Below are 57,101 nucleotides of genomic sequence, written 5' to 3'. Positions count from 1 at the left end.
CTCGCGGAAGTCCCCCTGGGGCATGGCGTCCCGGATCCCCGGCATCCACGCGATGATCCGGTCGGCCCCGCGGATCTTGTCGTGGTCGTACGCACCGCGGAACACTTGTGTCCCGCGCGGGTGCAGCAGGACCGCGTACTCCTTGAACTGCTTGGGCTCCGCGCCCTTCAGGACGTCGTTGCCGTCCTTGTCGACCGTCTCGGTGCCGAGCGGTCCGCTGCTGAACAGCCACACCGGGTGCGCGGCGATCTTCTCGGCGTTGCGCTCCACGAACTTCCTGGCCTCCTTGCGCCAGTTGAACTCGTACACCGCCGACCCGACGACGCAGGCGTCGTAGCCGGCCACCTCGGCCACATCGGCGCACTTCGCGACCTCGACCTCCAGCCCGCGCCCGCGCAGGGTCTCTCCAATGCGTTGCGCGATGCCCTCTGTCGCTCCGTACTTGCTCGCGTAGGCCACCAGTACCCTCATCGGACTCAGCCTCCTTCGAAACGAATCAGCCTCCTCGGAAACACCGGACGTGCGCTGAATTCATCGTAGGCACGCCTGACCGACCATGCGGGGCGTGCGGGCCGCGGACGCATGGTGCGGGGAACGACGAAGGCCCCCGCCGCAGGGCGGGGGCCTTCGTGTCCTACCGGTCCGGGCCGCTCAGTGGCGGGCGTTCACCGCGAACGCGTCGACCACCGTCTCGGAGAACGTGGCCCCGGCCGCGTCCCGCGCCTCGGAGCGCAGCGAGACCGTCGTCGACCCCGGCGGAGCCGTGACCGTGGCGCTGTAGGCGCCGGCCCCGTCATGGCCCGGGCCGTGCCCCGACGCCCGGGTCACGCGCACCGGCGTCCAGTGCTCGCCGCCGTCCGTGGAGGACCACAGCTTCAGGCTCGTGACGGGTGCGGCTCCGACGGCGCCGTCCTGGTGCGAGACCTGGAGGTCCAGCTCCGTGGAGCGCCGGCCCGCCGTGTTGTACGCGTCCAGGCCCTGCACGCCGTAGTCGAGCTGGAGCAGCGGCAGTACCTCCGGCGCCTTGCCGGCGCCCGGGACGAAGCCCCACTCGGTGGTCACGTCCGTCGACAGCGGCCACCAGGGGGTGTCGCGGTGCGTCTCCAGGCGAATGCGGAACCGCTCCTTGCCGGTGCCGACGTCCGGCGTCGCGTACGTGCCGAACGCGTCGTCCGTCAGCAGGTCGTCGCCCCGCCAGACCCGGAACCGGCCCGTGGAGGCCTCGTCCGGACCCCACTCCTGGGCATGCCCCTCGTCGTCGACCCGGTACGGCAGGTTGATCCCGAGGGTGCTGCCGTCGCGGTAGACGGCGGCGTCCTGCGGGACGGCCGGGGACGCCCAGAACCCGCCGTGGTGCACCTGGGCGTTGTAGGTCTCCTTCGGCTGCTTCCCGGGCCGGTAGGTCACCGGCTCGCCGTCGACCCACGCCGGCCAGGCGTTCAGACCCTGGGCGGCGGTGGCCCCGCGCTGGAACCGCACGCCGGGCTCGGTCGAGTAGTAGACCGTCCGCCCGCTCACCGCGCCCGTGGTCCAGGACTGCTGCCAGCCGCTCATCGTGCTGCCGCTGGTGATGGTGAGTCGTTCGGCGTTGCGGAGCCCCGCCGCGAACGGCTTGAACGACCGCAGCTCGGTCTCGACCGCCGCGAGGTCCTTGGCCGAGGGTCGGTAGGTGAGCGAGCGGGGGATCGTCCGCCCCTGTTCGGTGTAGCCCAGCGCGTACTGGTACGACGGCGTCGCGCGGCCCGTGCCCCGCAGCGTCGCGCCGCGGTGGGCTGCCTCGACGAGCTGCAGACCCAGGTCGCGCTTCAGCGTCAGCGTCGGCACGGCCTGGTCGCTCATCGTGTTGATCGTCCGGTTGTCCACCTGGTGGTAGAACGGGCCCGGCGTGGACCCGTACACGATCAGCGCCACGGCACCGGCTTCCGCCGCGGCCTGCGACTGCGGGTTCAACGTGAGGTCGCCGGTGTCCTCGACCAGCACGACGGCGCCGTCCGCGGGCACGGCGGCCAGTTCCTCGGGGGTACCGGTCCCGCCGTCCACGAGCGGGGCCGACATCCGGCCCTCGTAGCGCGGGGACCGGACCGCGTTGCCGAGCTCGCGCGACACGTCGAGCGTCTTGCCCCGGCCCACCGCGGCGACGTCGAGCAGCGGCTGGTCCAGCAGGTAGCGCGACGTCACCGTGGTCTCTCCCGCCAGCGGGGCGCCGTCGCGCAGCACGTACGCCGTGAGGTCCATGCCGCCCGTGTAGTCGCCGGTGCTGAACGAGGTCCCCGTGGTCACCGGATAGCTCCGGCCCGGCAGGTCGCGGACCAGGTCCGAGGACAGGGCACGCGGCGCCACCTTCTTCGGCGTCTCCATGCGCACCGGCACCGCCGTGCTGCCGTCCAGCGTGAGCGTGGCGTCACCGGCCGTCAGGTCGGCGTCGCGCGTGAAGCTGACGACGCCGTCGAAGAAGGCGGCCGACGGCGACACCGCGTCGAAGAGCTGGCCGAGGACCGCGTAGCGGCCCGCGGGCAGACGCACCTCGGCCACGCCGTCGGTGAACTGGAACCACTGGTTCACGTTCGGGTCGTCGATGCCGTGGACCCAGCCCGCATCCGGGTTGGCGGCCGGCTCGCCGCCGAGGCGGCTCGCCTCGATGCGCAGCGTGTACATGTCCGGGTCGATCTGGAACGCCAGCACGGTCCGCACGGCGGGGAACCCGGCCCCGGTCGCGCGGAGCACCCCGGCGAAGACGTCGGGCTCGTCGGAGCGCGGGTCGATGGTCACGTCCACGGACGCGGAGCCGTGGGCGGGGATCGTCAGGGTGTCCGTGGACAGGGACGCCACGCTCGCAGGGACGGGTACGCCGTCGCCCGCGTTGACCGAGAGCGCGAGGTCCACGTCGACGGCGGTGCCGGAGTCGTTCGTGTACGTCACGGTCTGCGTGCGCGGCGTCTGCTCGGCGCGGGGCGAGTCGAACAGCCCGAACGAGAGCGAGGCCGGCGTGGCGTAGACCGCCTCGCCGATCGCGCCGGGCACCCAGGCACGGCCCGCGCCCTCAGCGAACACCGAGTTCCCCGCAGGCTGGGCCGAGCCCATGAGCACCGACTTCAGGGCCTCGCCGTCCAGCTCCGGCCGGGCCTGCTTGAGCAGCGCGGCCGCCCCGGCCACGTGCGGGGTGGCCATCGACGTGCCGGACATGGCGGCGTAGTGGTCACCGACCGGCACGTCCGGGGTGGTCCCGGCGGCGCGGGCGGCGACGATCCCGTCGCCGGGCGCCGCGATGTCGGGCTTGATCGCGTAGTCGCCGGCCCGCGGACCCATCGAGGAGAAGTACGCGATGTCGTCGGAGTCCGTGACCGCGCCGACCGTCAGGGCGCTGTCCGCGGTGCCGGGCGTGGTGACCGTGAACGGGGTGCCCCAGTTGCCCTCGTTGCCGGCCGCGATGGTGACGAGGGTGTCGTAGCGCTCCGAGATCGAGTCGACGGAGAGGGCCGCGGGGTCGGTGCCGTCGGTGTACGCGCCGCGCACGCCGAGGCTCATGTTGATGACGTCGGCGCCGTTCGAGGCCGCCCACTCCATGGCGTCGATGGCCCAGGACTCGTCGCCCTCGCCCTCGTCGTTCAGGACGCGGCCGTTCAGCAGCCGGGCGCCGGGCGCGACGCCGCGGTTCTCGCCGTCGGACGCCTCACCGCTGCCCGCGATGATCGAGGCGACGTGCGTGCCGTGGCCGAGGGCGTCGTGCGTGCTGCCCGAGCCGGTGAAGTCCCGTTCGAGCGCCACGGTGCCCCCGTCCAGGTCGGGGTGGGTGGTGTCGATGCCGGAGTCCAGGACCGCGACGGTCACGCCGGTGCCGTCGATGCCGAGGTCCCAGGCGTCGGTCGCGCCGATCTGGGGCGTGGAGTCGGCGTCGGACACTTCGAGCGGGGCGTCCAGCCACACCTTGCTCACGGTCCGGCCGTCCTCGACGGCGTCCACGAGCGGGCGGGCACCGTCCGCCGGGACGTCGCCCGCGACCGCGTCGATCGACTCCAGGGTCCGGTCGACGTCGAGGTCGAGCTTCTCCCAGGTCGGCTCCGCGGACCGGGCCGCGCGGGCGGTGGTGGTCTGCACGATCACCGGCAGGCCGGTGTCGTCGGTGCCGGCGTCCTGTGCCGTGTCCTGCGCCGCCTCCAGGGCGGTGACGTCGAACAGCCGGAGGTCCAGCTTCGTCGGCACCAGGTCGGCGACGTCCGACGGGACGACGAAGTAGTGGCCCGCCGCGTCGCCGAAGGCGGCGTAGCTGACCGGTCGGCCGTCGGGCCGTGGCGCGGCCTCGAACCCGACGGTCGGCGTGCCGTCGTCGGCGGTGCTGGTGGTGACCCGGTCACCGGTGACGAGGACGACGTCGGTGTCGGGGACGTCGGGGACGTCCGGCGCCGACGGCGGTGCCTGCGGGGTGGCGGCCACGGCCGGTGGCGCGGAGCCCACGGCTGCCGCCGTGGGCAGGGCGCCCACGACGAGCGCGGCGGCGGTGGCCGCGACGACCAGTCTTCTTGCTCTCACAACGATCTCCCAGTGGTTCCGCAGCGGTACGGAGGGTCAAGCAGTCGCTGCAGACGCTGACAGGCCTGGGAGCCGTTGCTGTGTCCGGCGTGTGTCGTAACGATTTCGATGATGCCGGACGTTCCGGTCTTCGACCGTTTTGTGTGTTGTAGGGATCCATCGAAGATGTCGGTCCGGCCGCTGTTTGTCGGCGACATGTCGGTATGCCGGTTTTCTGTCAGCTTCACCCGCTGCCGGGGCGTAGTGACGCAGCGGTAGCCGTGTGCAACGTGCAGGAAGCCAGGCAATCACTCGACGCCTCAGCTCTGCGCGGCAATTTGTGGACCGCTCACTTCAACAGCACGATCGTCGAGACCGGCACCGACATCTACGGCCTGGCCCACTTCCGCAACCACGAGCGGGGACTTGGACCCCTACCCGGGCGGAGAACGGCCCTCACATCACCGGCCGTCGCTCGACGTGACCGGGACGCGCTGCAGCACGAGGAACTCGGTGACCCCGAGGAGGCGCACGAAAAAGGTGTGCCCCGGGAACAGGTGGTGGTGGGGCGCCGCCTCGGCCCGACCGACGACCCGCGCGGCCGATACCTGGTGCGTTTGGCCGTCGACCACCAGCTCGGCGGTGCCCGCCGCGCGGAGGTTCCGCAGCCAGTCTGTCTCCTGCCCGTACGACAGGTTGACGAGATAGCCCTCCTCCAGCGGGTACACCCCGATGACCGTCTCGTAGGGCTTGCCCGAGCTCCGTCCCACGTGCCGGAGCACGCTGAGCTCCGCGCCGGGCCGGCCCGCGTGCCGCAGCATCCGGGGGTTGTTGAAGCGCCGGTTGAACTCGCGGACGACGGCGAGCACCCGTGGCTGCTTGGTGCGCATGGTGAGCACGAGCGCGAGGGACACGCCCAGCACCAGCACCACCAGGCCGACGACCGTCCAGAGGACCCAGCTCCACATACCGTCCCGCTTCCGTGACGCAGTTCCGCAATGCCGACTTGCCCGAATTTAAGGCGGGCGCCGCCCGGACGTGTAAATCTTTCGAGATCGTAAGAATTCAAACCGTCCCCATGGACCAGGGCGGCGTTGACTGGCCTGTGGGGCAGGCAGTCGCGTGGCCGGGCCCCACAGCGTCCGCCCGTCGGCCTGGGCTCAAGCGCACGAGCACCGCCAGCGCCTCCCGACACCCTCACCCCCGCGGTCACCATCCTGGACCACAACGACAACCGCCGCGGCTCAGTGGCCGACCCGCGCATCGACCTCGTCGCGGGGCACCGCTCATCCACCGGCGCCCCGGAGCGCGCCCCGTCGGACCGCTCACACCTCTCGGACAGGACCTGAGCCGAATTCCTACATGTGTCTTCGGGTGGGCCGCTCAGCGCAGCGTCGGCCCTTCCACGGCCACGGGACCGTGGGCACCCGGGTGCTTGATCTCCAGGTTCAGGGTGCTGCGCGACGTCGGGATCACGACGACCTGCGCCTCTCCACCGTCGGTGTCGATGGCGCGCACGTGCAGGTGCCCGTCCTTGAGCTTGAGGGCGAACTGGTCGGCCCCGGCGACGAAGCGCACCTCGCTGTCGTCGGTGATCACGGTGGGGGCGGTGGGCAGGGTCTTCGGCATGGGTACAGCATGCCTCAGTGACGGGAAATGTCCTTGCCCGCCCGTGTCCGTCCCCGGTTCGGCCCAAGACCAGCGCCCGAGCGAGGAGGTCCGGTGACGGCGAGGAGCCGTGGCCGCCGCCCGACGTCGCTCGGCCGGTGCCGCGCCGCTATCCGGCAGTCCTCGCACCCACTGCTGTAGAACGCGCGACGTCGTCGAGGATCCGTGCGAATCCGACCTCACTGACCACGGGGATGCCGTAGGACTCGGCCTTGCGGGCCTTGCCTGACATCGAGTCCGGGTCGGCTGCGACGACCAGGCGCACCTTCTTGGTGACCGCCGGATGCGGGACGAGACCGGCCGCACCGGCCCGGCGCTCCCACACTTCTCGTGGCTCGTCCATCGAGCCGGTGAAGACGACCAGGTCGCCGGGGTTGAGCGTGAAGCGGCTCGACACGCTGCCGGATCCCGCGTCGACGGGGACCGTGTTCCTGCTCGTGGTGTCCGGGCTCGTGCGTGTCGGTGACTCCAGGATCTGCCGGGCGTCGGCTACAGGTACCTCCAGCATGCCGGCTACGGCCAGGAAATCGGCCACCTCGGCCGAGTCGAGCACGCCGTCGGCCCAGGCCACGGCCGCCAGCCCGGAGAGATACTCGCGATGCAGTGCGCCGGCTTCCTCGCGACCGATCTTGAGCTGCACACAGAACTCGGCGAGCTGGTCGTGCTCGCGTGCCGAGATGTGCCTGTCCAGCAGCGCCCGGTCGACCAGCTCGAGGTACTCCTCCTTCTCCCATGTGGTGATAGGCAGCGTGCGAGCCGCGGCGAGCCGGGCGAGGAAGTGGGTGTCGCGCTCGGTCGCGATGCCACGCCGCACGGGCGTAGCCCCAGTGGCAGGGATGAGCGGCCAGGGCGTGGTTGCGGCGAGCTCGACGATGTCGTCCCAGCCGGGCACGGCGTGGCGGGCACCGCCGGCCAGGTAGATCCGCAGCAGATCTGCCGCAGCACGGGCGTCGGAGAGGGCCTCGTGCGCCGAGCCGAGGGTGACTCCGTGATGAAAGCACGCGCCTGCCAGGGAACGCGGCGCGGTGGGGAAGAGCTGCGCGCCGGTGCGCATCGTGCACAGGGTGGTTGGCGCGATGAGCGGGACGCCGTATCCAGTCGCGGCGAACGCGTGCCAGACGAACCGACGATCGAACTGCGCGTTGTGCGCCACGAAGGTGCGTCCCCGCAGCAGCTCGGCGACCAGACCGGCGATGTCGTTGAACGTCGGGGCGTGGCGGGTGTCGGAGGCACTGATCCCGTGGATCTGTTGCGGCCCGAGATCTCGTCCCGGATTGACGAGCGTGGTCCAGGTGTCCTCGATCTGGCCGTCCGAGTCGACCTGGACGATTGCGATCTCTGCGATCCGGTCGTGCCCACCGGGGAACAACCCGGTGGTTTCCACGTCCACGACGGCGTACCCGGTCACGTGCGTCTCCCCTCACAACGGCGTCAGAACCGGACAATCGTTGCAGCCGACCTGAAGCCATGCAGGGTGGTTGGCGGGTGAAGAGGAGGTGCGGCGGGGTGATTTGCCCGGGCAGGCACGTGGTCGCGGTACGCCGCTACGTCAGTACTCCCGTCAGCGCAAGGATTCCCGTCAGGAAGCCGACGACGACCATCACGATGCCGGCCACGCGGGCGCCCAGGACGTTGGACCGGTGACTGTGCTGGATCCAGAGCCACTTGGGCCCTCGCTCGGCGGTGTCCGCGAAGTTCTTCCACCAGGGTCGTCCGGAATAACCCTTGCCCGCCCGTGCCAGGATGCGACGGTGGAGCCCACCGACGTCACGCGTGCCATCGCGGCCGCGACCTCGCTCGCCGCCGCGCTCGACCTGCCGGCCGACGACGCCGTCGTGCTGCACGACTCGAACAAGCTGGCGCTGCGGCTGACGCCCTGCGACGTCTTCGCCCGGGTCGCGCCGGTAGGACAGGAGGTGGCGCAGTTCGAGGTCGACCTCGCGCAGCGGCTCGTCGAGGTCGGGGCCCCGCTGGCGCCGTTGGAGCCCCGGGTGGACCCGCGGGTGCACGTCCGCGACGGCTTCGCCGTGACGCTGTGGACCTACTTCGAGCCCGTGACGCCCCGCGCCGCACCGGCCGACGTCGCCAAGGCGCTGGAGGAGCTGCACGCCGGCCTGCGCACGGTCGACCTGCCGAGCCCACGGTTCACGGACCGGGTCACGGAGGCGGAGGAGATCGTCGCCGACCCGGACCGCTCACCGGATCTCGCCGGTGCCGACCGCGCGTTCCTCGGCGGCCGGCTGGCAGACCTGCGGCGGGCGATCGAGCGCCGCGGCGCCGTCGAGCAGCTGCTCCACGGCGAGCCGCACCCGGGCAACGTGCTCAGCACGACCAGCGGGCCGTTGTTCATCGACCTGGAGACGTGCTGCCGCGGACCCGTCGAGTTCGATCTCGCCCACGTTCCCGAGGCGGTCTGCGCGCACTACTCCGGCGTGGATCGGGAGCTGCTGGACGAGTGCCGGCAGCTCGTGCTCGCGATGGTCGCCGCGTGGCGGTGGGACGCCGACGACCAGTTCCCGCGGGGGAGGCTGTTCGGCGAGGAGCTGCTGCGCGTGCTGCGCGCGGGTGCTCCCTGGCCGACGCTCGACACGGTGGTCGAGCGCCTGGACGGCCGGTAGCGAAAGGGCGCCTGACCTGGGACTCGGGTCGGCTGATCCGATAGCGTTCCGACATGACCGAGACGCTGGAGTACCTCGACGACGAGCAGATCGTGCAGCTCATCCCCGCCGACGGCTGGGTGGCCGTCTATCGGGACGAGGAGGCCGAGGTGCGCGCGCCGCTGGTGGCCTGGGGGCTGCGCCGCGACGGCGAGGTCGTCCCGCTGGACACCGACCCCTCGGGCACCGTCGGTGACCCCCGGGAGACCGCCGGCTTCGACCGTGTGGAGCGGGTCGGGCGCTAGCCCGCTGCACCGCACGTCACGCCCGGCCGCACGATACGTTGGCGTGATGGCGGTCGTCCTGCATCGTGCCCCGCGCACGGACCTGCTCGCGGAGGCGCTGGGGGACCTGCTGGCCGTACCCCTCGCGGACCCGTTCGCGACCGAGGTCGTGGTGGTGCCCGCCCGGGGCGTCGAGCGGTGGCTCGCGCAGCGCCTCAGCCACCGGCTCGGCGCCGCCCCCGGGCGGGACGACGGCGTGTGCGCCGGCGTGGACCTGCGCTCCCCGGGTTCGCTGTTCGCCGAGGTCACGGGCACGCGCGACGACGACCCGTGGGCGCCGGACGCCCTGACCTGGCCGCTGCTGGCGGCGATCGACGCGAGCCTGGAGGAGCCGTGGGCCGCGCTCCTCGCCCAGCACCTCGGGCACGGGATGCCGGGCGAGGAGGGCGACCTGCGGCGCGGCCGCCGGCTGTCCGTCGCCCGCCGGCTCGCGCGGCTCCTGGCGGGCTACGCCGCGCAGCGCCCGGCGCTCGTCGCGGACTGGGCCGCCGGACGGGACACCGACGGGTGCGGGCGCGCGGTCCCGGCCGACCTCGCCTGGCAGCCGCCGCTGTGGCGCGCCCTGGCGGACCGGGTCGACGCCGAGCCGCCGCACGTTCGGCACGCCGCCGTCGTCGAGCGGCTGCGCGCCGAGCCCGGCGGCTTCGACCTGCCCCCGCGGCTGTCCCTGTTCGGCCACACCCGCCTGGCCGCGACCGAGGTGGAGCTGGTCGGCGCGCTCGGCGCGCACCGCGACGTGCACCTGTGGCTGCCGCACCCCTCGGCGCCGTTGTGGTCGGCGCTCCAGGACCTCGGCGGCCCCGTCGACCGGGCGCTGGACCGGTCCCACGAGCGCGTCGGGCACCGGCTCCTGGCCACGCTCGGCCGCGACACCCGCGAGCTGCAGCGCACGCTGTCGGCGATCGAGCTGCGCGACGAACCGGTCACCGCGGCGGGCGACGGCGGCTACACCCCCGGCGACGCCGCCGACCAGGAGGAACAGCCGGAGACCCTGCTGCGGATGCTCCAGCACGACCTGCGGGCCGACGCGCTGGGCGACGCCGGCGCCCGCCTCCTGGTCCCCGCCGACCGGTCGGTCCAGGTGCACGCCTGCCACGGCCCGGCCCGGCAGGTCGAGGTGCTGCGCGACGTGCTGCTCGGCCTGCTCGCCGACGACCCGACGCTGGAGCCGCGCGACGTCCTCGTCATGTGCCCCGACATCGAGACCTACGCGCCCCTGGTCACCGCCGCCTTCGGCCTGGCCGACGTCGTGGGGCCGCACGGGCACCCCGCGCACGGCCTGCGGGTGCGGCTCGCCGACCGGGCGCTGGACCGGACCAACCCGCTGCTCGCGGTGGTGCTGCGCCTCCTGGACCTGGCCGGCGGCCGGGCGGGGGTGGGCGACGTCATCGACCTGGCCCACGCCGAGCCCGTGCGCCGCCGCTTCGGGTTCCGCGACGACGACCTCGAGCAGGTGGCCCGCTGGGCGCGCGAGACGGGGGTGCGGTGGGGGTTCGACGCCGGGCACCGCGCCGGCTTCGGCCTGGCCGACTACGGGTCCGGCACCTGGCAGGAGGGCCTGGACCGGCTGCTCGCCGGGGTCCCGATGTCGGACGACACGGGCACGTGGCTGGAGCGCGTCCTGCCCCTGGACGACGTCGGCAGCGGGCAGGTCGAGCTCGTCGGCCGCCTGACCGAGCTCGTGGAGCGGCTGCGGGACGTCACGGACGCGCTCGTCGGCGGGCACCCCCTGGAGCACTGGCTGACGGCGCTGGAGGACGGCGTCGCGGCGCTCACCACCGTGCCGGCCACCGACGCGTGGCAGCTCGCCCAGGTGCGGCGCGAGCTGGCCCGTGTGCGTGCCGACGCGCCCGACCCGGCGGTGCCCCTGCGGCTGCCGGACGTGCGCGCCCTGCTCGCCGACCGCGTGGCCGGCCGCCCGACCCGCGCCAACTTCCGCACCGGCACGCTCACCGTCGCGACGCTCGTCCCGATGCGGTCGGTGCCGCACCGCGTCATCGCCCTGCTGGGGCTCGACGACGGCGTGTTCCCGCGCGTCGGCGTCACCGACGGCGACGACGTGCTGGCCCGCGAGCCGAGGACGGGCGAGCGCGACCCGCGCAGCGAGGACCGGCAGCTCTTCCTCGACGCCGTCCTCGCCGCCACCGAGACGCTCGTGGTGACCTACAGCGGCGCCGACGAGTACTCCGGCCAGGAACGCCCGCCCGCCGTGCCGCTCGGCGAGCTGCTCGACGCCCTCGACGAGACGGCGCACACGCCCGACGGCCGCCCGGTGTCCCGGGCCGTGACGGTGCGCCACCCGCTGCAGCCGTTCGACCGGCGCACCGTCGAGCCCGGGGCGCTGGTGCCCGGCACCGCCTTCACGTTCGACCGCGCGGCCCTCGCCGGCGCCCGCGCCGCGGCCGGCCCGCGCACGCCCGCCGGGCCGTTCCTCGCCGCGCCCCTCGACCCGCTGCCGCCGCCCGCGCGCGGGATGGCCGACGACGGCGTCGTCCCGCTCGACGACCTGCTCGCGTTCTACCGCTCGCCCGCGCGCGGGTTCCTCGTCCAGCGCCTCGACGTCGGCCGCCCCTTCGCCGAGGAGCCGCTCGACGACGGCCTGCCCGTCGAGCTCGACGGCCTGGGCCGCTGGGCCGTGGGGGAGCGGGTGCTGCGGGACGTGCTGCACGGCACCACGCTGGAGGACGCCGTGCAGAAGGAGTGGCGCCGCGGGCAGCTCCCGCCCGGCCGCCTCGGCTGGCGCCCCCTGGTCCGTGTCGCCGACGACGTCGGGCCGCTCGCCGACGCCGCCGCCGGGCTGCGGGCGAGCCCCGCCCGTGTCGTCGACGTCGACGTCGACCTGGGCGACGGCCGCAGCCTGCGCGGCTCCGTGCCCGGCGTGCACGGCGACCGCGTGGTCGCCGTGTCGTACGCCCGGCTCGGCGGCCGGCAGCGCCTGCAGGCCTGGGTCCGGCTGCTGGCGCTCGCGGCGTCCGACGACGACCGTCCGTGGGTCGCCTACGCGCTCGGCCGGCCGGCCAACCCGCGCTCGCGCAGCACGTGGCAGGGGTCGCGGCTGGGGCCGCTGGACCACACCGCCGTCGACCTGCTGCGCGACCTCGTCGCGCTGCGCGACCGCGGGCTCACCGAGCCGCTGCCCCTGCCCGTCAAGGCGTCGGCGCTCTACGCCGAGGCACGCCGCAGCCGCGCCGACCCCGCCGAGGCGCGGTTCCGGGCCGGGCAGACCTGGACCGGGCAGCGGGGGCCGGGCGGCCGCCTCGACGGCGAGGGCGCCGAGCCCGAGCACGTGCGGATCCACGGCCCCGCAGCTCCGCTGCCCGGGACCGGCGAGGAGCCGCGCCCGGGCGAGGAGCACCCCGGGGAGACCACCCGCTTCGGCGCGCTGGCGATGCGCGTCTGGAGCCCCCTGCTGGAGAGCGAGAGGTTCAGCGAGTGACGGACGTTCAGCGGGTGGCGGACGGCTTCCACGGTGTCTTCGACCTGGCCGGGCCGCTGCCGCGCGGCACGGCGCTGCTGGAGGCCAGCGCGGGCACCGGCAAGACCTTCGCCATCGGCGCGCTCGTGACGCGGTATGTCGCCGAGGGCGTCGTGCCGCTCGACCAGATGCTGGTGGTGACCTTCGGGCGCGCCGCGACCCAGGAGCTGCGCGACCGGGTGCGCGGCGCCCTGCTCCGGGCCGAACGCACCTTCGCCGCCGTGCTCGCGGGCCGCGACCCCGGCCCGGCGGACGCCGTCCTGGCGGCGCTCCTCGACGTCGACGACGCCGAGCGGGCCCTCCGGCACCGGCGGCTGGCCGACGCCCTGGCCTCGTTCGACCACGCCACCATCGCGACGATCCACCAGTTCTGCCAGCTCGTGCTGCGCTCCCTCGGCGTCGCCGGCGACACCGAGCCCGGGGCCGAGCTCGTCGAGTCCCTGGCCGAGCTCACCGTCGAGGTGGTCGACGACCTCTACCTGCACCGGTACGGCAACGCCGCCGAGCCACCCCCGTTCGACCGGGCCTGCGCCCTGCGGGTCGCCACGGCGGCCGTCGAGGACCCGCGTGCCGCGCTGGCCGCCGCGGACCCCGACGACGCCGTCGGCTCGGCCCGCGTCTCCTTCGCCCACGAGGTGCGCGCCGAGATGGAGCGGCGCAAGCGGCGCCTCGGCATCCTGTCCTACGACGACCTGCTCGGCCGGCTCGCCGACGCCCTGGACCCGGCGTCGGCCGACGGCGGCGCGGCCGTCGGCGCGCGCATGCGCGAACGCTGGACGGTGGTGCTGGTCGACGAGTTCCAGGACACCGACCCCGTGCAGTGGCAGGTGCTGGAGCGGGCGTTCGGCGGCGGGCGGCCGGCCGGCCGGCCGGGAACCCGGCCGGCGGCACCGACCCTGGCGATGGTGCTGGTCGGCGACCCCAAGCAGGCCATCTACGCCTTCCGCGGCGGCGACGTCGTCGCCTACCTCGACGCCGCCCGGGGCGCGACCACCCGCGCGACGCTCGGCAGCAACTGGCGCTCGGACGCGCCGCTGGTCGAGACCCTGGGAGTGCTGCTGGGCAACGCGGCGCTCGGTCACGACGAGATCGTGGTGCACCCGGTCACGGCGCAGGGCGGGGCCGCGGGCGGCGGCAGCCGCCTGGCCGGCGCACCGCACCCGGCGCCGTTCCGGCTGCGCCAGGTGCTGCGCGACGGGCTGCCGCAGTACAAGGGCCTCGTCAAGGCCGCCCCGGCCCGCGAGCACGTCGCGACCGACCTCGCCGCCGACGTCGCCGGCCTGCTCGCCTCGGTCGCGACGTGGGACGGGCGCCCGCTGCTGCCCGGCGACGTCGCCGTCCTCGTCTCGGCGCGGACGCACGGCCGGCTCGTGCAGGACGCGCTCGCCGCGCGCGGCGTCGCGGCCGTCATGCCCGGCGGCGACGTGTTCGAGACGCCGGCCGCCGACGACTGGCTGACCCTGCTGGAGGCGCTGGAGTCCCCGCACCGCTCCGGCCTGGTGCGGGCCGCCGCCCTCACCCCGTTCCTCGGCCGCACCGTCGCCGACCTCGACGCGGGGGGCGACGAGGGTCGTGAGGCCCTGACCGCCCGCGACGCCGACACCCTGCGCGGCTGGGCGCTCCTGCTCCGCCACCGGGGCGTGGCCGCCCTGCTGGAGGCCGCCGAGGAACGCGGGCTGAGCAGCCGCGTCCTGGCCCGGGCCGACGGCGAACGGCTGCTGACCGACGTCCGCCACCTGGGGCAGCTGCTGCACGAGGTGAGCGTCACCGAGTCCCTCGGCCTGACCGCCCTGCTGGCCTGGTTCCGCGACGAGCGGCGGCGGACCGGCACGGCCGAGCGGCCCCGCCGCCTGGACTCCGACGCCGCGGCCGTGCAGATCGTCACCGTGCACGGCAGCAAGGGCCTGCAGTACCCCGTGGTCTACCTGCCGTTCGGCTACGACAACTACGCGCGCCCCGTCGAGATCGCGCTCTACCACGACGAGCGCGGCGCCCGGACGATCGACGTCTCCGGCTCCGGCGCGCAGTGGGACACCCGCTGCGCCGCGCACCGCGCGGAGGAGGACGGCGAGGAGCTCCGCAAGCTCTACGTGGCCCTGACCCGCGCGCAGTCCCAGGTCGTGGCGTGGTGGGCGCCGACGTCGAGCACCCCGACCAGCGGGCTGCACCGCCTCCTGTTCGGCCGTACCCCCGGCACGCGGCAGGTGCCGGGCACCCAGCCGGTCAAGGACGACGACTACGTCACGCGGGTGCTGGGGCTGCTCCAGGAACTGGGCGGCCCCGCGGCCGAGGTCGCCGTGCCCGCCGCGGCGTCCGCCCCCGTGCCCCCGGACCGGCACGCGCCCTTCGCGGCGCGGACCTTCGACCGCGCCGTCGACACCGCGTGGCGGCGCACCTCCTACAGCGGGCTCGTCGCGGCCGGCGAGGACGCGGCAGGCGCCGGTGCGGGGGCCGGTGCTGCTGTCGGTACCGGTGCTGGTGCCCGCGCGGGCGTGGGCAGCGAACCCGAGACCGCCGGCACGGACGACGAACCGGACGCCCCCGAGACCGACCCGCTCCGGCCGGGCGCCGACGAGCCCGCCGCGCCCGACGCCGCCGCCTCACCGATGGCCGACCTGCCCACGGGCGCCGCGTTCGGGTCCCTGGTGCACGCCGTGCTGGAGCACACCGACCCGCTCGCGCCCGACCTGCGCGCCGAGCTGCTGGACCACGTCACCGAACAGCTCCGCTGGTGGCCCGTGCCGGCCGACCCCGCGGCGCTCGCCGACGGTCTCCTGCCGCTGCACCGCACGCCGCTCGGACCGCTGGCCGGGGGCCTGACGCTGGGCGAGATCGGCCGGGCGGACCGGCTCCGCGAGCTGACGTTCGAGCTGCCGCTGGCGGGCGGCGACCTCGGCGCCGGACGTGGCGGCCCCGGCCCCGCCGAGCCGCTGCTGGGCGACCTCGCCCCGCTGCTGCGCGCGCACCTGCCCGCCGACGACCCGCTCGCCGCCTACGCGGACCGGCTCGACCAGCCCGCCCTCGGGGACCAGGCGCTGCGCGGCTACCTCACCGGCTCGATCGACGTCGTCCTGCGGCTGCCGACCGGGCGGTTCGTCGTCGTCGACTACAAGACGAACTTCCTCGGCCCCGCCCTCGCCGACTACTCGCGCGACCGGATGGCCGAGGCCATGCTGCACTCGCACTACCCGCTGCAGGCCCTGCTGTACGGCGCGGTGCTGCACCGCTACCTGCGCTGGCGGCTGCCCGGCTACGACCCGGGCACCCACCTGGGCGGGGTGCTCTACCTCTTCGTGCGCGGCATGGCCGGACCGGACACCCCGGGCGCGGACGTCACGCCTGGCGCGGACGCCGCCCCGGACTCCGGCGGCAGCCCCGCGGGCGTGTTCTCGTGGCAGCCGCCGCCGGCGCTGCTGGTCGCGCTGTCGGACCTGCTCGCCGGCGTCGCGGGGGAAGAGGCCGCATGACGTCGATCGAGCGCTGGACCAGCGACGACCCCCACGACGCCCGCCGGGCGCTCGGCGCGACCGGGCTGCTGCGCACCTTCAACGACGCCGGCGTGCTCACCGCCGCCGACGTGCACGTCGCGCGCCGCACGGCCGACCTCGCCGGCGAGGACGACGAGGCCGTGCGGCTCGCCGTCGCGCTCGCGGTGCGCGCCGTGCGGCAGGGGTCGGTGTGCGTGGACCTGGGCGGGTTCGCCGCCGATCAGGACCCGGGTGCGGGGCCCGACGACGAGGCGCTGCCCTGGCCCGCCGCCGACGGCTGGCTCGACCGGGTCGCCGCCGGCCCGCTCGCCGAACGGTCGGTCGTGCGGGCCGACCTCGGCCTGCTCTACCTCGACCGCTACTGGCGCGAGGAGCGCCAGGTGTGCGACGACCTCGCCGCCCGCCTGGCGGCGCCCGCCCCCGCCGTCGACGACGCGCTCCTGGCGGACAGCGCGGCGCGCCTGTTCCCCGGCGCCGCGTACGCCGAGCAGCGCGCGGCCGCGCTGACCACCGCGCGCCGCCTGACCACCGTGCTCACCGGCGGCCCGGGCCGCGGCAAGACGACGACCGTCGCCGGCCTGCTCGCCCTGCTGGCCGAGCAGGCCGAGCACGCCGGCGGACGCCGCCTGCGCATCGCGCTCGCCGCGCCGACCGGCAAGGCCGCCGCCCGGCTGCAGGAGGCCGTGGCCGAGGCGCTCGACGCCCCGTCCCGGGCCGGCGCGCGCCCGGAGGCCGGGCGGCCGGAGTTCACCGCCGACGACCGACGCCGGCTCGACGGCCTCCAGGCGGGCACGCTGCACCGGCTGCTGGGGTGGCGGCCCGGGTCGAGCACCCGGTTCCGGCACGACCGCTCCAACCGCCTGCCGCACGACGTCGTGGTGGTCGACGAGACGTCGATGGTCTCGCTCACGCTCATGGCCCGGCTGCTGGAGGCCGTGCGCCCCGACGCGCGGCTCGTGCTCGTCGGCGACCCCGACCAGCTCGCGTCCGTCGAGGCCGGCGCCGTGCTCGCCGACCTGGTGGCCGGCCTCGGCGGGCGCGCCGACGGTGTCGTGACGGCCCTGCGCACCGACCACCGGTCGGAGAGCGCGGCGATCACGCGCCTGGCCGCCGCCATCCAGGACGGCGACCCGGAGGCGGCGCTCGCGGCGCTGACGGCCGGCGACGGCGTCGTCGAGCTCGTGCACCCGGACGGCGCCACGGCGCTGGCCGGCCTCCAGGACGAGCTGACCCGGCACGCGCTCGCCGTGCGCGGCCTGGCGCTGGCCGGGGACGCCGCCGGGGCGGTCGAGCTGGCCGAGCGGCACCGCCTGCTCTGCGCCCACCGGGAGGGGCCGTGGGGCGCGGCGCACTGGAACCGGCTGGTCGAGCGGCGGCTCGGCGAGGCCTCCGGTGCCTACCTCGGCGCCGCGGTGGGCGCCGAGTGGTATGCGGGGCGGCCGGTGCTGATCACCGCGAACGACTACGGCCTGGGCCTGTTCAACGGCGACACCGGGGTGGTGGTCGCCGACGGCGAGAACCTGCGGGCCCACATCGGCGGCGGCGCGTCGTTCGGCGTCTCCCGGCTGGGCGACGTCGAGACGCTGCACGCCATGACCGTGCACAAGAGCCAGGGCAGCCAGGCCGAGACCGTGACGGTGCTGCTGCCGGACGAGACGTCGCCCCTGCTCACGCGCGAGCTGTTCTACACCGCGGTGACCCGCGCGCGGCGCCGGGTGCGGGTGGTCGGCACGCCGGAGGCGGTGCGGGCGGCGGTGGTCCGGCGGGCGCAGCGGGCGAGCGGGCTGGCCGTGCGGCTGCGGGGCGGACCGCCGACGGCGTAGGCCCCCAGGGGGAGGGCCTGGCGCAAGATCAGACCACGGGGGGAGGACTGAGGCGCCACGACCTGCCACCGTGGGGACATGGCACCCACCGGACCGGACGACCAGGGCGGGGACGACGCCACACCGACCACGGGCTGGAGCTGGGGCGCCGGCGTCGCCGTCGGCCTGTGCATCGGGGTGGCGCTCGGCTTCGCGCTGGACAACCTCGCGATCGGCATCGCGCTCGGCGTGGCGTTCTTCCCGGTGTTCGCGATGATGCGGGGCACCTCGCCCACGCCGTCGGACGACGCCGCGCCCGACGACGAGAAGCCGTGACAGGTGGGTGGGCGCTGGTCAGCGGCAGACCGCGGGACGAACCGGCTCAGACCAGCTCGACGCGGTCGGCCTGCGGTCCCCGGTCGCTCTGCCGCACCTTGAACCGGACCCGGTCGCCCTCCTCCAGGACCTCGTCGCCCCGCACGACCGACACGTGCACGAACAGGTCCGGGCCCCCGGCGTCGGGGGCGATGAAGCCGAAACCACGGTCCGCGTCGTAGCGCGTGACGGTGCCCTCACCGCCGCGCACCGGCCCGCCCGAGGCCGCGGGACGGCTCGGCCGTCCGCGGTCCGTGGCCCCGCGCGTGCTCCCGACGCCGCGCACGAGCTGCACGTTGCGGGCGTTCGGCCCCTTGTCGCCGTCGACCACGTCGAACGTCACGCGGGCGCCCTCGGTGAGCTCGGACAGCCCCTGGCCCAGCCCGCTGACGTGGACGAAGACGTCCTCACCACCCGAGTCGGGGGCGACGAACCCGAAGCCCTTGGTGTCGTCGTACCAGGACACGGTGCCGTCCGCGCCGTCGGACGCCGACGGCGCGGCCTGCGCGCCGAGCGGCAGCAGGTGGTCCGCCTGCGGCCCCTTCTCCCCGTCGACGACGAGGAACGCCACCCGCTGTCCCTCCGCGATCACGCCACCCCCGACGATGGCCGAGCTGTGGACGAAGACCTCGCCGCGGCCGCCGTCGGGCGTGACGAAGCCGTAGCCCTTGGCCGGCTCGTACCAGGCGACGGTGCCGAGCACGCCCAGGGGCGCGTCGGCGGCCCGGTCGCCCGTGACCCGGACGTGGCGCGCCTGCGGGCCACGGTTACCCTCGCCCACCTCGAACTCGACGACCTGCCCCTCCCGGAGGAGTCGCGGTCCGTCGTCGCCGACGATCTCGGTCGCGTGCACGTACAGGTCCTCGGCCTCGCTCCCGAGGTCGATGAAGCCGAACCCTCGGTCGGCGTCGAACCATCGGACAGTTCCCTGGGGCACCTTGCGCTCCTTGCAGTGGCAGACATTGCTGTCGTCCATTGTCCCTGACGCAACCGGGGGACGACGCCGCTTCAGGCGCGCTTCTGGGCGGCCTGCGCGTGCACCCACCGTGCCTCGACGACGACGGGTGTCGCGTCGCTCGTCTCCGCGAGGACGACGGCGCGCGCCGCCTCGTCCGTCGCTTCCTGGGCGTTGCCGAGCTGGAGGTGCGCACTCGCCAGGTGGGCCCGTGCCCGGGCCTCCCACGACCGGTAGCCGTGCGCCGTCGCGAGCGCCGCGGCGTCGGCCAGGGCGGCCGCCGCCTCGGCGGTCTGCCCGCTCGCCAGGAGGCTCACGCCCAGGCCGTCGCCGGTGATGACCTGCGCCCGGGGGTCGTTCAGCCGGAACGCGGCGGCGTGCGCCTCGCGGGCGGTCTCGACGGCCTCGGTGGGCCGGCCGGTCTGGGCGAGGAGCCGGCCGAGCTCGTCGAGCGTGGACAGCTCCCCGCGGGTGTGGCCGCGCTGGCGGAACCCGTGGAGGACGTCGTGGAGCTGGGTCTCCGCGGTCTCCGTGTCCCCGAGGAGCCGGAGAGCGCTGGCGAGGTTGCCGCGGATCGTCAGGTCGGCCACCTCGCGCTTGTTGCCCTCGCTGATGCGGATCGCGGCACGGAACGAGTCGGCGGAGCGGGCGAGCTCGCCCTGCTCCAGGCAGGTCATGCCGAGCCCGTTGAGGGCGAGGGCGCGGGCCTGGCTCGCGGGCCCGGTCCGGGACAGCATCTGCTCGAAGCAGGCCGCGGCCTCGACGAGCCGGCCGGCCTCGTAGTGCTCCCAGCCCACGTTGTGCGCCAGGTAGGAGACGGCGTCGGTCCAGCCGCTGAGCTCGGCGAGGCGGGTCGCGTGGACGGTGTCCGCGTGCGATTCGTCGATGCGTCCGTGCGCCCAGTGGGCGTAGCTGCGGGAGATGTACATCGCCGCGCGCGCCTGGTCGTCGCCGGTGCGGACGGCTGCCCGCAGGCCGGCCTCGGCCAGGTGCTCCCAGCTGTCGAACCGGCGGAGCAGGAGGTATCCGCGGAGCTGGTCGACGAGCCGCCAGACCTCGGGACCACGGTCGGGGTCGTCGGCCGACGAGGTCGCCAGGGCCAGCATCGACGGGTACTCCAGGTCCGTCCATCGCATGGCGGCGTCCTCGTCGGCGAACACGGCGGTGCGGTCCGGGTGGCGGGCCAGCCGGAGCAGGTGCGGGTGGATCCAGTCGACGGCCGCGGTGGCCCGGTCGAGGTACCAGTGCCGGAGGCGGCTCTCGGCGTCGGCGACCCGGTCCTCGGGGGTGAGCTTGCGCCGGGCGAACAGGCGCAGCAGGTCGTGGCTGCGGAACCGGTCGGCGGCGTGCTCGGTCAGCATGTTCGCGTCGAGCAGCTCGTCCAGCGCCCGGGCCGCCGTCCCGTCGCCGACCAGCACCTCCGTCGCCTCCGTGCCGAAGTCGATGCCGGGATGGAGGGACGACATCCGGAACACGCGCTGGGCGGTGGGGGAGAGCTCCGTGTAGCTGAGCTCGAAGCTGTTCCACAGGCTCGACGTCCCCACGGCGAGGTGGTCCAGGCGGTCCTGCCCGTCCCGGAGCCGGTGCACCAGGTCTGCCGGCGCGAGCTGCCGCCGGCTCCGCAGCTGCGCGGCCGTGATCTGCAGGGCGAGCGGGAGGTCGCTGCACAGGCGGGCCAGCTCGTCGAGGACCGCCGCGTCGTCCCCGTCCGACGTCGTCGCGGAGGCCAGCAGACGGACCGAGTCGGCGCGGTCGAGCACGTCCAGGCGGACCAGGGTGGCGCTGTCGAGCTCGGGCAGCAGGTTTCTGCTGGTCACGAGCACGTCGCTGTCGCCGAGACCGGGGATGAGCGGGCGTACCTGGGCCGCGTCCCGGGCGTTGTCGAGCACGATCAGCATCGTCCGGTCCGCGAGCCGGCTGCGGAACAGTGACGCCGCCTCGGGCAGGTCCGCGGGCGGCGTCCCGGGGCCCGTGGCACGCAGGAAGCGCTGCAGGATCTCCAGGGGCGGGACGGGAGCGCCCGCGGCGTCCTGCAGGTCGGCGAACAGCTGACCGTCGGGGTACCGGTCGTGCGTCTCGTGCGCCACGGACAGGCACAGGGCGGTCTTCCCGACGCCCGCGGCGCCGCTGACCACGACGGGCACGTGTGCGCCGGCGGGACCGCGGTCGAGCGCCGCCGTGATGTCGGAACGTTCCGCCGCGCGCCCCACCAGGCGTGGTGGCGCCGCGGGCACCTGCCAGGGGATCGAGGCCGCGGCGGCCGACTCGTCCGTCCAGCGCTGCCGCAGCGCGTCCAGGTGCGCGGTGCGCAGCCGTTCCCCGGGGTCCACGCCGAGCTCGGTGGCGAGTGAACGCCGGGTGGACTCGTACCGGCTGAAGGCCTCCGCCTGGCGACCCGCCGCGGCGAGCGTCTGGATCAGCGACGCCTGGACCACCTCGTCGAGCGGGCGCCGGACCGCCATCGTCGTCAGGGGCACGACGGCGTCCTCCGGCACGCCGAGCTCGCGGGTGATCCGGGCGTACGACAGCAGCGCCGCGACGTACTCCTCCTCGACCGCCGCGACGCGGTCGGGTGACGTCACGAGGTCCGGGTCCGGACCGCCGCGCCACAGCGAGACGGCGGCGGCGAGGGCGTCCTTCGCGCCGCTCGTCGCCCCCGAGCGGTGCGCGTGCGCGGCGAGCTCGCGGAACCGGAGCAGGTCGAGCTGGTCGGCCGGGACGAGGAGCCGGATGCCTGCGCGGTCCTGCTCCACGACGGGCCGCCGGTCGTCGGTGTCCTCCAGCAGGCGACGCAGGCGGGTGAGGTGGATGTTCAGGGCCGCCGTCGTGGCCGAGGTCTCGCCCGGCCAGAGCGCGGCCACGAGCGCCTCGCGCGGCACCGGCGACCCCGCGGCGACGGCCAGCTCGGCGAGCAGCACCTGCTGCATCCGGGAGCGCAGGGGGATCCGCGCCCCACCCCGGTGCAGCAGCAGCGGCCCGAGAACGCTGATGTGCACGGCTCCGGGGCTCGCCGTCGTGCCGTCGTGCCGGGACCGTACGAGCACCTCGGCGAACCGCTCCCGAAGCCGGTCGGCCTCCGGGCCGGTGAGCCCGAGGGCGGCGACCAGGGCGGCGACCGACTCCCGCCGGGGACGGCGGCTGCGCCCCTGCTCGATGTCCCGCACCGAGGCGAGGCTCACCCCGGAGGCCTCGGCGAGGTCGCGCTGAGTCAGTCCGCCGGCCTCCCGATGCCGGCGGAGCAGCTCACCCGCGGACTCCCGGACCCGCTCGACCTCGGACGACGGCACGCCGCGATCATAGGCGACGACAGATCGTCGACGGTCGCCGATCGTCTGGGCGACGGGCCCTGCGGCGGCTCAGGAATCCCGCTCCACGGCCCCGAGGATGCGGTACGCGGCCACGCGGAAGTTCACCCAGTCGGCGTGCAGGCCGACGGGCACGCCCGTCCGGTGGACGTCGAAGACGTTCCCGTCGCCGGCGTAGAACGCGACGTGCGTGACGTTGCCGGTGAACTCGCCGTCGACGTCGTAGAAGATCAGGTCACCGGCCTGGAGCTCGGAGTACGGCACCTCCTGGGCATAGACCCTGCCCTGGCCCGGGTGCGTCCGGGCCCAGTCGTACATCGCCTCCGACGAGCGCACCGGCCACCCGGGGAAGCCGGCCACCTCGGCGTAGGACGCGTGCACGAGTCCCGAGCAGTCGTAGGCCGGCCCGTCCCCGCCGGTCTCGGAGTACGGTGCCCCCTCCTTCTCCAACGCCTGCCGGAGCCCGAGACGCGACCAGTCGTACAGGTCCGCGTGCTGCGTGCACCGGGTGCCCTCGGCCGGCGTGCCGTCGGCGACCTCGACGCGCAGGTGGTCGACGGCGCCGACGGTCCCCGGGTCCCAGTCGTCCTCGCCGCCCCAGGGGCCGAGGCCCTCGCCGTCCGCGCGGACGCGGGTGACCGTGCCGTCGTCGAAGACGTGGGCGGCGGACCCGCCGTCCCCGGTCACCGCGGAGATCCGCAGGACCGGGCTCCGGCCGTCCGCGGCGGTGTCGTGCAACCGGTACCTCAGCGACACGGCGTCCGCGGCCCAGACGACCTGGATCGCCACCTCGGCGTTCCCGCAGCCGACCACGACCTCCTGACCGGGGACCGGGAACGGCACCGCCTCCGCCGCCTCCGCCGCCTGCGCCGCCGGTGCCACCGCGGCCAGGCCCCAGAAGGCGGTCACGAACGCCACGAAGCCGCTCACCAGTCTGCGCATGGTTCTTCCGTCCCGGTTCTCGAGGGCGTCCCTCGCGGCTCCTCTGACACCGACGACGCTAGGAACCTGACCCGACAACCGGCTTTCCGTACCCCGCCCGTACCTGCACGGCGCCGCCCGGACGACCGAGATCTCCTCCGCTATCGTTCCGCCGTGCCCCTCCTCTGGATCGTCGTCGGGGCGGTCCTGCTCCTCGACGCCCTCGTCGTGTGGATCGCGACCGTCCTCAGCTCCGGCGTCGTCGCGACGTTCGGGCTCGGCGTCCTCTACCTGCTCCACGGGCTCCACGGACTGCGCCGGGGCCGGAACCGGGGCCGGACCCCGGCCGGAAGAGGGACCGGCCCGTTCCGGTGGACGAAGGTGCTCGTCCCGGCCGCCACGGCACTGCTGCTCGTCCTCCTCGCAGCCCTCGCGGCGTTCGGCAGGACGGACACCGTCTCGCACCAGGAGGACGCCGTCATCGTCCTCGGGGCCGGGCTGAAGGGCGAGGAGGTGACGCCGTCGCTCCGCTCCCGGCTGGACGTGGCCGTCGGGTACTCGGTCGCGAACCCCGAGGCCGTCGTCGTGGTCGCCGGCGGGCAGGGGCCCGGGGAATCGATCAGCGAGGCGCTCGCGATGGAGCGGTACCTGGTCGCGCACGGGGTCCGGGCCGACCGGATCCTCCGCGAGGACCGGTCGACCAGCACCCACGAGAACTTCGTCCTCGCGAAGCGCCTGCTGGACGAGCGCTTCGAGGCGGGCTGCACCACAGCCTTCATCACGAGCGACTACCACGTGTTCCGGGCGAGCGGCATCGCCGAGAGAGCCGGGATCGGCAGCACCCACGCGCACGCGGACACGCCCTGGTACGAGATCCCCGTCGACCACGTGCGGGAGTCCCTGGCGATCACGAAGTTCTTCCTGACGGGGCGGTGAACACCTCACCAGTTAATTGACAGTGACAAAAAAAGACGGTTGAGTGTCCGCACCAGCAACGACGCCGGAGGGGCACTCATGTCAGTCAGATCCGCATCCGACCAGGTCCGGCGGGCCGACCGTGCCTGGCTCGCCGCCGGCCTGGCGCTCGGCGTCGTGGTCACCATGGGGGCGGCGCCCGCTCCCGCGGCCACCGCGGCCGACCCGAGCGGGGCCACCATCGAGGCCGAGGCCACCCAGGTGGTCCTCGACGGCGCGAGCCGCAGCGGCTGCTCCGCCTGCTCGGGCGGGAGCAAGGTCGGGAGCATCGACCCGTCCGCCACGGCGAACGTCCCCGGCGTCGTCGCGCCCGAGGACGGCACCTACGCGGTGACGCTGCACTACCTGAGCGGCGACGACTCCCGCGCGCTCACGATCACGCCCGACGGCGGCTCGACGGTCACCGTGCCGGTCGCCTCGACCGGCGGCTGGGACCGCGTCGGCACCACCACGGTGGACCTGCCCCTGCACGCGGGCGAGAACAGCCTGACGTTCAGCGCCCCCGTCGGCGCGCTCGGTCCCGACCTCGACCGGGTCGACGTCGCCGGCGCGACCGGGAAGGACTACACGCTCACCGACCCGGACGCGGCCGACCCGGTACCCGTCGACCCCACCCGCGCCGCACCGGGCGGTGAGCGGACGGTGCTCCGCGGCGGCGACGTCGTCATCGACTACTCGCTCCGCAGCGGCACCGCCGACGCCCGCTGGGGCGGCCGCGCGGCCGTGACCGGCTTCTACAGCGGCGTGCGCCTGGGCGACGAGTTCGTCACCACCAAGCAGTACGACGGCGCCTGTCGGCTCACCGCCCGCACCACGGTCACCTGCGCCAGGCCCGGGCTGCCCACGCTCCGGCAGGTCTTCGCGTTCGACGGCGACCACTCGTTCTCGGTGCGGCTCGACGTGACGGGCACCGACGGCCCGGTCACCACCTCGATGATGGTGCCGGTCATGACCGACCGGCGCGGCTCGGTCGACCTCGGGCGCGCGGGCGACAACCGCATGGTGCTCGTGCCCTTCGACAACGACCACTGGGTCCGCTACGAGACCCCGGCGATCAAGGACGTGACGCCGGCCCGGCGCAGCTTCGAGGTCACCGCCTTCATCGACGACACCTCGCGCCGCGGCCTCGTCGTCGGCTCCCTGGACCGCGACACGTGGAAGTCCGGCGTGGTGGCCGACGGCAATCCGCACGGCGGCCTGGACCGGCTGCAGGCCGCCGCGGGCCTGACGGACTGGGGCTACGACTACGGCGACGGCATGAACAAGTACCAGTTCAACCGCGAGCTCAAGCCGCACGCCGAGGTCAGCGGGGCCACGGTGCGCTCCCCGCGCATGTTCGTGGGCCTGTTCCCGGACTGGCGCGAGGGCATGGAGACCTTCGGCAAGGCCGCCGCCCAGGCCGCGAGCTCCCGCACCTGGGACGAGGGCACGCCCTTCGGGTTCAACAGCTGGGGCGGCCTCGGCGCCCGCGGTGGCGACGCCACCGTCATGGAAGAGGTCTCTCAGTTCCTGGCCGAGGAGACCCCCGGGTTCCACAACACGGAGTCCGCGAAGGGCCTCTACGTGGGCGTCGACTCCTACTGGGACAAGATGCTCGCCCCCGAGTACGCGTTCGAGGACCCGAACACCTCCTGGGCCGAGCTCGAGCAGTACGTCGCCGACGTCAAGGCGCGCGGCCAGGAGCCGGCCCTGTACTTCCAGCCGTTCGCCAACTTCTGGCGCGAGGGCCTGGACGAGCCCATCGGCGGGACCGCGCTGTGCGACACCTGCGAGAACCAGACCTACCGTCAGATGGCGCTCAAGGTGAACGGCATCCCCGTGAACATCGACGGCGCCTGGGCGCTCGACCCGACCAACCCCGGCGTGCAGAACCGCGCCCGGATCGCGCTGGGCACGTTCCGCGAGCTCGGCGTGCGCTACGTCAAGCTCGACTTCCTGACCCACGGCTACGTCGAGGCCGACGACTGGTACGACACGGGAGTGCACACCGGCCAGCAGGCGTTCCGCCAGGGCATGGCGCAGGTGGTCGACGTCGTCGGCGACGACATGTTCGTCGACCTCGCCATCTCGCCCCTGTTCGCCTCCGAGTTCGCCCACGCCCGGCGCATCTCGTGCGACGTGCACGGCGCCCTGAACAACTGGCACCCCACGCAGCCCGACCGCTACCAGAAGAGCACCGAGTACCTGCTCAACTCCCTGACGTACGGCTGGTGGCTCGACGAGGTCTACGCCTTCAACGACGGCGACCACGTCCAGTTCGGCAACTACGAGTACGACGGCAACGCGAACGCCTACCTCCTGGACGACCCCTACCCGAGCATCTGGCCCGAGGGTCAGAACCGGGCGCGTGTCACCTCCGCCGCCATCACGGGGATCTACCAGGTCAGCGAGGACCTCACCGCCACTGGCCACCCGGTCGTCAAGCAGCGGGCCCGCGACCTGCTGCAGAACCCCGGCATCAACCACCTCGCCGAGCTCGGCCGGTCCTTCGCCCCCGTGCGGGCCGGGGCCGACGCCTTCACCGCCGCCGACACGTTCGTGCTGCACGACGGCGGGACCACCTACGTCGCCGCGTTCAACTACGGCGCGACGCCGCGCACCACCGACCTTCCGCTGCGCGACCTGGGACTGGGCGGCGGCCGGTACGACGTCACCGAGCTGTGGACCGGTCAGGAGAGCCACGCCGCGGGCCGCCTGCGGGCCGTCGTGCCGGGCGAGGACGTGCGGGTCTGGGCCATCACGCAGGGACGGCGCTCATGACCACGACCGCCGTCGACCGCCCCGCCGGCCGGACCGGCGGCGGGGGAGCGCCGGCCGGTCCGGCCAGACGACGCCCCCGCACCCAGCTCTGGCCCGCCCTGGGGATGATCGCCCCCGCGGCCCTCGGGTTCCTGGTCTTCTACCTCTACCCGACGCTGCGCGGCGCCTACCTGTCGCTCACCGAGTACAACGTGCTGGGCAGCCCCGTCTTCGTGGGCCTGCGCAACTACGTCGAGATGGCGCAGGACGACGTCTTCTGGAACGCGATCCGCGTGACGCTCCTGTACGTGGTGCTGAACATCGGGTTCCAGACGGTGCTCGCCGTCGGGCTCGCGGTGCTCATGCACCGCCTGACCAGGTCCGTGCTGATCCGCGGCAGCCTGCTGCTGCCGTACCTGATCGCCAACGTCGTCGTCGCCCTGCTCTGGTACTGGATGCTCGACTACAACATCGGCATCGTCAACGCGGTGATCGACGCCGTCGGGCTGCCCAAGGTCGCCTTCTTCGGCGACGAGGCCTGGACCGTCGCGACCATCGCGGGCGTCAACACCTGGCGGCACCTGGGCTACACGGCCCTCCTCGTGTTCGCCGGCCTGCAGATGATCCCGGCGAGCGTCTACGAGGCTGCCGCCGTCGACGGCGCGGGGGAGTGGCGCACCTTCTGGCGCATCACCCTGCCACTGCTGCGCCCCGTGCTGGTGCTCGTGCTGGTCATCACCGTCACCGGGGCCTTCCAGGTCTTCGACACGGTGGCCGTGACCACCGCCGGCGGACCCGGCAACGCCTCCCGCGTGCTCCAGCTCTACATCTACGAGCAGGCGTTCGCCCGCGGGCACTTCGGCTACGCATCGGCCATGTCCGTGGTCCTGTTCCTCATCCTCGCCGGGGCGGCCTTCGCGCAGATGCGACTGCTGCGCGCCGGCGAGTCCGACCTCTCCTGATGGGAGCGCACATGCGTACACGGATCACCTGGGGCCGGGCGCTCGCCTGGATCGTGCTGTGGTTCTTCGTGCTGGCCACCGTGCTGCCGTTCTACTGGATGCTGCGCACCGCGTTCTCGGACAACCAGGCGCTCGCCGCCCAGTCCTTCTCGCTGCTGCCCGCCGACTTCACGCTCGGCCCGTTCAAGCGGGTGCTCGGCCTCGCCACCCCGGAGGAGGCGATGGCGGAGGGCGGTTCCGGCGCGTCGCTGAGCTTCTGGCTCTACCTGCGCAACTCGCTCGTGGTCGCCACGGCCGTGACGGTGGGCCAGGTGCTGTTCTCCTCGATGGCGGCCTACGCCTTCGCCCGGCTCACCTGGCCGGGGCGGGACGCCTGGTTCGCCGTCTTCCTCGGGGCGCTCCTGGTGCCGCCGATCTTCACCTCGCTGCCGAACTTCCTGACGATCAAGTCGCTCGGCCTGCTCAACACGCTGCCCGGGATCATGCTGCCGAGCCTGTTCATGACGCCGTTCGCGATCTTCTTCATGCGGCAGTTCTTCCTCGGCATCCCGAAGGAGATCGACGAGGCGGCGATGATCGACGGCGCCCGGCCCTGGCGCATCTTCTTCCGGATCATCCTGCCGATCTCGGCGGCACCGGTCACCACGCTCGGCATCCTCACGTTCATCAACACCTGGAACGACTACTTCTGGCCGCTCCTGGTCGGCCAGACGGAGGAGTCCAAGGTGCTCACCGTGGCCCTGGGGGTCTTCCGCTCCCAGACGCCGCAGGGCGCGCCGGACTGGGCCGGGCTCATGGCCGCGTCCCTCGTCGCGGCCCTGCCCATCGTGATCCTCTACGCCGTCCTCGGCCGCCGGGTCATCAACTCCATCGGTTTCTCCGGCATCAAGTAGCCGGGCCAGAAAGGAACACCATGAAGCGAAAGATTCTCGCGGGCGCCGTCGCCCTCGCGTCCCTGTCCCTGACCGCCTGCGCGGGCGGGTCGTCCGGCGCCGAGGCGGAGGGCCAGATCGACTACTGGCTCTGGGACTCGAACCAGCAGCCCGCCTACCAGCAGTGCGCCGACGCCTTCCACGAGGCCAACCCCGACCTGACGGTCAAGATCACGCAGCGCGGCTGGGACGACTACTGGTCGGCGCTGACCACCGCGTTCTCGTCGGGCACGGGCCCGGACGTGTTCACCGACCACGTGTCCAAGTACCCCGAGTTCGTGGCGAACGGGCAGCTCCTGGCCCTGGACGACCACATCGCCGACGTCGACCTCGACCAGTACTCGGCCGGGCTGGCCGACCTGTGGGTCGCGCAGGACGGCAAGCGCTACGGCCTGCCGAAGGACTGGGACACCGTCGCGATCTTCTACAACCAGGAGATGGTGAAGGATGCGGGGCTGTCGGAGAAGGACATGCAGGACCTCGACTGGAACCCCGAGGACGGTGGCAGCTACGAGGAGACCATCGCGCGCCTGACCGTCGACGCCAACGGCGTGCGCGGTGACGAGCCGGGCTTCGACAAGGAGGACGTCGCCGTCTACGGCCTGGGTATCCCCGGCGCCGGCTACGAGAACGGCCAGACCGAGTGGAGCATGTACACCGCCACCACGGGCTGGACGCACACCGACAAGAACCCCTGGGGCACGCACTACAACTACGACGACCCGCGCTTCCAGGAGACCATCGCCTGGTGGTACTCCCTGATCGAGAAGGGGTACGCCCCGCCGCTGGAGACCACGATCGGCGCGTCGGTGAACGACAACTTCGGCGCGGGCAAGTCCGCCATCAACATCAGTGGCGACTGGATGCTCTCGACCTACTTCGGCTACGACGGCGTCGACGTCGGCCTGGCACCCACGCCCACCGGCCCGAACGGGAAGCGCGCGAGCATGTTCAACGGCCTGGCCGACTCCGTCTGGGCGGGTACGGACAACCCGGAGGGCGCCGCGAAGTGGGTCGCGTTCCTGGGCTCGACCGACTGCCAGGACCTCGTGGGCGCCGCCGGCGTCGTGTTCCCGGCCATCACCAGCTCGGCCGAGATCGCCACGGAGGCGTTCGCCGAGAAGGGCATCGACGTCTCGCCGTTCACCACCCAGGTCGAGGACGGCACCACGTTCCTGTTCCCGGTGACCGACCACGCCTCGGACGTGCACGCGATCATGACCCCCGCGATGGACGAGGTGCTGGGCGGCAAGGCCGACGTCAGCTCGCTGACCGAGGCGAACGAGCAGGTCAACGCCCTGTTCGACTGACCGGGAGGCGCGGCTGGTCGTGCTGGTTCTCGCGCCGGTACGCCGCCGGAGGCATGCCGCAGACGTCGCCGAACGCGGTGTAGAACCGGCTCACGGAGCTGAAGCCGGACTCTGCCGCGACGTCGGCGACCGGCAGACCGGTGGTCACCAGCAGCCGCCGCGCCTCGGCCAGCCGGCACCGGGTCAGGTAGTCGACCATGGTGGTGTGCACGACCTTGCGGAACTGGGCCATGGCGTAGTTGGGGTGCAGCCGCACGGTCCGTGCGACGTCCGCGACCGTGAGCGGTTCGCGGAAGTGCTCGGCGATGTGCCGCACCATCGCCAGCACCTGGCGCAGCGCCGGGTCGCCGGCCGCGAACTGCCGCACCGGCTGTCCCGGTGTGGCCAGTCCGAGCCGGCGCACCCGGGCCTCGATCTCCAGCATCGCGATGCGCCGCAGCTCGGGCTGGTCGCCCGACAGGTCGGCGGCCCAGTGCGTGAAGTTCGCCGGGTCGGTCGCCAGCGCTGCCTCCGGCGGTGAGATCAGCGGCATGCCGGACAGCAGGCGGCCGACCAGGGCGGCGGGCAGGCCCCAGCCGAGAAACGTGGAGAACGGCACGTGCACCCAGTGCGCCCGGGTCGCCGTGCTGGCGATGAGCTGGTGGGGCACCGCCGCCCAGAACGCCGCCACCGACCCGGGGCCGATCTCGACCGGCGCGCCGCCGAACAGGTAGAGCATCGTGCCGCCCTCGCTGACGAGGTTGATCTCCAGGTCGTCGTGCTGGTGGGCCGTGCCCATCAGGGTGGGGCGGCCGGACCAGCTCAGGAGAGCGGACGGCTCGATCTCGATCTGCGACGTCATCCGTCTCCCGGTGCCTGAGGATCCTGGAAGAACCGGCTCGGATCCGTGAAGAATTCGCTGATCGTAGGTACGTAGGGTCGAGGCCGTCAACGCGGCCGCCGGCCGTCGTCACACCCACGGCCGCATCGTCGCGGCCCGGACAAGGAGCATCCGTGTTCACACTTGGCATCGTCGGAGCCGGGCAGTTCGCCGGGCAGTTCGTCAAGCTCTGGAACCTGCACCCCGGTGTCGGGGACATCTATGTCACCGACCTGCTGCCCGAGCGTGCCGAGCGGCTCGTCGGCGAGTACGACCTCGCCGGGACCGTCCCGTCCTTCGAGGACCTGCTCGCCTCCGACGTCGACGCCGTCGCGATCTTCACCCAGCGCTGGACGCACGGGCCCCTGGTGGTCCAGGCGCTGCGCGCCGGCAAGCACGTCTACTCCTCGGTGCCGATGGCGGTCTCCGAGGGCGAGATCGCCGCGATCGTCGAGGCGGTCCGCGAGACCGGGCTGACCTACATGATGGGCGAGACGAGCTACTACAACCCGGCGACCGTCCACGCCCGGGACCAGGCCGCGAAGGGCGCCTTCGGCCGGCTGTTCTACGCCGAGGGCGACTACCTGCACGACATGGACCTCGGCTTCTACGACGCGTACCGGTACAGCGGCGGTGAGAACTGGAGGTCCACCGCGAGCTACCCGCCCCTGATGTACCCCACGCACTCCCTGGGCGGGATCCTCGGCGCCTGGCAGACGCACGCGACCAGCGTCTCGGCGATCGGCGTGCTCGACGACCGCGGGGACGGGGTGTTCGACAAGGACGTCAGCCAGTTCGCCAACGACTTCTCCAACGCCACCGCGCTGTTCGAGGCCGCGGGTGGCGGAGCGTTCCGCATCAACGAGTTCCGCCGGGTCGGGTTCCCCTCGCACTTCCGCGAGTCGCGGTTCCGGTTCTTCGGCACCGAGGCCAGCATGGAGCAGCTCGTCAACGTCAGCCTCTGGCAGGACAAGCAGGAGGTCGTGGACCTCACGGAGCACCTGGCGCCCAGGCCCACGCTCTCGGCCGACGACCCGTCGCTGGAGCACGTCTCGCCCGCGCTGCGGGACGCCTTCACCTCGGGCTCGGCACCGGTGCACGACCGCTCGCGGCTGCCGAAGGAGTTCAGAGGCGTCTCCAACGGCCACGAGGGCAGCCACCACTTCCTGGCCGACGACTTCGTCACGGCCGTCACGACCGGCGCGCTCCCGCCCGTCAACGCCTGGGCCGCGGCCCGGTACACGATGCCCGGCATCGTGGCGCACGAGTCGGCGCTCAAGGGCGGCGTGCGGCTGGACGTCCGCGACTTCGGGGACCCGCCGCAGAGCTGACCGGCGGCCGCGGCCGCCCTGACCTGGGGGCGTTCGCGGCCCGAGCGAGCGGGGCCCACCTGTTGTTGAATCCGAGTAGCGTCTTCTCGGGAACGGTGGCCGTGATGAACAGTCTGAACCTGGGGATCCCCGGGGTCGTGGGAGTCCGACCAGGAACGCACTTCTGTGCGCTCTACTCGGGCCCGGACGAGCGCGACCGGCTGTTGTTCTCCTTCCTGGAGGAGGGGCTGCGGCACGGCGACAAGTGTCTGTGCCTGATCGACGACGTCGAGCCGGACCGAGTCCGCGACCGGGCCCTGCGAACGGCCGGCCCGGAGCACTCCCCCTGGTCGGCCCAGCTCGACGTCGAGCGGGCGTCGGACACCTACCTCCGCTCGGGGGCGTTCAGCATCGACGACATGATGGGCTTCCTCCTCGAGCGGATGGACGCGGCCGTCGGCGACGACTTCGACCTCCTGCGTGCCGCCGGCGAGATGTCGTGGGTGCTGCCGGGCCCTCCGGGCTGGGAGAAGCTGTTCCGCTACGAGTCGGCCGTCAACCAGGCCGTCGTGCAGATGTCCGCCATCCTCATCTGCCTCTACGACCTGCAGAAGTTCGGGGCCGACATGCTCGTCGAGGTGCTGCACACCCACCCGCGGGTCCTGCTGGACCGCACCGTGATCGACAACCCGCACTATGTGGACCCGACGGAGTACGCCCCGCCGGCCGAGCTCACCTCGGGATCGCCGTATCCCCTGGTCAAGGCAGGTGCGGGTCGCGAACAGGGAGCGGGCGGGTGGGCGTCCCTGACCGACGCGGAGCTGCGGATCGGCTCCGGCGTCGCCCGGGGGCTGACCAACCGCGAGATCGCGGAGGTGCTGTACCTGTCCCCGCACACCGTGGATGCCCACCTCAAGCACATCTACGTCAAGCTCGACATCCACACGCGCGTCGAGCTGACCGTGCTCGCCCTGCAGCACCACGGCGCCACGGGCTAGCTCGGGCCCGATCCGGTCCCTCGATTACCCCGTTCACGGGATGTGGGCGACGTGCACGCCCGAGCAGCATGGCCGGTGGAACGTACCTCCGGCGATTGGACCAGTCATGGGCAGGGCAGTCGGTATCGACCTGGGCACGACCAACTCGGTGATCGCGGCGATGGAAGGCGGACAGCCGCAGGTCATCCCCAACACGGAGGGCAACCGGACGACGCCGTCGGTGGTCGCCTTCCTGGAGAACGGCGAGCGGCTGGTCGGTCAGATGGCCCGACGCCAGGCGATCCTGAACCCGAAGGGGACCATCTATTCCGCGAAGCGGTTCATCGGCCGCAAGTACGAGGAGATCAGCAGCGAGCTGAACGCCGTCTCGTTCGACGTGGTCGCGGATCCCGACGGCGCCGCGCGCTTCCAGGTCAACGGCAAGCTGTACGCCCCGGAGGAGATCTCGGCCCAGGTGCTCCGCAAGCTGGTCGACGACGCCGGGAAGTTCCTGGGCGAACGGGTCACCGAAGCGGTCATCACCGTCCCGGCGCACTTCAGCGACGCGCAGCGGCAGGCCACCAAGGACGCCGGCAAGATCGCGGGGCTCGAGGTGCTCCGGATCATCAACGAGCCGACGGCGGCGGCCCTGGCCTACGGGATGGACAAGCTCGAGAACGAGACCGTGCTGGTCTTCGACCTCGGTGGTGGCACGTTCGACGTGAGCATCCTGACCGTCGGGGAGGGCGTGGTCGAGGTCAGGTCGACGGCCGGGGACACCCACCTGGGCGGCGACGACTTCGACCGGCGCATCGTCGACCACCTGGCCGAGGAGTTCAAGAAGTCGAACGGCATCGACCTCCGCGACGACCCCCAGGCCCTGCAGCGCCTGTTCGAGGCCGCCGAGAAGGCCAAGGTGGAGCTCTCCGCGGTGTCGCAGACCGCCGTCAACCTTCCCTTCGTCACCGCTGACGCCTCAGGCCCCAAGCACCTCAACGTCAACCTGATGAGGTCGACCTTCGAGCAGCTCACCGACGACCTCGTCGAGCGCTGCCTCGGCCCGGTCCAGCAGGCCATGAAGGACGGCAAGGTGACCGCGGACGACATCGACGAGGTCATCCTGGTGGGCGGTTCGACGCGGATCCCGGCCGTGCAGGCACTGGTCCGCCGCCTGACCGGCGGCAAGGAACCCAACATGACCGTCAACCCGGACGAGGTCGTCGCCATCGGCGCGGCCGTCCAGGCGGCGATCATCAAGGGCGACGTCAAGGACGTCCTGCTCCTCGACGTCACGCCCCTGTCGCTCGGGCTCGAGACGATGGGCGGGGTGATGACCACGGTCATCGAACGCAACACGACCATCCCGGCCCGCCGCACCGAGATCTTCAGCACGGCGGAGGACAACCAGCCGGCGGTCGACGTCGTCGTCCTCCAGGGCGAACGGGAGAGAGCGGCGGACAACCGCGTGCTGGCCCGGTTCCGCCTGGAGAAGATCCGGCCCGCGCCCCGCGGCGTGCCGCAGATCGAGGTGACGTTCGACATCGACGCCAACGGGATCCTGCACGTCTCGGCGCGCGACAAGGACACCGGCGCCGAGCAGCAGGTGACCATCAGCGAGACCTCCACGCTGAGCCAGGAGGAGGTCGACCGGATGATCAAGGACGCCGAGTCCCACCGCGGCGAGGACGCGGCGCTGCGCGAACGGGTCGACGCCCGGAACGAGCTCGACTCCGTGGCCTACCAGGTCGGCAAGGTTCTCGAGGAGGCCGGCACGTCCGTGCCCGAGCACGACCGTGCGCGAGCCGAGCTGCTCCTCGGGGAGGCCCGGCAGGCCGTCGAGGGGGACGAGCCCGTCGACCGGCTCCGCGCACTCACGGGAGAGCTCCACCAGCTGCACCAGGCGCTCGGCGCCGCCACCCGCGGAGCCGCGTCGTCGGCGGCCGGATCGTCAGCGGCCGGGTCGGCGAGCGGCCCCGGTGACGGGTCCTCCGGTGATGACGACGACGTCATCGACGCCGAGTTCACGTCTCACTGACCGCCATGTCCGAGCACGAGGCACCCACGACAGCGGTTCCGGCGGACGAGCCAGGTCAGGACGAGGCCCTGGCGCACGAGAGCCCGGCGGACGAGACCCTGGAGCGCGCCGACGAGCGCGCTGCCGAGCCCGGCGACCAGGATCGTCGGATCGCCGACCTCGAGGATGCGTGGCGGCGCACGGCGGCCGAGCTGGACAACGTCCGCAAGCGCGGCGCGCGCGACGTGGTCAGCGCCCGCGAGCAGGAGCGCGCGGCCGTCGCAGGCCGCTGGCTGCCGGTCCTGGACAACCTGGAGCGGGCGCTCGCGCACGCGTCGTCCGACCCGGACCCCGTGGTCGAAGGCGTCCGGGCCGTGCTCGCGCAGGCGGTCGACGTCCTGGCCGACCTCGGCTACCCGCGGCGCGACGACGCCGGCCGGGCGTTCGACCCGGCCGTGCACGAGGCGGTCGGCACCGTGTCCGGTGAGGGGCTGGTGCCCGGGACGGTCGCTCAGGTCGTCCGTCCCGGTTACGGGTCCGACGACAGGATCCTGCGGCCGGCCGCGGTCGTCGTGGCCACCAGGGAGTCCTGATGGCCAGGGACTTCTACGAGGTCCTCGGTGTCGCCCGCGAGGCCGACGCGGCAGAGATCCAGCGGGCCTACCGCAGGCTGGCGCGCCAGAACCACCCGGACGTCAACAAGAGCGCCGAGGCCGAGGAGCGGTTCAAGGAGATCGCCGAGGCCTACGACGTGCTGTCGGATCCTGAGCTGCGTCGTCGTTATGACGCCTTCGGCGACGACTTCAGACGTGTTCCCCCCGACACGGACCCCGCCGCGTGGCGCCGGGCCCAGACCTACGCCGATGCGGGCGCGGGCGCGCGTGGCCGACGCTCGTCGGGGGCCGGTTTCGGGTCGGGCGGCTTCGGGGAAGACGTCGACATCGAGGACCTGCTCGGCGGGATCTTCGGCGGCGGGCGGCGCGGTGGACCGGGCTGGGACGGCTGGGGGCCGGGCCCGGTCGCGGGTTCCGACCACGAGGCCGAGGTCGAGATATCGGTCGAGGAGGCCTACCACGGCACCGAGCGCAGCGTCACGATCAGCGGCGGCCCGGGCCCTCGCACGCTCGACGTCACCATCCCGCCGGGTGTGGTCGACGGCCAGCGGATCCGGCTGCGCGGCCAGGGTGGCCAGGGCAGCGGCTCGGCCGCGGCCGGGGACCTCTACCTGGTGGTCCGGATCGCCGACCACCCGCGCTACCGCGTCGAGGGCCGCGACCTGCACGCACTCGTGCCCATCGCTCCGTGGGAGGCGGCGCTGGGTGCCTCGGTCTCCGTCGACACCCCGGGCGGCACCGCGACGGTGAAGGTCCCGGCCGGCTCGTCCAGCCACCGCCGCCTGCGGCTCAAGGGCCGCGGGCTGCCCAGCAGACGAGGCACGCCGGGCGACTTCTACGCCGAGCTCCAGATCCGCGTGCCCGACGCGCCCACCGACGACGAGCGTCGGCTCTTCGAGGAGCTCGCGCGGGTCTCCGGCTTCGACCCGAGGAGCAGACGATGACGCCGGCCGCACAGTTCGCCCTCGCCCGGCCCTACCGGCTCAGCCTGGACAGCTTCGCGCAGGTCACCGGGGTGCATCCCCTGCTGGTGCGCCGCCTGGTCGCGCTCGGACTGCTGGACGTCACCCGCGACGCGCACGGGCGGTTGTGGTTCGACCCGTCCCAGGTGCGGGAGATGGCCAGGATCCAGCGGCTGCGCATGAGCCTGAACCTCAGCTACTCCGCCATCGGGCTGGTGGTCGAGCTGCTCGACCGGATCGCAGAGCTGGAGAGGACACGGCGGCGGGTGCCGCGACGAGGAGACGCCCCATGGACATGAACAGACTGACCCAGAAGTCGCAGGAGGCGCTGCACGACGCCCAGACGAAGGCGTTGCGCTTCGGCCACGTCGAGGTGGACGGGGAGCACCTGTTGCTGGCGCTCCTCGACCAGACGGAGGGCCTGGTCGCGCCCCTGCTGACCCGTGCCGGGGGCGACCCTGGGCGGCTGCGCGAGGACCTGGAGACCGAGCTCGGTCGCCGCCCGCGCGTCAGCGGCCCCGGCGTGACCCCCGGGCAGGTGCACGTCACCCAGCGGCTGTCGCGGCTGCTCGACGTCGCGGACCGTGAGGCCCGCCGGCTCAAGGACGAGTACGTCTCGGTCGAGCACCTCGTCATCGCCCTGCTGGAGGAAGGCTCGGGCTCGGCGGCCGGGCGGCTCCTCCAGGCGCAGGGGCTGACCCGCGACAGCTTCCTGGCCGCACTGACAGAGGTCCGCGGGCACCAGCGGGTGACCTCGGCGACGCCCGAGGGAACCTACGAGGCGCTCGAGAAGTACGGGCGCGACCTCGTCGCGGCCGCGACGGCCGGCAAGCTCGAACCGGTGATCGGCCGGGACGCCGAGATCCGCCGGACCATCCAGATCCTGTCGCGCAAGAGCAAGAACAACCCCGTGCTGATCGGCGAGCCCGGCGTCGGCAAGACGGCGATCGTCGAGGGCCTCGCCCAGCGGATCGCCGACGGAGACGTGCCCGAGGGCCTGCGCGACAAGACCGTCTTCGCCCTGGACATGGGGGCGCTCGTCGCGGGGGCGAAGTACCGCGGCGAGTTCGAGGAGCGGCTGAAGGCCGTGCTCAACGAGGTGCAGTCCGCCGGGGGCCACATCCTGCTGTTCGTCGACGAGCTGCACACCGTCGTCGGCGCGGGCGCCGGTGAGGGGGCGATGGACGCGGGCAACATGCTCAAGCCGCTGCTCGCCCGCGGCGAGCTGCACATGATCGGCGCGACCACGCTCGACGAGTACCGCACGCACATCGAGAAGGACGCGGCCCTCGAACGCAGGTTCCAGCCGGTCCTCGTCGACGAGCCCGACGAGGAGGACGCCCTCTCGATCCTGCGCGGGCTCCGCGAGCGGTTCGAGGTCTTCCACGGCGTGAAGATCCACGACGGCGCACTGGTGGCTGCCGTGACGCTGAGCCACCGCTACATCTCCGACCGTTTCCTGCCCGACAAGGCGATCGACCTCGTCGACGAGGCCTGCGCGATGCTGCGCACGGAGATCGACTCGATGCCCGCCGAGCTCGACGAGCTCACCCGGCGGGTGACCCGGATGGAGATCGAGGAGGCGGCGCTCTCGGAGGAGAGCGACGCCGCGAGCAGGAACCGCCTCGAGGAGCTGCGCAAGGAGCTCGCCGACGCGCGGGCCGAGGCCGACGCCCTGCGCGCGCAGTGGGAGGCCGAACGGTCGGCCCTGCGCGAGGTGCAGTCCCTGCGTGAGGAGCTCGAACAGGTCCGCCTGGAGAGCGAGCGGGCCGAGCGCGAGTACGACCTCAACCGGGCGGCGTCCCTCCGGCACGGCCGGCTCCCGGAGATCCAGCGCCGGCTGGAGGCGGCCGAGTCCAGGCTCGTGGGCAAGCAGGGCGGGCGCGGGCTGCTGCGTGAGGTCGTGACCGCCGACGAGATCGCCGACGTCGTGTCCCGGTGGACCGGCATCCCGGTCACGCGCCTCCAGGAGGGGGAGCGTGACAAGCTGCTCCGCCTCGACGAGGTGCTGCACGAACGTGTCATCGGCCAGGACGAGGCGGTCCAGCTCGTGGCCGACGCCGTCGTCCGCGCCCGCTCGGGCATCAAGAACCCCCGGCGGCCCATCGGCTCGTTCATCTTCCTCGGCCCCACGGGCGTCGGGAAGACGGAGCTGGCCAGGACGCTGGCGGCCGCGATGTTCGACAGCGCCGAGAACATGGTCCGGATCGACATGAGCGAGTACCAGGAGCGGCACACGGTCAGCCGGCTGGTCGGGGCGCCCCCCGGCTACGTCGGGTACGAGGAGGGCGGTCAGCTCACCGAGGCCGTGCGCCGCAAGCCCTACTCGGTGGTCCTGCTCGACGAGATCGAGAAGGCCCACGTCGACGTCTTCAACACGCTGCTCCAGGTGCTCGACGACGGCCGCCTGACCGACTCCCACGGCCGGACCGTCGACTTCCGCAACACCGTGCTGATCATGACCTCCAACATCGGCTCGGAATACCTCCTCGACGGGGTCACCGCGGACGGCGAGGTCAAGGACGAGGCGCGTTCCATGGTGATGACCACCCTGCAGTCGCACTTCCGCCCGGAGTTCCTCAACCGCGTCGACGAGATCGTGATGTTCAAGCCGCTGACGCTCGCCGAGATCGAGCGCATCGTCGACCTCCAGCTCGAGGAGCTGCGCGAGCGCCTGGCCGACATGCGGATCACGCTCGACGTCACGGCCGAGGCCCGCCGCTTCATCGCGGACCAGGGCTTCGACCCGGCGTACGGCGCCCGCCCGCTGCGCCGGTACATCGCCCGCGAGGTGGAGACGCAGGTCGCCCGGGCTCTGCTGCGTGGCGACGCCGCCGACGGCGGCACGGTCTCGGTCGACGTGGTCGACCGGGCGCTCACGGTGACCGCGGCCGGGAGCTCCGCCGAGGGGCGGGCCGTCGCATGAGCGGGGAGACCCAGAGGTCGACGAAGGTCGTGTGCGGCACCTGCGGCGCCACGAATCGCGTCCCGGTGGTCGCCACGGGGACACCCCGCTGTGGGAGATGCAGCACCCCGCTGCGCTGGGTGGTGGACGCGAACGACGCCGACTTCCACGCCGTCGTCGACCAGTCCGGCGTGCCCGTGCTGGTCGACGTGTGGGCGCCGTGGTGCGGGCCCTGCCGGATGGTGAGCCCGGCCCTGGAGAAGCTGGCCGGCGAGCTGGCCGGCCACCTCAAGCTCGTCAAGGTCAACGCCGACGACAACCCCGGGGTGAGCCGGCGGTTCGACGTCCGGTCGATCCCGACGCTGGTCCTTCTCGACCACGGCCGGGTGGTCGACCAGCAGATCGGCGCCCTGCCCGAGCCGCGGCTGCGTTCCTGGCTGGAGTCCGCGCTCCCGGCGAGGTCAGAATGACCGCCGGCCCGGTCGGCGTCGACGACCCCCACCTCGAGATCGTCCGGCCCGTGCCGCCGCCCGCCCGGCACGTGTGCCCGGAGTGCGTGCTGCTGGGCACCCCGTGGGTCCATCTGCGCCAGTGCCTGACCTGTGGCCAGGTCGGCTGCTGCGACTCGTCACCCATGCGGCATGCGCGCGCTCACGCCGCCGCGACGAGCCACGTCGTGGTGCGCTCGATCGAGCCGGGGGAGGACTGGAGGTGGTGCTATGCCGACGAGCAGTTCGTCTGACGCCGAGCTCGAGGACCTGCCCGAGACCCCTGACATCACCGGTGCCTACCCTCGACTCACCGACGAGCAGATCATGCTGCTCTCCCAGCACGGCGAACGGAAGCCGCTGACCAGGGACACCGTGCTGTTCTCGGAGGGGGACCGCGACCGCGGCCTGTTCGTCGTGCTGGACGGCAGGGTCCGGGTGGTCCAGGAGGACGGTCCCGGGGGCGAACCGCGCGTGCTCGCGATCCACGGGCGGGGGCGCTTCGTGGGTGACCTCTCGATGCTGACCGGCCAGGCCGTCTACGTCACCGCCGTCGCCCAGACCGACGTCGAGGTCGTCGAGGTGCCCTACGACCGCCTCAAGGAGGCGGTCACCCAGGATCAGGCGCTCGGGGACCTGATCCTGCGGGCCCTCATCCTTCGCCGCAACATCCGCGCCGACCTGGGGGCCGGACTGCGGATCATCGGTTCCCGCTACTCCGCGGGCACCCGCCTCCTGCGCGACTTCGTGAGCCGCAACCGCATCCCGTGCCGGTGGGAGGACGTGGAGGACGATCCCGGGGCGGAGGCCACCCTGCGGGCGTTCGACATCCCACCCGACCAGACGCCCGTGGTGATCTGGCAGGGGCGGACGGTCCTGCGGAACCCCGGCACCACGGAGCTCGCCGACCTCCTCGGGCTGCGTGCGGCGCCCAGCCGCACGGCGTACGACCTCGTCGTGGTGGGCGCGGGCCCGGGTGGGCTTGCCGCGGCGGTCTACGCCGCCTCCGAGGGCCTCTCGACCATCGTCCTGGACGCGTTCGCCACCGGCGGGCAGGCGGCCACGTCGTCCCAGATAGAGAACTACCTGGGCTTCCCCGCCGGTATCACGGGCGGCGAGCTGGCGGACCGCGCCGTGGTCCAGGCCCGCAAGTTCGGCGCCGGGTTCACCGTCCCGGGCGAGGCCACCTCCCTCACGCAGGCCGACGGCTACCACGTGGTCGGGCTGGCGGAGGGAGGCGACCTGGACGCGCACGCCGTGCTCGTCGCCACGGGCGTGCGCTACCGACGTCTCGACGTCCCGGGGACGGACCGCCTCGAGGGCAGCAGCGTGTACTACGCCGCCACCGAGTTCGAGGCCCGGCTGTGCCGCCAGGACGCCGTCACGGTCGTGGGCGGCGGCAACTCCGCGGGCCAGGCCGCCTGCTTCCTGGCCCGACGGTCGCCGGAGGTGAACCTGGTCGTGCGGCACGAGGACCTCGGGAGGGACATGTCCCGGTACCTGGCCGAGCGCGTCGAGAAGTCCCCACGGATCCGGGTCTGGCGCACCACCGAGGTGGCCGAGCTCCTCGGCGACGAGGCGCTCGAGGAGGTGCTGCTGCGCGACCTCCGCACGGAGCAGAAGCACCGCGTCACGACGACGGCCCTGTTCGTGCTGATCGGTGCGGCGCCCCACACCGACTGGCTCCGGGGACAGGTCCCGCTGGACGCCGGGGGTTTCGTGCTCACCGGGCTCGCTGCCGGATGTCACGACGGGACGCTCGAGACCCGCCGGCACGGGGTGTTCGCCGTGGGTGACGTGCGGAGCGGGTCGGTCAAGCGCGTCGCCGCGGCCGTCGGCGAGGGTTCGGCCGCTATCCGCCAGGTCCACGACTACCTGGAGGCCGTGGGGCGCCGGTGAGCGACCCTCGGCGCGGACATCCGGGACCGCCGCACACCAGCCTCAGACGGAGCTCCCGTCGGTGAGGGTGCCGAGGAGCTCTTCGGGCGTCTCGACCTGCGGCAGGTGGCCGGAGCGGGGGAGCACGGTGAAGCTCGCCCTCGGGATCGCCGCGGCGTAGGCCCGGCCGTACTCGGTGCTGACGATCCCGTCGCTCGCGCCCCAGACGACGTGGACCGGCAGGTCGTCGAGCGCGCGGAGCCGCTCCAGCAAGGTGGGATCCGACATGGTCGGGCCGGTGTACGAGACCAACGCCTGGAGGTCCGGGCCGGGCCCGGGTGCTGCGGCGGCGGGTCGGGCGGGGGCCTTGCCCGGGTCGTGGAAGGACAGCTTGCTCAGGTCGGCGGGCGAGAGGCCTGCGACGCTGGTCGGCGGGTGTTGCGCGACCTCGATACCGATGCCGTCGATGATCACCGCGCCGCTGACCCGGGGGCTGCCCAGCAGCGCGATCTCGGCGGCGAGCCAGCCGCCGAACGAGTTGCCGATCACCGTGACGTCGCCGAGGCCGAGCTCGTCGAGCAGGGCGACGTAGGCCGCCGCGAGCGTGCGGGTGGAGTCCACGCCGGGCACTCGCGGGGTACCCGCGAAGCCGGGGTGGGTCGGGGTCAGCACGCGGGAGTGCGTGCGCCGGGCGAGCAGGTCGGCGAAGCCCGTCATCGTCGCCGGTCCGCCGCCGCCGTGCAGGAGGAGGAAGGGTCGGGTGTGGTCGCGGTCGTCGACGGTGATCGCACCGCCGGCGGTAGGAGTGCTGAGAGTGCGGGTGGGCCGCAGGCTGCCGGCGGGGACGGTGTCGTTCATGGGGTGCTCCTTCTGGACTATGTCTAAGGAACCTTATATAAAGATACTTAGTTTGCCTAGGAGGGGGAGGGCCGCAGGTGGTGGGTTACGCTGCGTCGGTGTCACCGTCGCTCCAGGAGATCGGCCTCGCCGTGAAGCGGCTGCAGTGGCGCCACCACCGCGAGGCCAACCGTCGGCTGGCCGAGCACGGACTCTCCCTGGTGCAGTGGGACGTTCTCCGGCACCTGCACCAGCAGCCGGACGCCACGCTGCACACGCTGGCGACCCTGACCTTCCAGACCGACCAGTCGATGGGCACCCTCGCCAGGCGCATGATCGAGCGCCGCCTGCTACGACGAGTCGACGGACCCGGCCGAGCCACCCGCCACGAACTGACGGGCGACGGTGAGCGCGCCTTCCAGGCCGGGTCGCTCGTCGTCGAATCCGTCCTCGCCGAGACCGTCGGCACGCTGTCCGAGGCCGACCGGGCCGTCCTGCACGAGCTCTTGATCCGGGCCGCCGGACCGCGCTGACGGCGCCGGGCTGCCACCGCCCGGACGTCACACGGAGAAGTATTTTCGCCTCTGGGCAAAAGGCCGCTGACCTGCAGAACTCATTCGTGACACCGTGAGGTGACACGAATTGGACACGTTTACGCGAACTCCTAGTCGAACATGTCGAGCCCGGGCCACCCGGCGGCATCCGGGCCCGGTCCGGTCTGCGCACCTGAAATGCATGAACGACTCGCGCCGCTTGGGACACCAGCCGCCTGCGCACGGCACCACACCCTGGAGAAGTGGCGTCGCTCCGGCTACGAGGGCGTCGGCCCGCGCTATCGCCTTCACGGCCGGCACGTGCGGTACGACCCGCGCGACCTCCTTGTGTGGAGCGAGTCGAAGGCGGTGTCCTGATGGGTGGCGGCCGTTCTGAGCTGAAGCCTGGCGAACACGGATCGATCAGCGCCTCGAAGCAGCCCAAAGGGCGCTGGCGAGTCGCGTGCGGTACTGCAATCTGCTCGGCGAGGAAGGCACGACGTCCGGTGTCGGCCCGACCAAGGCTGCGGCGATTGACGACTGCAAGGACAAGGCCGACGAACTCCTCAGAAGACGGCCATCGCGACTGTGACGACCGTCGGCGAGCTATGTTGGAGCTGGTACAACCCCATCGAGGCCGAGTCGACGGCGTTCTGGTCGCGACCGGACGCCGCTGAGCGTCGGGGTGAGACTCCGCCTCGTCGTCAGTCGCTCGTCCACCCCAAGCGGGCGGTGACGTACATCTGTGCCGAACGCGCCGGGATCGGCAGTCTGCGCAGATCCGGATTGGGCTCCGCGGTGCGGCTCGGCATCCTCCTGACCGACCCGATGGCAGGCGTCTCACCGGTGCGCCGACACGACCCACGGCCAGTCGCACTCGAGGCGAGCGAACTCCAGACCATCCGCGGCATCGTGCGTGACGACACGACCCTGACGATCGCACGCAAGACCGCGACCAACTTCGACGCGTTGCTGGTGCTGCTGCTCGGCACGGCTGTGCGCGTCGGTGAAGCTGTCGCGCTGCGCTCCTGCGGATGTCGACCCGCGGCAGGTGTACGAGGTCCACGGCGTCGTGCGGACCCGGTTTGCTCCGGACGGCACCGCCCTGTCCAGCCTGTCGGCGCCGTACATGCAGGCCGGCAACCTGCGTCAGGCACGCATCGAGCCGGGCATGCGGGTGCTGGAGATCGGCTCGGCCGGACCGCCTCCGAGAGGCTGCAGCGGCTCATGGCCCTTGTGTCGTCCCCGGGGGCCCGCTAGGCCGGTCACGGTGGGCGAGCCCCGTGAGGCTCGCCCACCTCGGATCAGGCGCGGTCCAGATCGCCGCGGGCGATCTTCGCGATGGCGAACAGCGAGACGGGGATGATGCTGAAAAGGTTGAACACCATCAGGGTCTCGAAGATCGCCGGTGTGCTCCATGATGTGCCGGTGGCGTCGATGATCGTGTCACCTTCCGTGTAGCCGAAGAACGCCGAGACGGAGCTGATACCGAACATCAGGAAGACCAGGGCGTGCTGCAGGAAGGACACAGCTGGCAGGGTCGCCGCCTCCTCGCCGCGGCGGGTCTGACGAGCAGCGACGACCAGTGCGAAGACCTGGAAGAAGGTCCAGGTGACGAACCACCAGCCTAGGTAGTTCGTGAATGGCACGCCGAAGACCCCGCCGCCCTGTTCCCAGATCCAGGTCTGCCGCACGGTGGAGGCGATCGAGTCGATACCGACGTCGAACATCGTCATGGTGGCACCCGCCAGCACGGGGAGCGCGATGACGTTGATCCGGCCGGTGCGGGTGCGCAGGTTCAGCCGTTCGTCGGCGCGGTCCAGGATCGTGTTGGCCGTCATCCAGCTCACGTAGCCGATGCCGAAGTAGGCCACGCCGATGATCACCGGTACGTAGAACAGCTGCGGCAGGAGCGTGTAGTGGTAGTTCCCGAACGGGAACCCAGTCATCACGCTCAGGTTCTCCCACATGAAGCTGATGCTGTAACTGATCGCGAAGAAGGCGAGCAGCGTCCCCCAGCCGTATCGCCGCGTGCCCTGCACGAGGGCAAGGGTGACGCCGAGCACGGCGATGACCTGGGTCGCCGCGGGCGCGCCCGTCAGCGGCACGACGACGGCCGCGGCGGCGGCTATCGCCACCACGACCCAGCCAAGGGCTTGTCGGACCCTGCCGTCGGACCGTCGCGCGGGCGTTCCAGGTGTGAGTACCACGTCGACGTTTGTGCCGCGGCTGATCGTGTCGGTCATGATTTCCTTCCTCGGTGGATTGTCTCCACTGTGCTGGAAGGCTGTGCCGTTATTCAGGACTCGCTGAACCAGGACATGCCGATCCGCCCATACTGCCTGCGGGTGTCAGCGAGGGGTCCGGGGCCCGGCCAGCTGCCGCAGCTTCTCGTAGCTCTCCGAGCGGGGGGCGGCGGCGAAGACGAGCAGGCGGTGGGACCGGTCGGGGTCGAGCAGGGTCTGACAGGTCAGCTCCAGAATGCCGACCTCGGGGTGCACGAAGCGCTTGACGGCGACCGGGGGAGCGCTCACGTCGTGTGAGTTCCACACTTCCCGGAACTCCTCGCTTCGTCCGAGGAGAAGGTCGGCGAGCTGTGCCGCCCGCGAATCGGGCCCGCGCAGTGCGATGACCTGGCGCAGGCTGGCGGTGAACCTTCGGGTGAGCAGCGGATGATCGTCAGGGTGGTAGAGCTGTCGGGCGGTGGGGTCGGTGAACCACCGGAACCCGATGCTGCGAGCTGGCCCGGTGTACCGGGTCCGGTCGCCTGTGAGCGCGGTTCCCAGCGGACTCTGCCGGAGGGTCTCCCCGAGCTCGGTGACGATCTCCGCCGGGGTGTCCTTCAGGGAGTCGAGGATTCCCAGCAGGCCGGGGGTGATGGGCCCACCGTCGGCGTCTCGTGCCGGCGGGTTGTGCCCGGCGAGCCTGAGCAGGTGGTCGTGCTCAGCGCTGGTCAGGCGCAGCCCCTGTGCGATGGCGGTGATCATCAGCTTGGACGGTTGATGCCCGCGCCCGCGTTCGAGGCGTGCGTAGTAGTCGGCCGACATGTGACAGAGGGTGGCGACCTCTTCCCGTCGCAGGCCGCTGGTCCTCCGGCGCCGTCCACGTGGGAGGCCGACGTTCTCGGGCTGGAGCGACTCGCGGCGCTGTCGGAGGAACTCGGCGAGTCCGACTCGATCGATCGCCATGCGCTGTCTCCGTTGCTTCTTCGTCGGACATGGTTGCTGCCCGTCCCGATCATCTGCTCCTGGCCGGGACCGACCACCCGGGGCCAGAGAGGGGGATTGGTGGCCCGTGGCTACGTCTGGTCGCGGACGGTAGAAAGCAGGTGCGGGGGCGGCGCACGTCCGCGCGCCCGCCGGCGCCATCTACCAGACGCACCTGAGATTAGGGCCCTGTGAAGACTTTCACCCTGAACGACGCGGTGTTCCTCAGGAGGAGATCTTCTTGACCACGAAGGTGTGGTCGGCCGAGGTGGGGTATGCGCGGATGTCAGCCGCGATCGACCGCGCTGTCATGCGCCTCGATACCACGTATCTGGACCTCATCCTCACCCATCAGCAGTACGGCGACGAGGGCTCGTCACTGCGCTGCAGGAAGCGGTCTGGGCGGGCAAGGTTCGCTCCATCGGCAATACGAGCGGCGCCCCACGTCCGGCAATGTGAGCTGGGGACTTTGCTCGAGCGACATGCCCGCCCCGCCCAGACCACCAACCGTTGAGCGACGGGCTGGTCGTGTGCCTGACGAGCTGAGCGATCCGCGACGACATCCTCCTGACGTGGCCCGCCCGCGACCGGCACCAGCCCGGAGAGGGCGCGGCGCGCCGTCGGGTGAAGAAGCGTCCAGCGTTCACCGATCGTGTTGCCCCGGCCCGAGGCGATACCGGGTCCGCGGTTCTCGCGGTCCAGCGAGCGCACGCCTGCCTCGACGACTTGCGAGGAGGCTCTGTAGTGCTCTCGGAGGATTAGTCGAGTGGGGTGCTCACGCGTGGTCTGCGGCGTAGGTGGCGAGGTCGTCGGCCCCGCGCTGCATGACCCGGGGCAGGACGAACGGCATCAGCCAGCCGATGCCAGGGCGTGCACTCCAGGTGCCTCGCCAGGTGATCGTGGTGCCGCCGGTGGCTGTCGGCCCCAGCTCGATCACCGCGCGGTAGTCCCGCAGAGCGGGGTTGAAGGTGTCCTCATAGGCGATGCGCCGGTTCTCCACCACCTCGGTGATCCGTTCCCCGGCGACAGTCCGTCCCGAGCGGAAGACGCGGACCGTCCCGACGCCGTCCCGCCCGTGGGGATCAAGACCGCTCGACCGGTCCTCCACGAGCTCGTCGATCCCGGAGGACCATCGGGGCCAGGAACGCCCGTCGATCAGAAGGTGCCACACGGTGTCTGGCCGGGCCGAGGTAGTGGCGTGGACGTGGTAGCTGGGCATGACAGGTAGTCCCTTTCGAGGTGTCAGGCGGGGGTGCGACAAGACGGACCGTGCAGCTAGCAGCAGGAAGTACTACAAGTGGCGTGGAGACGTCAGGTTCGAGCTCAGCTCGGCTACCCGAATGTCACGTCGCCGAGGTCTTCGAGGGCGGCCCACAGCCTCGCCGCGACGTGTTGGTCCTCGGCTTGTGCGGGAATCCCGGCCCAGGCTGGCAATCCGCTGAGTGCCATGAACCCTGCGGGGCCGTAGTAGGCGCCGGCCTCAGCCTGCGGCGACGTTGCCGCGTACAGGGTGGGCAGAGCGCCCCGAGCCGCCGGCTGGTACAGGAAAGGCATGAATCTGTGATTGCGCCCTTCCGTGCTGTCCAGACCGGGGCCGTCCGGGACCAGGTTGGTGCGGGCGACGCCAGGGTGTGCTGCTACGGACGAGATACCCCAGTCCTTCGCGACGCTGCGGCGCTGCATCTCGAAGGCGAGCATGAGGTTGGCTAGCTTGGAGTTGCTGTAGGCCGCCCCATAGTCATAACCGTGGAGGTGTTGGAGGTCGTCGAAGTTGATCACGCCTGTGGACGCGCGAAGGCTGGAGACCCAGACCACGCGTGGAGAGTTGCCCTCGCGCAGCAGGGGCAGCAGCTGGGCCGTCAACGCAAAATGGCCGAGCGTGTTCGTGGCGAGAACCCGTTCGAATCCATCGGTGCTCACTTCGCGGTCAAGCTGCCCCATGTAGCCGGCATTGTTGACGAGAAGGTCGAGACGTGATCGTGAGGTGCACATCCGTTCGGCAAATCCGGCTACCGAGGCGAGGTTCGCAAGATCCAGCGTCTCGAAGCGGATCGAGGAGCTGGGGACCGCTTCCCTGATCTGCCGAACGGCTTCGGTGCCCCGTGCCTGGTCGCGGGACGCAATGGTCACGTCCGCCCCTGCGCGGGCGAGCTCAAGGGCGTCGTGAAAGCCCAGGCCGCTCCGATCTTCTTCTGGATAGCCGTTGCCGCCCGTGACGAGCGCCGAGAGCCCCTGCAACGAAGGGATGTCAGCCGCCGTCCAGTCGGGGATTCTCGGCAGTCCCTGCTGTCGCGGGGACAGCGCCGGCCGGTTTGCGATGAAGGCAGTGGTGCCGCCGCCCACTGCCATGACACCGGCGCCCACCGCGGCGTACCGAATGAACGAACGGCGGGACAAACCCATCTTCTGAGCTTTGACGGGCCCATCCTCTGCCGGGGTATCTGTCATTGCATGAACCTTCTGCTGGTGGGTTTCACCTTGCCTGGTCCAGCAAGGTTCCTCCACGAGGGTGTCGACTTCCAGGACCCCCCGATCCATGGATAGCCGTGCCGTGGGAGAACCTCGAGGTCGGGTGGGTCTGTCCGGTGGGCGGTCGAGGCCGGTCAGGCTCGGGCACGGCGCGTGGTCCACCGGGGGTGGCGTTGTCGTGCTCCGCGACGTCGCTCAGGATCTTGGCGGCGGCGAGGTCGTCGCGGAGAGCGAGCCGGTCGAAACCGTCGACCGCGGGGTAGACGTAGCGCCCGAGCGTCGCGATGAGGACCGCTCCGAGCGCGAGGATGCCCATCAGTACCGCGATGACCGGGTTGTAGGAGCGCAGCTCGTCGTAGCCAAGGCCCACCAGCAGCGGGCCGAGGGCACTGGCCAGGAGAACACGGTCTGGACCGAGCCGATGATCTGGCCGGAGCTGCGCATGCCGAGGTAGCGGGTAATGAGCAGAGCCAGCAGGTCGCCCTCGACGCCGACGCGACGCCGATGAACGCGACCGCCACGGCGGCGGTGGAGAAGTGCAGCTGGAGGAAGAGCATCCCGGCGATCGGGGCGAGCATCACGACGGGGCCCACGATCGAGCCGTGGACGTGGTCGATGATGATGCTGCCGGCGACCCGGCCAACGAGCGAGGCCAGCCGAAGTCGACCAGAAGGTGCCCGCGGCCGTCGACCCGCGTCTCGGGGACGAGCCGCTCGCGGACGTGCCGTTCGGCGCGGCCCCGCACGAACACCGTGAACATGGTGACGGACACGACGACGGCGATCAGCGCCAGGTAGCCATAGGCCCGCCGCCATCCGACGCTGTTGATGAGCGCATCGGCGAGCAGGGGACCCGATGCGGCGCCGAGACCGACGATGCCCGTGCCGACGGCCAGCGCCCGGTCGTGTGGCTGAACCCGGTGCCCTCGACGATCGGCGGTACGGACAAGCCGGTGGTGGCCAGGTACATCTGGGGTCTGCAGCGTTGACCGTGCCCGCCCCCACCACGACCCACCAGGGCCTCCAGTGCCTGGTGGGTGGTCGGCGGACAGAACTCATACAGCTACTCCTGCGGCTCGCGCTCGGTTCTTGTCGTGAGCGGCAACGAGAGCACCGAGAAGCTGAAGCTGACATCCGCCGTCGGGCCGACCTCGGCCTGGGATCGGTAGGTCCTGGCTGTGTCCCTCCGTGTGCCACAGAATCTCGCAGAGTCCGGATCGACAGGAGTCCGGACGCCCCTGAAGAGAAGGAGACCTCGATGGATAGCGTTGCGCTGTTCACGATCGTGGGAGTGATCGCGCTGGGCGCGATCAGTCCTGGTCCGAGCTTCATCGTGGTGGCACGCACCGCGTTGGCGGCAGGCCCGGGTGAGGGTCGTCTGGCGGCGGTGGGGATCGGGGCGGCCAGCCTGGTCTTTTCTGTGATCGCGGTGACCGGCCTGGGCGTGGCGCTGGTCTACGCCGGGTGGCTGTTCACGGTGCTCAAGGTGGCCGGCGGGATCTATCTGGTCTACCTCGGGGTGCGGATGTGGCTCGCGCGACGGACCGGGGCGCCGGTCGAGGCGGGGGAGATGCGCGTGGGGTCACGGCGGGCGTTCCTGTCGGCGATGCTCACGCACCTGAGCAACCCGAAGACCATCGTGGTCTACGGGAGCATCTTCGCCACCGCGTTGCCGCACGATGCGTCCGTGGCCACGCTGGTGGCGGTGCCGCTCGGTGTCACGCTGGTGGAGTCGGCGTGGTACCTGATCGTGGCGACGGTCCTGTCGAGGACGGGGCCGCAGCGGGTCTACGCGCGCAGCGTGGGCGTGGTCGACCGGGTGGCGGGCACGTTCCTGGGCGGCTTGGGGGCGTACTTCGCCGTCGACGGGATCCGCACAGCCGTACGCTGACGGGGCTCGGTCGCCCGGCTGTGTCAGGCAAACGAGACCTCGGCGAGTCCCTCCAGCGTGTTCCAATACCTGGCTGCCAGCTGAGGGTCGCGGGCAGGTTCCGGGACGACGGCGTAGCCCGGCAGCCCGCTCAGGCCACGGAGCTGCTTGGGGCCGTAGTAGCCGCCGCCCGCAGCCTGCGGCGATGTCGCGGCGTACAGGGCGGGCAGGGCTCCGACGGCCGGGTCCTGCCAGATGAAGGGGATGTACCGGAAGCGCCAGCCCTCCGGGGTGTCGAGCCCCGGTCCGTCAACGACGATGTTCGTGCGGGCGACACCGGGATGCACGGCGATGCTGGTGACCCCCCAGCCGGCCGCCTTGCTGCGGCGCTCGCACTCGAACGCCATCAGGAGGGCGCCGAGCTTGGTGTCGTCGTACGCCGGCCCGTACTCGTAGTGGCGCTCCTTCTGCAGGTCGTTGAAGTTGATCGTGCCGGTGCGGGAGCTGGACGTCCAGACGATCCGGGGTTCGGAGCCGTTCCGCAGGAGCGGGAGGAGCTGCGCGGAGAGCGCGAAGGGGCCGCGGGCGTTGGTTGCGAAGACCCGTTCGAGACCGTCCGCAGTCTCCTCGCGCTCGATCCGGCCTTGGACGCCCGCGTTGTTGACCAGCAGGTCGAGGCGGTCACCGCGGTCGCTCACCCGGGCGACGAACGCGCTGATGGACGCGAGATCGGTGAGATCGAGCGTCTCGAACCGCACGCTCGCCCCGGGCGCCGCGGCGCGGATCCTGCGCACCGCCTCCTCACCGCGCTCGCGGTTGCGGGACGCGATCGTCACGTCCGCGCCCGCGACCGCCAGGGCGAGCGCCTCGTGGTAGCCCAGCCCGCTGCGGCCCTCGCGCGGGTAGCCGTTCGCGCCGGTCACGACCGCTCGCCGGCCCGCCTGCGACGGCATGTCCGCCGTCGTCCAGTCCGGCAGTTCCGCGCCCGGGGCGGTGATCCGCCCTGCCCCGAAGGAGACGGCGCCGGCCGCGAGGCCGACAGCGGCCATCTGAAGCAGCGAGCGGCGGGAGAGGACTCGACGCGGCTCGTGCTGATCGTCGTCCGACTCGGCCGGCCTCGGTCGGTCCCTGCCGGGTTCGGGCTCGCCGGACGGGCCGGGGGTGCGGATCGGGCGTCGTGTCATCTTCTGCTCCTCGTTCTGGCCCGCGCCGCGGCGGGCTGTGGTACCGATCTTTGGCGGACGGCACAGACCTATCCAGGACCCACCGATCAGAGGCTGGCTGTGCCGTGGTCGGGTCTGCACAGGGGAATCGGCCAGCGGCTTGTCGATCCGGACCAGGCCCACTCGCTGCGCTGACGCACGCGCTGCAGGTTGGTGAGCAGCTGAGAGGCCGCTTCCCGAAGAGAAGCGGCCTCTTAGGCACGGGGCCCGGAACCACTCGGCACGGTGGTGCCCGCAGCCCGGCCCGGGTGGGGCCGCCCTCCCGGCCACGCGGTGTCTGCCGGGCGGTGACAGCGGGCGTTAGTCGACGAGCAGCAGGCCCGCCAGCGCGCTGGTGGCGGCTGCGACCGCGAGTGCGACGGAGGCAGTCCGTGGCTCGTGTCGGCGTGTCTGGGTGACGGTCGCGCCGATCATCAGCGCGGTGAGGCAGCCCGCCGCGAGCGGAGCGAGGGCCGGGGCGATGTTGGTGGCGAGGGGGAGTATCAGTCCGAGCGCACCGGCCACCTCTGCGGCGCCGATCGCCTTGACGGCGGGGGTGGAGAAACCCTCGACGAATGTCATGCCTGCGGAGGCGAGGGCTGGCTTGGGGCGTGTGAGCTTGGCCCCGCCGGCGCCGAGGAAGATGAGGGCGAGTGCGGAGTTGAGGATCCAAAGGGCGATGATCATGGGTTGCTCCCGGAGACGGGCTCGGCGTGGGTGTCAGGCTGGGGTGTGAGGTAGGGGTCGAAGCGATGCTGTACACCGAGGCGGCGCGCGAACCATGCACCGAGTCGGACCAGGATGCGCTGGAGGCCGAGCGGCATGCCGACCACGAAGCTGTCGGACTCCTCGATCACGAGTGCCGCCTCGAGCAGGTTGCGGGGCAGCCCGAACCGGTTCGCCCGGCCTGCCGCTTCGCGGCCGAACCCTGCTCGGATGGAGCGTTCGTAGGCCGCACCAGGACGGGCGACGAACCGGAAGACGACCGGCTGGTCGCCGCCGTTGTAGTAGCGGTGGGCGAGCCCGATCGGCACCACGACGGACTGGCGTGCCGAAAGCTGTACGGCTCGTTGCTCGCCGATGTCGAACCACAGCACACCCTGCGCCGTCGTGAACGTCTCCTCGAAGCCGGTGTGCATGTGCAGCGGTGGGCCCTGCCCTCCGGCCTTGAGGACGACCTCGGTCTCGACCGAGGCATCGCTGCTCTCCTCGGCCGAACGCAGGAACGTGACACTCACGCCCATCGCGTCGCTGGCGACGGTGCGGGGCAGTCCGGACGGCGTGCGTGCGTCGGACGGGCTGTCGTCATCCGACCGGTATCGATGCGGCATACGAGGCCTCCTAAACGGAATATCTTCCACTTGGCCGACGAGCCTAGCATAAACGGAAACTATTCCGATTGAACCGAGTCGTCGTACGCTCGTCCCATGACGATCGCCCGCTCCGAGCTCCGCGCGGATGCCGCGCGCAACCGGGCTGCCCTGCTCGACGTCGCCCGGGAAGCGCTCGAGCATGAGGGGGCGCTGCCACCCTTGGCGGACCTCGCGCGCCGCGCCGGAGTCGGGGTGGGGACGGCGTACCGCCACTTCCCGACCACCGACTCCGTGCTGGCCGGGCTGGGAGAGGAGGGGATGCGTGACCTGCTCGCGACCGTCAGGAGCGCAGCAGCGATACCTGACCCTCGCAGTGGTCTGGCGAAGGTGATCGCATCGGTCGTGGACAGCGCGCTGGCGGACCCGGGTGTTGCGATGATCCTTGAAGGGATGGAGCAGGAGGACGGTGAGCTATCGCCGCTGGCGACCGAGCTGGCCGAGGTCGTCGACGGGCTTGTCGCGCGTGCTCGTGCGGTGGGCGCGATCCGGCGAGGCCTCGGCACGGACGATGTGCGACGTCTGGTCACAGGTCTGGTGCACGCGCTGCGTGGCGTGCGAGAGCGGCCCGATCCTGACAGTTATGTCCGAGTCCTTCTGGACGGGATGCGCGACCCGTCGAGCGGCGCCGGGGGTACTGGCTGAGCCGGATCCGCGCCCCCAGTGCCCCCGACGTGGGGGACCGTGACTAGGGAAGCAGCACGATCTTTCCGAGCTTTCCGCGCTGCACGAACGACTCGTAGGCGGCTGCGGCGTCGGCCAACGGGAAGGTCGCCGCGACTGGGACCAGGATCCTTCCGGCGGCGACGAGTGGGAGCACTTCTCGCTCGACCGCGCGCATCGCCGAGGCCTTGTCCTCGAACGGCCGGCTGCGCAGCGTGCTGCCGCGGATGGTCGCACGCTTCGCCCCGAGCACAGCCAGATCGATGGTGGCCTCACGGGTTTCCGGGGACGCGCCGATGACGACGATCCGACCGCTGAGGTTCAGAGCCCTCAGGTCCGACTCGACGTTGCTCGCCCCCACCAGCTCCAGGACGACGTCGTAGGGGCCGTGGCCGGCTATCTCTGAAGGGTCGATGGCCACAGCGGCACCGAGGGCGACGACGGCGTCCCTCGTCCCGGGACTGCGAACGGAGGCGACGACCTCCGCCCCCGCAGCGGACGCGATCTGGACACCGGCGATGCCCACGCCCCCCGCGGCGCCGTTGACGAGGACACGTTCACCCGGTCGGACCGCCGCCTGTGCGACGAGCGCGTCGTGGGCGGTGACGAATACCTCGGGGAATCCGCCGGCCTGCTCCCACGAGAGGGCGTCCGGTACGGGCATCAGCTGCCGCTCGTGAACGGCCATCAACTCGGCCTGGGCGCCACCACCCACGACGGCCATGACGCGGTCGCCGACCGAGAAGCGTCGGGCGTAGGGCCCGCGAGCGATCACCTCACCTGCCAGGTCCAGCCCTGGTATGTCCGGCGGTGAACCGTATGGGGCCGGGTAGAGGCCCATCCTTTGGCCGAGATCGGCCGGGTTCATTCCGGCGGCGCGAACACGTACCAGCACCTCGCTCACTCCGGGAACTGGGTCGGGGTGTTCCCGGACTGCCAGCACACCTTCGGGTTCTATGGTCAGCGCTCTCATGGGACTGCCTTCCTCGATGCGTGGGTCGTGCTGGGCCTGGTGACGCAACCCCCGACGAGCAGATCAATCGGTGCCGCGACCGTCGTCCTCTACCTCGGAGACCATGCCGCATCACGACCGAGGAGTGCGAGCATCCGGACCATCGGATCATCGCTGGTGCACGGGATCGGAGGGGCGACGATTCCCAGCCCGGCAAATTGCTCGACGTTCTCCTGTGCCCAGACCAGACAGAACGCCACCGCGTCAGGGTCCAGGGACCGGTCCTGACCGGACCCGCATGCCAGGTCCCATTCGTGAACGGTCAGGTCTACGAACATCTGCTCGGCGTAGGTCGACAGCGGAGCGTCACCCATGGAGAGATGGACCGTGGCCCTCGCGTCAGCAACTGCCCACCTGGGGCGAGATCCGCGAGCAGCGCCTTCCCATGCTGCGACAGGCTCCGTCCCGACCAGATCGCCGTCGTAGCGACTACCCACCTGCTCAAGGGTCTCGTTCGCGAGGATGTGGGTCGCCCAGAGATGTTCGCTCACCAGGTGGTTGACGAGGTCCCGGACGGTCCACTCCGTACATGGGGTCGGGTCGTCCCAGCGCCCGTCGGGGACGGCGCGCACCCGGGTGTCGAAGCGGTCGATGGCCTTGGCCATCGGGGGCAGCGTCGATGCGTCCATGCAGAGTTCGCGTTCCTTGTCGCCTCGGGATGGAGTCAACTGCGGCGGTGCTGCGCCAAGGCTGGCAACCGCGAGCAGAAACATCCAGGACCTGTCGATCCCTGGCTGTGGGGTCGTGATGACACGGCGGGGGTCGGGACCGGTGCCGCCCCCGCTCATCAGGGCACCGGCGGCAGGTCGAGGTGAGCTGCCGATCCTGTGATCGGCAGGGCCTGGATCGGTCTCGGCAGCCCACCGACGATTGATGTCATGGCCGAGCGTGCAACGTGAATGCTCGCACAAGGAGCAGACCGATCCGGCAGGAAAAGCCGCCGCGGTCGCCCGGTCCTCGAAAGGAACAATCATGGACGAGCATGTCTCTCAGACCGGTCCGGAGGTCATGCGTGACCTGGTGCGCGCCGCGAGCAAGGACCCGCAACGGCTCGAGGCGATGACCGGCTCCCTCGTCGACCAGACCCGGCACGAACCCGCGGTGGCCCGGGCATTGACCATCGCCATACGCGCCGCCCTGCGACCCACCCCACCACCAGGACACGGGAAGTCCAGCACCCTGTCACTGCCCGGCTTCGACGAGCAGCTGCGCGACGCCCTGGACGACGCGATCCGCGCCGGCACGGTCACCGACGCAGAAGTCGACACCTACCTGTGGCTCCTCCAGCAGAATCCCGGCCGGTACGACACCTTCGACCAGCTCGTCAGGGTTGTTCGGCAGGCGATGACCAGCACCTGAGAACAACGGAAGGGTCTATCCCGCGCCCACCCTCGGCGCCGCGGGCAGGTCGAGGTGTACCGTCAGCCCGCCTTCGGGGTTGGGGTGCAGCGCGAGGGTTCCGCCGTGCGCTGTGGCGACGGCCGCCACGATGGCCAGCCCCAACCCGTGCCCGGAGCCTCGGGTCATCGCACGTCCAGCACCGCGGACGAACGGCTCGGTGAGGGAGTCCAGGGTGTCG

The 57,101-nt window shown here is 72.2% G+C and carries 48 protein-coding genes (2 of these 48 only partly in view); 27 read left to right on the top strand and 21 right to left on the bottom strand.

Annotated elements, in window-relative coordinates; translation table 11 throughout:
• The 5 genes from ACH45N_RS19765 to ACH45N_RS19745 all read right to left on the bottom strand — a co-directional run.
• Window positions 1-471, bottom strand: partial view of a flavodoxin domain-containing protein gene (locus ACH45N_RS19765; RefSeq protein WP_397396935.1) — the 5' portion only. It extends 66 nt beyond the left edge of the window; the window shows 471 of its 537 coding nt (coding positions 1-471); its start codon is at window positions 469-471; its stop codon lies beyond the left edge, outside the window.
• Between the two features lie 180 nt (window positions 472-651).
• Window positions 652-4,527 carry a S8 family peptidase gene (locus ACH45N_RS19760; protein ID WP_397396933.1) on the bottom strand — a complete coding sequence of 1,292 codons (3,876 nt, stop codon included), beginning with the start codon at window positions 4,525-4,527 and terminating at the stop codon, window positions 652-654.
• Window positions 4,528-4,967: 440 nt separating this feature from the next.
• On the bottom strand, window positions 4,968-5,474 hold the full coding sequence (locus tag ACH45N_RS19755) for a nitroreductase family deazaflavin-dependent oxidoreductase (protein WP_397396931.1): 507 nt from the start codon (window positions 5,472-5,474) through the stop codon (window positions 4,968-4,970).
• A gap of 415 nt (window positions 5,475-5,889) precedes the next feature.
• Entirely contained in the window at window positions 5,890-6,135 is a 246-nt protein-coding gene (locus ACH45N_RS19750; protein WP_397396929.1) for a hypothetical protein, read from the bottom strand.
• Window positions 6,136-6,283: 148 nt separating this feature from the next.
• Window positions 6,284-7,582 (bottom strand): exonuclease domain-containing protein, encoded by a 1,299-nt coding sequence (locus ACH45N_RS19745; protein ID WP_397396927.1) that lies wholly within the window; start codon window positions 7,580-7,582, stop codon window positions 6,284-6,286.
• Window positions 7,583-7,925: 343 nt separating this feature from the next.
• Here ACH45N_RS19745 and ACH45N_RS19740 point away from each other — a divergent pair, with 343 nt between their 5' ends.
• From ACH45N_RS19740 to ACH45N_RS19715, 6 genes are all read left to right on the top strand, one after another.
• A complete protein-coding gene (locus tag ACH45N_RS19740) occupies window positions 7,926-8,792 on the top strand; it encodes a phosphotransferase (RefSeq protein ID WP_397396925.1) in 867 nt (288 codons plus the stop codon).
• A gap of 53 nt (window positions 8,793-8,845) precedes the next feature.
• Window positions 8,846-9,076: a hypothetical protein gene (locus tag ACH45N_RS19735; RefSeq protein WP_397396923.1), complete on the top strand. Its 231-nt coding sequence runs from the start codon at window positions 8,846-8,848 to the stop codon at window positions 9,074-9,076.
• A 46-nt stretch (window positions 9,077-9,122) separates the two neighbouring features.
• On the top strand, window positions 9,123-12,551 hold the full coding sequence (gene recC, locus ACH45N_RS19730; protein WP_397396921.1) for an exodeoxyribonuclease V subunit gamma: 3,429 nt from the start codon (window positions 9,123-9,125) through the stop codon (window positions 12,549-12,551).
• On the top strand, window positions 12,548-16,057 hold the full coding sequence (locus tag ACH45N_RS19725; RefSeq protein ID WP_397396919.1) for a UvrD-helicase domain-containing protein: 3,510 nt from the start codon (window positions 12,548-12,550) through the stop codon (window positions 16,055-16,057). The genes recC and ACH45N_RS19725 overlap by 4 nt, the downstream gene beginning before the upstream one ends.
• The gene (recD, locus tag ACH45N_RS19720; protein WP_397396917.1) at window positions 16,054-17,901 is read left to right on the top strand and encodes an exodeoxyribonuclease V subunit alpha; all 1,848 of its coding nucleotides are present in this window, start codon (window positions 16,054-16,056) and stop codon (window positions 17,899-17,901) included. Before ACH45N_RS19725 ends, recD begins: the two co-directional genes overlap by 4 nt.
• A gap of 78 nt (window positions 17,902-17,979) precedes the next feature.
• Complete coding sequence (locus tag ACH45N_RS19715; RefSeq protein WP_397396915.1) at window positions 17,980-18,216, top strand: hypothetical protein; 237 nt, start codon at window positions 17,980-17,982, stop codon at window positions 18,214-18,216.
• A gap of 46 nt (window positions 18,217-18,262) precedes the next feature.
• Here the strand turns inward: ACH45N_RS19715 and ACH45N_RS19710 are convergent, their stop codons facing one another.
• The 3 genes from ACH45N_RS19710 to ACH45N_RS19700 all read right to left on the bottom strand — a co-directional run bounded on the left by ACH45N_RS19710 (window position 18,263) and on the right by ACH45N_RS19700 (window position 23,457).
• The gene (locus tag ACH45N_RS19710; RefSeq protein ID WP_397396913.1) at window positions 18,263-19,192 is read right to left on the bottom strand and encodes a cold-shock protein; all 930 of its coding nucleotides are present in this window, start codon (window positions 19,190-19,192) and stop codon (window positions 18,263-18,265) included.
• A gap of 71 nt (window positions 19,193-19,263) precedes the next feature.
• Window positions 19,264-22,497 (bottom strand): BTAD domain-containing putative transcriptional regulator, encoded by a 3,234-nt coding sequence (locus ACH45N_RS19705; protein WP_397396911.1) that lies wholly within the window; start codon window positions 22,495-22,497, stop codon window positions 19,264-19,266.
• Window positions 22,498-22,566: 69 nt separating this feature from the next.
• On the bottom strand, window positions 22,567-23,457 hold the full coding sequence (locus ACH45N_RS19700) for a C40 family peptidase (RefSeq protein ID WP_397396909.1): 891 nt from the start codon (window positions 23,455-23,457) through the stop codon (window positions 22,567-22,569).
• 153 nt (window positions 23,458-23,610) lie between these two features.
• On the opposite strand from ACH45N_RS19700, the gene ACH45N_RS19695 reads away from it, so the two are divergent.
• The 5 genes from ACH45N_RS19695 to ACH45N_RS19675 all read left to right on the top strand — a co-directional run bounded on the left by ACH45N_RS19695 (window position 23,611) and on the right by ACH45N_RS19675 (window position 30,354).
• Window positions 23,611-24,372, top strand: coding sequence for a YdcF family protein (locus tag ACH45N_RS19695; RefSeq protein WP_397396907.1), 762 nt, complete (start codon window positions 23,611-23,613; stop codon window positions 24,370-24,372).
• 78 nt (window positions 24,373-24,450) lie between these two features.
• Window positions 24,451-27,171 (top strand): hypothetical protein, encoded by a 2,721-nt coding sequence (locus ACH45N_RS19690; RefSeq protein WP_397396905.1) that lies wholly within the window; start codon window positions 24,451-24,453, stop codon window positions 27,169-27,171.
• On the top strand, window positions 27,168-28,112 hold the full coding sequence (locus ACH45N_RS19685) for a carbohydrate ABC transporter permease (RefSeq protein WP_397396903.1): 945 nt from the start codon (window positions 27,168-27,170) through the stop codon (window positions 28,110-28,112). The genes ACH45N_RS19690 and ACH45N_RS19685 overlap by 4 nt, the downstream gene beginning before the upstream one ends.
• An 11-nt stretch (window positions 28,113-28,123) precedes the next feature.
• Window positions 28,124-29,005 carry a carbohydrate ABC transporter permease gene (locus ACH45N_RS19680; RefSeq protein ID WP_397396901.1) on the top strand — a complete coding sequence of 294 codons (882 nt, stop codon included), beginning with the start codon at window positions 28,124-28,126 and terminating at the stop codon, window positions 29,003-29,005.
• Window positions 29,006-29,025: 20 nt separating this feature from the next.
• Window positions 29,026-30,354, top strand: coding sequence for an ABC transporter substrate-binding protein (locus tag ACH45N_RS19675; protein WP_397396899.1), 1,329 nt, complete (start codon window positions 29,026-29,028; stop codon window positions 30,352-30,354).
• Here the strand turns inward: ACH45N_RS19675 and ACH45N_RS19670 are convergent.
• Complete coding sequence (locus ACH45N_RS19670) at window positions 30,335-31,195, bottom strand: helix-turn-helix domain-containing protein (protein WP_397396897.1); 861 nt, start codon at window positions 31,193-31,195, stop codon at window positions 30,335-30,337. The genes ACH45N_RS19675 and ACH45N_RS19670 overlap by 20 nt on opposite strands.
• Before the next feature lie 152 nt (window positions 31,196-31,347).
• Here ACH45N_RS19670 and ACH45N_RS19665 point away from each other — a divergent pair, with 152 nt between their 5' ends.
• From ACH45N_RS19665 to ACH45N_RS19620, 10 genes are all read left to right on the top strand, one after another.
• Window positions 31,348-32,544 carry a Gfo/Idh/MocA family protein gene (locus ACH45N_RS19665; protein ID WP_397396895.1) on the top strand — a complete coding sequence of 399 codons (1,197 nt, stop codon included), beginning with the start codon at window positions 31,348-31,350 and terminating at the stop codon, window positions 32,542-32,544.
• A 104-nt stretch (window positions 32,545-32,648) separates the two neighbouring features.
• The gene (locus ACH45N_RS19660; RefSeq protein ID WP_397396893.1) at window positions 32,649-33,521 is read left to right on the top strand and encodes an MEDS domain-containing protein; all 873 of its coding nucleotides are present in this window, start codon (window positions 32,649-32,651) and stop codon (window positions 33,519-33,521) included.
• A gap of 106 nt (window positions 33,522-33,627) precedes the next feature.
• Window positions 33,628-35,535, top strand: coding sequence for a molecular chaperone DnaK (dnaK, locus tag ACH45N_RS19655; RefSeq protein WP_397396891.1), 1,908 nt, complete (start codon window positions 33,628-33,630; stop codon window positions 35,533-35,535).
• Between the two features lie 5 nt (window positions 35,536-35,540).
• Complete coding sequence (locus ACH45N_RS19650; protein WP_397396889.1) at window positions 35,541-36,107, top strand: nucleotide exchange factor GrpE; 567 nt, start codon at window positions 35,541-35,543, stop codon at window positions 36,105-36,107.
• Window positions 36,107-37,072, top strand: a complete 966-nt coding sequence (locus ACH45N_RS19645) for a DnaJ C-terminal domain-containing protein (protein ID WP_397396887.1) — start codon at window positions 36,107-36,109, stop codon at window positions 37,070-37,072. Before ACH45N_RS19650 ends, ACH45N_RS19645 begins: the two co-directional genes overlap by 1 nt.
• Window positions 37,069-37,389, top strand: a complete 321-nt coding sequence (locus ACH45N_RS19640; RefSeq protein ID WP_397396885.1) for a chaperone modulator CbpM — start codon at window positions 37,069-37,071, stop codon at window positions 37,387-37,389. The genes ACH45N_RS19645 and ACH45N_RS19640 overlap by 4 nt, the downstream gene beginning before the upstream one ends.
• Window positions 37,380-40,016: an ATP-dependent chaperone ClpB gene (clpB, locus tag ACH45N_RS19635; RefSeq protein ID WP_397396883.1), complete on the top strand. Its 2,637-nt coding sequence runs from the start codon at window positions 37,380-37,382 to the stop codon at window positions 40,014-40,016. The genes ACH45N_RS19640 and clpB overlap by 10 nt, the downstream gene beginning before the upstream one ends.
• Complete coding sequence (trxA, locus tag ACH45N_RS19630) at window positions 40,013-40,465, top strand: thioredoxin (RefSeq protein WP_397396881.1); 453 nt, start codon at window positions 40,013-40,015, stop codon at window positions 40,463-40,465. Before clpB ends, trxA begins: the two co-directional genes overlap by 4 nt.
• The gene (locus ACH45N_RS19625) at window positions 40,462-40,737 is read left to right on the top strand and encodes a UBP-type zinc finger domain-containing protein (protein ID WP_397396879.1); all 276 of its coding nucleotides are present in this window, start codon (window positions 40,462-40,464) and stop codon (window positions 40,735-40,737) included. Before trxA ends, ACH45N_RS19625 begins: the two co-directional genes overlap by 4 nt.
• The gene (locus ACH45N_RS19620) at window positions 40,715-42,382 is read left to right on the top strand and encodes an FAD-dependent oxidoreductase (protein WP_397396877.1); all 1,668 of its coding nucleotides are present in this window, start codon (window positions 40,715-40,717) and stop codon (window positions 42,380-42,382) included. The genes ACH45N_RS19625 and ACH45N_RS19620 overlap by 23 nt, the downstream gene beginning before the upstream one ends.
• Before the next feature lie 42 nt (window positions 42,383-42,424).
• Here ACH45N_RS19620 and ACH45N_RS19615 read toward each other — a convergent pair whose 3' ends face one another.
• On the bottom strand, window positions 42,425-43,219 hold the full coding sequence (locus ACH45N_RS19615) for an alpha/beta fold hydrolase (protein WP_397396875.1): 795 nt from the start codon (window positions 43,217-43,219) through the stop codon (window positions 42,425-42,427).
• A gap of 98 nt (window positions 43,220-43,317) precedes the next feature.
• Here ACH45N_RS19615 and ACH45N_RS19610 point away from each other — a divergent pair, with 98 nt between their 5' ends.
• Window positions 43,318-43,731 carry a MarR family winged helix-turn-helix transcriptional regulator gene (locus tag ACH45N_RS19610; RefSeq protein ID WP_397396873.1) on the top strand — a complete coding sequence of 138 codons (414 nt, stop codon included), beginning with the start codon at window positions 43,318-43,320 and terminating at the stop codon, window positions 43,729-43,731.
• Window positions 43,732-44,571: 840 nt separating this feature from the next.
• On the opposite strand, the gene ACH45N_RS19605 is transcribed toward ACH45N_RS19610, so the two are convergent.
• The 5 genes from ACH45N_RS19605 to ACH45N_RS19585 form a co-directional block, all read right to left on the bottom strand.
• Window positions 44,572-44,862, bottom strand: coding sequence for a hypothetical protein (locus ACH45N_RS19605; protein WP_397396871.1), 291 nt, complete (start codon window positions 44,860-44,862; stop codon window positions 44,572-44,574).
• A 173-nt stretch (window positions 44,863-45,035) separates the two neighbouring features.
• The gene (locus ACH45N_RS19600; protein ID WP_397396869.1) at window positions 45,036-45,977 is read right to left on the bottom strand and encodes a carotenoid biosynthesis protein; all 942 of its coding nucleotides are present in this window, start codon (window positions 45,975-45,977) and stop codon (window positions 45,036-45,038) included.
• Window positions 45,978-46,082: 105 nt separating this feature from the next.
• A complete protein-coding gene (locus tag ACH45N_RS19595) occupies window positions 46,083-46,919 on the bottom strand; it encodes a helix-turn-helix transcriptional regulator (RefSeq protein WP_397396867.1) in 837 nt (278 codons plus the stop codon).
• A gap of 793 nt (window positions 46,920-47,712) precedes the next feature.
• Window positions 47,713-48,156 carry an SRPBCC family protein gene (locus ACH45N_RS19590; RefSeq protein WP_397396865.1) on the bottom strand — a complete coding sequence of 148 codons (444 nt, stop codon included), beginning with the start codon at window positions 48,154-48,156 and terminating at the stop codon, window positions 47,713-47,715.
• 113 nt (window positions 48,157-48,269) lie between these two features.
• Entirely contained in the window at window positions 48,270-49,385 is a 1,116-nt protein-coding gene (locus ACH45N_RS19585) for an SDR family oxidoreductase (protein WP_397396863.1), read from the bottom strand.
• Between the two features lie 199 nt (window positions 49,386-49,584).
• On the opposite strand from ACH45N_RS19585, the gene ACH45N_RS19580 reads away from it, so the two are divergent.
• The 3 genes from ACH45N_RS19580 to ACH45N_RS19570 all read left to right on the top strand — a co-directional run bounded on the left by ACH45N_RS19580 (window position 49,585) and on the right by ACH45N_RS19570 (window position 51,296).
• On the top strand, window positions 49,585-49,860 hold the full coding sequence (locus ACH45N_RS19580; RefSeq protein WP_397396861.1) for a hypothetical protein: 276 nt from the start codon (window positions 49,585-49,587) through the stop codon (window positions 49,858-49,860).
• A 219-nt stretch (window positions 49,861-50,079) separates the two neighbouring features.
• Window positions 50,080-50,394 carry a hypothetical protein gene (locus ACH45N_RS19575; protein ID WP_397396859.1) on the top strand — a complete coding sequence of 105 codons (315 nt, stop codon included), beginning with the start codon at window positions 50,080-50,082 and terminating at the stop codon, window positions 50,392-50,394.
• Between the two features lie 269 nt (window positions 50,395-50,663).
• Window positions 50,664-51,296, top strand: a complete 633-nt coding sequence (locus ACH45N_RS19570; RefSeq protein ID WP_397396857.1) for a LysE family translocator — start codon at window positions 50,664-50,666, stop codon at window positions 51,294-51,296.
• A 23-nt stretch (window positions 51,297-51,319) separates the two neighbouring features.
• Here the strand turns inward: ACH45N_RS19570 and ACH45N_RS19565 are convergent, their stop codons facing one another.
• From ACH45N_RS19565 to ACH45N_RS19555, 3 genes are all read right to left on the bottom strand, one after another.
• Window positions 51,320-52,324 carry an SDR family NAD(P)-dependent oxidoreductase gene (locus ACH45N_RS19565; RefSeq protein WP_397396855.1) on the bottom strand — a complete coding sequence of 335 codons (1,005 nt, stop codon included), beginning with the start codon at window positions 52,322-52,324 and terminating at the stop codon, window positions 51,320-51,322.
• 474 nt (window positions 52,325-52,798) lie between these two features.
• Window positions 52,799-53,164: a DoxX family protein gene (locus tag ACH45N_RS19560; protein ID WP_397396853.1), complete on the bottom strand. Its 366-nt coding sequence runs from the start codon at window positions 53,162-53,164 to the stop codon at window positions 52,799-52,801.
• Window positions 53,161-53,808: a cupin domain-containing protein gene (locus ACH45N_RS19555; protein WP_397396851.1), complete on the bottom strand. Its 648-nt coding sequence runs from the start codon at window positions 53,806-53,808 to the stop codon at window positions 53,161-53,163. Before ACH45N_RS19555 ends, ACH45N_RS19560 begins: the two co-directional genes overlap by 4 nt.
• A gap of 96 nt (window positions 53,809-53,904) precedes the next feature.
• On the opposite strand from ACH45N_RS19555, the gene ACH45N_RS19550 reads away from it, so the two are divergent.
• Window positions 53,905-54,492 carry a TetR/AcrR family transcriptional regulator gene (locus ACH45N_RS19550; protein ID WP_397396849.1) on the top strand — a complete coding sequence of 196 codons (588 nt, stop codon included), beginning with the start codon at window positions 53,905-53,907 and terminating at the stop codon, window positions 54,490-54,492.
• A 43-nt stretch (window positions 54,493-54,535) separates the two neighbouring features.
• On the opposite strand, the gene ACH45N_RS19545 is transcribed toward ACH45N_RS19550, so the two are convergent.
• Window positions 54,536-55,483: a zinc-binding dehydrogenase gene (locus ACH45N_RS19545; RefSeq protein ID WP_397396847.1), complete on the bottom strand. Its 948-nt coding sequence runs from the start codon at window positions 55,481-55,483 to the stop codon at window positions 54,536-54,538.
• Between the two features lie 89 nt (window positions 55,484-55,572).
• Window positions 55,573-56,235: a TIGR03086 family metal-binding protein gene (locus ACH45N_RS19540; protein ID WP_397396845.1), complete on the bottom strand. Its 663-nt coding sequence runs from the start codon at window positions 56,233-56,235 to the stop codon at window positions 55,573-55,575.
• 160 nt (window positions 56,236-56,395) lie between these two features.
• Between ACH45N_RS19540 and ACH45N_RS19535 the strand changes: the two genes are divergently transcribed.
• The gene (locus ACH45N_RS19535) at window positions 56,396-56,881 is read left to right on the top strand and encodes a hypothetical protein (RefSeq protein WP_397396843.1); all 486 of its coding nucleotides are present in this window, start codon (window positions 56,396-56,398) and stop codon (window positions 56,879-56,881) included.
• A 15-nt stretch (window positions 56,882-56,896) separates the two neighbouring features.
• Here the strand turns inward: ACH45N_RS19535 and ACH45N_RS19530 are convergent, their stop codons facing one another.
• On the bottom strand, window positions 56,897-57,101 hold the final stretch of the coding sequence (locus ACH45N_RS19530; protein ID WP_397396841.1) for a sensor histidine kinase. It continues 929 nt past the right edge of the window; 205 of the gene's 1,134 nt are visible here — the last part of the coding sequence; its start codon lies beyond the right edge, outside the window — the gene reads right to left on this strand; the stop codon is at window positions 56,897-56,899.

It is taken from the genome of Promicromonospora sp. NPDC019610 (assembly GCF_044389365.1).
GTDB lineage: Bacteria > Actinomycetota > Actinomycetes > Actinomycetales > Cellulomonadaceae > Promicromonospora.
The sequence above is the reverse complement of the archived record's forward strand: the minus strand, read 5'-3'. Positions and strand labels throughout refer to the sequence as shown.

Excerpts from the sequence above, each read along its gene's own strand:
- ACH45N_RS19755 (WP_397396931.1), bottom strand. The coding sequence starts at position 5,474 with ATGTGGAGCTGGGTCCTCTGGACGGTCGTCGGCCTGGTGGTGCTGGTG.
- ACH45N_RS19750 (WP_397396929.1), bottom strand. The coding sequence starts at position 6,135 with ATGCCGAAGACCCTGCCCACCGCCCCCACCGTGATCACCGACGACAGC.
- ACH45N_RS19735 (WP_397396923.1), top strand. The coding sequence starts at position 8,846 with ATGACCGAGACGCTGGAGTACCTCGACGACGAGCAGATCGTGCAGCTC.
- recC (WP_397396921.1), top strand. The coding sequence starts at position 9,123 with ATGGCGGTCGTCCTGCATCGTGCCCCGCGCACGGACCTGCTCGCGGAG.
- recD (WP_397396917.1), top strand. The coding sequence starts at position 16,054 with ATGACGTCGATCGAGCGCTGGACCAGCGACGACCCCCACGACGCCCGC.
- ACH45N_RS19715 (WP_397396915.1), top strand. The coding sequence starts at position 17,980 with ATGGCACCCACCGGACCGGACGACCAGGGCGGGGACGACGCCACACCG.
- ACH45N_RS19700 (WP_397396909.1), bottom strand. The coding sequence starts at position 23,457 with ATGCGCAGACTGGTGAGCGGCTTCGTGGCGTTCGTGACCGCCTTCTGG.
- ACH45N_RS19690 (WP_397396905.1), top strand. The coding sequence starts at position 24,451 with ATGTCAGTCAGATCCGCATCCGACCAGGTCCGGCGGGCCGACCGTGCC.
- ACH45N_RS19685 (WP_397396903.1), top strand. The coding sequence starts at position 27,168 with ATGACCACGACCGCCGTCGACCGCCCCGCCGGCCGGACCGGCGGCGGG.
- ACH45N_RS19680 (WP_397396901.1), top strand. The coding sequence starts at position 28,124 with ATGCGTACACGGATCACCTGGGGCCGGGCGCTCGCCTGGATCGTGCTG.
- ACH45N_RS19675 (WP_397396899.1), top strand. The coding sequence starts at position 29,026 with ATGAAGCGAAAGATTCTCGCGGGCGCCGTCGCCCTCGCGTCCCTGTCC.
- ACH45N_RS19670 (WP_397396897.1), bottom strand. The coding sequence starts at position 31,195 with ATGACGTCGCAGATCGAGATCGAGCCGTCCGCTCTCCTGAGCTGGTCC.
- ACH45N_RS19660 (WP_397396893.1), top strand. The coding sequence starts at position 32,649 with ATGAACAGTCTGAACCTGGGGATCCCCGGGGTCGTGGGAGTCCGACCA.
- dnaK (WP_397396891.1), top strand. The coding sequence starts at position 33,628 with ATGGGCAGGGCAGTCGGTATCGACCTGGGCACGACCAACTCGGTGATC.
- ACH45N_RS19650 (WP_397396889.1), top strand. The coding sequence starts at position 35,541 with ATGTCCGAGCACGAGGCACCCACGACAGCGGTTCCGGCGGACGAGCCA.
- ACH45N_RS19645 (WP_397396887.1), top strand. The coding sequence starts at position 36,107 with ATGGCCAGGGACTTCTACGAGGTCCTCGGTGTCGCCCGCGAGGCCGAC.
- ACH45N_RS19640 (WP_397396885.1), top strand. The coding sequence starts at position 37,069 with ATGACGCCGGCCGCACAGTTCGCCCTCGCCCGGCCCTACCGGCTCAGC.
- clpB (WP_397396883.1), top strand. The coding sequence starts at position 37,380 with ATGGACATGAACAGACTGACCCAGAAGTCGCAGGAGGCGCTGCACGAC.
- trxA (WP_397396881.1), top strand. The coding sequence starts at position 40,013 with ATGAGCGGGGAGACCCAGAGGTCGACGAAGGTCGTGTGCGGCACCTGC.
- ACH45N_RS19625 (WP_397396879.1), top strand. The coding sequence starts at position 40,462 with ATGACCGCCGGCCCGGTCGGCGTCGACGACCCCCACCTCGAGATCGTC.
- ACH45N_RS19620 (WP_397396877.1), top strand. The coding sequence starts at position 40,715 with ATGCCGACGAGCAGTTCGTCTGACGCCGAGCTCGAGGACCTGCCCGAG.
- ACH45N_RS19615 (WP_397396875.1), bottom strand. The coding sequence starts at position 43,219 with ATGAACGACACCGTCCCCGCCGGCAGCCTGCGGCCCACCCGCACTCTC.
- ACH45N_RS19605 (WP_397396871.1), bottom strand. The coding sequence starts at position 44,862 with ATGTACGGCGCCGACAGGCTGGACAGGGCGGTGCCGTCCGGAGCAAAC.
- ACH45N_RS19600 (WP_397396869.1), bottom strand. The coding sequence starts at position 45,977 with ATGACCGACACGATCAGCCGCGGCACAAACGTCGACGTGGTACTCACA.
- ACH45N_RS19595 (WP_397396867.1), bottom strand. The coding sequence starts at position 46,919 with ATGGCGATCGATCGAGTCGGACTCGCCGAGTTCCTCCGACAGCGCCGC.
- ACH45N_RS19590 (WP_397396865.1), bottom strand. The coding sequence starts at position 48,156 with ATGCCCAGCTACCACGTCCACGCCACTACCTCGGCCCGGCCAGACACC.
- ACH45N_RS19585 (WP_397396863.1), bottom strand. The coding sequence starts at position 49,385 with ATGACAGATACCCCGGCAGAGGATGGGCCCGTCAAAGCTCAGAAGATG.
- ACH45N_RS19570 (WP_397396857.1), top strand. The coding sequence starts at position 50,664 with ATGGATAGCGTTGCGCTGTTCACGATCGTGGGAGTGATCGCGCTGGGC.
- ACH45N_RS19565 (WP_397396855.1), bottom strand. The coding sequence starts at position 52,324 with ATGGCCGCTGTCGGCCTCGCGGCCGGCGCCGTCTCCTTCGGGGCAGGG.
- ACH45N_RS19560 (WP_397396853.1), bottom strand. The coding sequence starts at position 53,164 with ATGATCATCGCCCTTTGGATCCTCAACTCCGCACTCGCCCTCATCTTC.
- ACH45N_RS19555 (WP_397396851.1), bottom strand. The coding sequence starts at position 53,808 with ATGCCGCATCGATACCGGTCGGATGACGACAGCCCGTCCGACGCACGC.
- ACH45N_RS19550 (WP_397396849.1), top strand. The coding sequence starts at position 53,905 with ATGACGATCGCCCGCTCCGAGCTCCGCGCGGATGCCGCGCGCAACCGG.
- ACH45N_RS19545 (WP_397396847.1), bottom strand. The coding sequence starts at position 55,483 with ATGAGAGCGCTGACCATAGAACCCGAAGGTGTGCTGGCAGTCCGGGAA.
- ACH45N_RS19540 (WP_397396845.1), bottom strand. The coding sequence starts at position 56,235 with ATGTTTCTGCTCGCGGTTGCCAGCCTTGGCGCAGCACCGCCGCAGTTG.
- ACH45N_RS19535 (WP_397396843.1), top strand. The coding sequence starts at position 56,396 with ATGTCATGGCCGAGCGTGCAACGTGAATGCTCGCACAAGGAGCAGACC.